A 57,671-nucleotide genomic window follows, 5' to 3' on the forward strand; every position below is an offset into this window, starting at 1 on the left:
TTTGTAAAGGCCGTTAAAGCCCCCATGCCTTGGACCGATGTCATGCCAACAGGTGGCGTTACCTGTGAGAAGGAGAACTTATCAGAATGGTTTGCTGTAGGAGTGACTTGTGTGGGCATTGGCTCTAATCTGTTTTCCAAAGCGATTATGGAAAGGCAGGACTGGGAAATGCTTGAAGAAAAAGCTAAGGAATTAATAGTGATAATAGGTGATATTTGCTCAAGAGAGAATTTGAATATTTAGCTTGACTTTTTATTTCTATTAGAAATCTGTTCTTTTGGGGACTGTAATCTAAACTCTGTCTGGATTCGATTTAGTAGTTTCTTCCTTATTTATTAGTGCAGTAGGTTCTGCAAAAGCGTTGATTTAAGTCTTTGCTTCAAATGGTGTTTCACATTGCTAACATATTTCTGGAATCTTCAGCTTGCTAAATGAGGATGAAATAAGACTGATTAAGGCGCACATTGTCATCAATTAGCGCGCGGTACAGTTATGGTACAAATGCCAGGTTAAAATCAATGAAATTTCAATACTATTTATAATTGATTAAATACAAAAATCCCGGTAAAACGCTGTCTTACCGGGATTTTGTTATTGTTGTCTATCGTTTGTGATAGTCGTTTACTTCACTTCTTCGAAGTCCACATCTGTTACTTCGTCGTCTTTACCACCCTGAGCTTCTGCTCCTGCCTGTGCACCTGCATCAGGTCCTGGCTGAGCACCTGCCTGCTGGCTAGCGTTGTACATCTCTTGCGAGGCAGCCTGGAATACAGTATTTAGCTCAGTAGTTGCCGCGTCAATAGCTGCAATGTCCTGTGCTTTGTGCGCTTCCTTCAGCTTTTCAAGAGCCGCTTCGATAGGTTGCTTTTTGTCAGCTGGCAATTTGTCACCAAACTCTTTCAGTTGCTTTTCAGTTTGGAAAATCAAGCTGTCAGCACCATTCAACTTATCAATCTTTTCTTTGGCCTGCTTATCTGAATCAGCATTGGCTTCAGCTTCTTCTTTCATGCGTTTGATTTCGTCATCAGACAAACCAGAAGAGGCCTCGATACGGATACTTTGCTCTTTACCTGTTGCTTTATCCTTAGCAGTTACGTGCAAAATACCGTTAGCATCAATATCAAATGTTACTTCAATTTGAGGCGTGGCACGTGGTGCTGGTGGAATACCATCCAGGTGGAAACGGCCAATGGTTTTGTTGTCTTTAGCCATTGAGCGCTCGCCCTGTAACACGTGAATCTCTACCGAAGGCTGGTTGTCAACTGCTGTAGTAAAGGTCTCAGACTTTTTAGTAGGGATTGTTGTGTTGGCTTCAATCAGCTTAGTCATTACACCACCCATGGTTTCAATACCCAATGAAAGAGGCGTTACATCTAACAGAAGAACGTCTTTTACTTCACCAGTTAATACACCACCCTGAATGGCTGCACCAATAGCTACTACCTCGTCAGGGTTAACACCTTTTGAAGGGGCTTTACCGAAGAAGTCCTCAACTACTTTCTGGATAGCAGGTATACGGGTTGAACCTCCTACTAAAATTACTTCGTCAATTTCTGATGGCGTCATGCCGGCATCTTTCAAAGCTGCTTTACATGGCTCCAGTGTGCGCTGAATCAGGTTGTCTGACAATTGCTCGAACTGAGCACGTGACAAGCTACGAACCAAGTGCTTTGGAATACCGTCAACCGGCATAATGTATGGCAAGTTGATTTCAGTGCTTGTTGATGATGATAACTCAATTTTAGCTTTTTCAGCCGCATCTTTCAAACGCTGAAGAGCCATTGGGTCTTTGCGTAAGTCGATGTTTTCATCTTTCATAAACTCATCAGCCAGCCAGTTGATGATTACATCATCGAAGTCATCACCACCCAGGTGAGTATCACCGTTGGTTGATTTTACTTCGAATACACCATCACCTAATTCTAATACTGAGATATCGAAAGTACCACCACCAAGGTCAAACACGGCCACTTTCATGTCGCGGTCCATCTTATCTAAACCATAAGCTAACGAAGCAGCTGTAGGCTCGTTGATGATACGGCTCACTTTCAAACCTGCAATCTCACCAGCTTCTTTGGTAGCCTGACGCTGTGCATCATTAAAGTAAGCAGGCACTGTAATCACAGCCTCTGTTACTTCCTGACCAAGGTAATCTTCAGCTGTCTTCTTCATTTTCTGAAGTGTCATGGCTGAGATTTCCTGAGCCGAATATAAGCGATCGTCAATTTTAACACGAGGGGTGTTGTTGTCACCTTTTACAACCTCGTAAGGCACACGTTTCACTTCGTTTGGAATCTCATCAAACATAGAGCCCATGAAGCGCTTAATCGAGTATATTGTTTTATGTGGGTTGGTGATTGCCTGACGCTTAGCCGGATCACCTACTTTACGTTCACCACCTTCAACAAAAGCTACGATTGAAGGAGTGGTTCTTTTACCTTCGCTGTTTGGAATCACAACCGGCTCGTTTCCTTCCATTACAGAAACACAAGAGTTAGTTGTTCCTAAGTCGATACCAATAATTTTTCCCATTGTTATGTAATTATCTTGTTATTCTTTTAATGTTTGCTTCAAAATTACGGGGAGCAATAATCAAATGGTATGCCATTGCAAAATGTGCCGTTTTTTGTGCAAATATGACAGAGAAGAATACAAGAAATGGAAAAGTCTGTCAGGTTGAGTGACAGAATGACAAATTTCTATTGCAATCTGATGGTATCGAGCTGGGCAGCATTCTCTGGTTCGACGGTTAAGACGATGTCTTTTTCATCGAGCCCTTGTAGTATCTCAAAAAACTGTTCGTTTTCAATGCCAACAGTTACTTCTTGTCTTACGACCGATAGTCCGCTTTTTTTGAAAACATATTTTAACGAGTCGCTACCTCTGACTGCACTTTTCTCAATAAATAAGGTATTGCTCTTGCTTTGGGTAATAATGGTGTTACTGGTTGTCATGTTTGGCAGTAGGGCTGCCGTATAGTCATCCAGCTTCACTTTTACTTTAAAGCCGTTCTGAAATTCGCCCGGAATTTCCTGTCCGATGTTAGCGATACTAATGATTTGCCCTTTAAACACCTCCTTGGGGAATGCATCAATAGTAATGTTCACCTGCTGACCGGTTTTAACTTTAGCAATATCAATCTCTTTAACATACATTTCTGAGATAATGGAACTAAGGTCGGGCAGGGTGGCAATCAGAGGCATCCATCGTCCTACGCGGGAGCCTACCTTCACCTTTTGACCTTCGTAGCTATTGCCGTAAATAATCATGCCATCAGCGGGTGATTTAATGGTGAGCTCGCTTCGCAGTTGTTCCAATAAGGCCTTTTTACGCTCGTAGCGATCCAATTTTCTTTGGTTGCGGGCTATTTTGGTTTTGTGCTTTTGTGTTTTAGTTATTAAGTCGCGTTGTGCTTTTGATAACGAACGTTGTGCTTTTTCAAGTTCGATTTGTGTTTGTCGCTGCACAGCTTTTGATTCAAAGGTTGATTGTTCAACTTTTATTTTAGTATCCAATACCAAATCTTTCTCCTTCTGTATGGTTTCTCTTTGTGCTGCCAGCTCAAGGCTGGAGTCAATTTTGGCATCTTCCACTAAAGTATAGTGTTCATTCAGCTTTTCATTAACACTGGCCAGGTTTTCTTCAACCTCGGTTGGCTCAAGTTGAGCCACCTGGTCACCCGCCTTTACAATCTTTCCTTCTTCAACAATGCTGAGGATTTTCATAGCCCATATATCTACCTCGTCGTTGAAGCTGACCTCAGGTACCAGAATATCTACAGCTTTTTCGGCCTTTAATTCGCCAGTAACAACCACAGTGGCTTCAATAATTCCTTTTTTTACAGTAACCGTTCTGTCTGAGTTTTTAAGCAGATGCCATGGTTGCCATATGATGATAGCTACCAGTGTAATGCCTCCTAATATGCCAATGGTCTTTTTATTCATAGTTTAGTTTTCCAAAAGGTAGTCCAGCGATTTGATTAAGCTCTCATTTCGGTCAAAATCATAAAGTGTAATTTGACGAATCGAATAGTAGCCTCTCCAGAATTCCGATAAGGCCACAATGTACTGGCGACGGGCATTGTCAAGGGAGTTACGGGCAGCGTTGAGTTTAATAACATCTACCTTATCAATCATAAAGCGCTGTTTGGTCACATTGTATCCCAGTTGTGCCACAGTATCAGCTTTTGCCGAAATGTCCACTTGTTCTTCCTGCAGGTTGAATTGAAGGATGCGCATAACAATATCTTGTTCGAAATCAATCAAAGCCTGTTTGACCTCTGCTTCTGCCACTTGCTTGTTTGACTTGGCCATCAATATCTTTCCTCGGCGAGTTCCCCAATCAATGATAGGCGCATTGAGTGTTACTCCCAAACCTCTGTCATCGCCATAGGGTGGGGTGTAGAGGTCGCTTATGTTATCCGCCTGCTTATTGATTCCAATATTAGCGCTTAAGTCTGCACTTAAACCACTGGTGGATCGTGTTCGGGCAATGTCTTCATTTGCTCGTATTAACTTTGCCTCCAGTTCTAAAATTGTTGGATTATTCTCTTTAGCTAAGTCAAGAGCCCTGTCGGCATTGATTTTTAATCCGGGAATAGTATTTGGGATTAGTGGTGTGATAACTATTTCTTTATCAAAGCCTAAGAATGAATTTAGTTGGTTTTGTGTCTGCTTTAGTGTGACCTCGGCTTGTGTTCTTGACATTTTGGCATTCAGGTATGATAGTTCGAGGTCCAACAGTTCATCCTGCGTAACAGTACCTATCTGAAAGCGTCCTTTACCAACATTATAAAGCGTATCGGCATTAGCGAGATTGGTTTCGGCAATATTAAGGTCAATGTGGGCGGCAACTACATTAAAAAATATTCTGACCGTCTGTTGTGAAAGGGCTTCCATTTCGGCCAGGAATTGCTTTTTAGCCTGTTCAAATTCTAAGGGTCTGAGTTTAGATTCCCATTTGAACTTATTGTATCCGGTTAATGGTTGGCTGAGGCGAATACTAATGGGCACGGAAGTATAGCTGGTATTTTCAGAGCGCATATTTTCAAGCCGTCTGGCATTAGATGAAAGGCTCAACTCACCACCTGTAAATGTAATATTTTGATTCACAGAAAGTCCAATATCACTAGAGATGCGCTCATCGGGTACGAATATAAAATCGCCTGATTCGGAATCGTACTGTGGTGTAACCGAACGGTTGTAATTAAATGGCGTTGTATTGAGACGTAAACCTGGTAACTGCGACGCTTTAAAACTCCTGAAGTCCCAGTAGCTTGCCAGGTACATGTTTTTTGATTTAAAGCTGGAGATGGATTGCAGCTTGGCAAGCTGTATGGCCTCATTGAGTGTCAAACTCATTTTTTGTTTTAACGAGTCGGCTGAGACTTGCGCACCGACTTGTAAATAACCAGTTAATAGGATTAGAGATAGGATGTAACGCATGAGTTTAGTGTCTTAATGATTCAACAGGATCCTGGCTGGCAGCACTTTTAGCCGGGATGTATCCGAATATGATACCTACCGTCGCTGATACGCCAAAGGCAACAATAACAGAAAAGAATGAAACGATGGTTTTAATATCGGCCATCAGGTGAATAAGGTGAGCCAGTAAAACCCCCAGTATGATGCCGATTAATCCACCGGAGATACTGATTAAGGTTGATTCGGCCAAAAACTGAACAATGATGTCCTTACGTGATGCTCCAATGGCCTGTCGAGTTCCTATTTCGCGAATACGTTCCCACACTGAGGCCAGCATGATGTTCATGATGCCAATGCCACCTACAATAAGTGAGATGCCAGCAATAGCACCCAAAACTATATTGAATATTTCATTGGTTTTTTGTTGTTGTTTCAACAGTAGCTCAGGCACGGTTACTTCAAAATCGTAAATATTTGAATGCCGTCTTAAGATGAGTCGTTTAATGACATCGGCTGTGGCCGATAACTGTTCCGTTTCATCCACCTGAACAATTATCTTATCAAGCTGGTTGGTGGTTTTTCCCGAAGCTTTGGGTGCTTCATCCTCCGGGTTACCGCCCATGAAAAAGACAAATCCGCCACCTGCCATGTTGTCCATTACCTCAGGTTTTATGGCGCCTCTGTCCTTAAAACGCATCAGCATGGTTTTAATGGGGATGATTATTTTGTTGTCACTACTGCTGATGCCCATTTCATCAGATGCAGAAGCTGTAAAGTCGCGTTTTTCGATAGTGCCTATTACTTGCAGCCATACCTGGCCACACTTGATATACTGCCCAACAGGATCACTTTGATTGAAAAAGCGGTTACGTATGTTGTCACCAATTATACAAACGGGCGTTCCCATGTCAGAGTGTTGTTCGCTGAAATGCTTGCCCTGATCAATAACAATATTAAGCATTTCGAAATAGTCTGGTGATACACCTTCAAGCGTTACAGGGTAACTTTTACCCTTTTTAATGGCATGATAGTTCAGTGAAACAACCGGACTGACCTTTTTGACGGATGGTATGGTTTCAATAATGGAATTGGCATCCAATTGATGAAGGCCTTTGGAGAATTTCTTTTTTTTATTGCCGTTGTCGGCGTTTACGCCATTGCCATCTATTGATTGGTCCACAGGAGTAATAATTATATTATTGACACCTACCAGCTTTATCTGTTCGAGCACCTCTTGTTGGGCACCTTTACCAATGGCCAGCATACTAATAACCGCTGCAACGCCAAACATAATACCAAGTGCTGTGAGAAACGATTTTACTTTATTGGATAAAATGGCTTCTATGGCAATGGTAATATTATGAGCATAGCGCAAGTATATTTGAAACGGAGTTTTTCTCATGGTCGGTGGTATCAAATATTAGCAGGTTCATTGTTTAGGCTGTCTGCCTTTGCTTTTAACTCACGCTCATATATTTCAATGCCGCTAAATAGCTTCTTATCTGCGTCTGTGGGGGTATTCATTAACAGTTCATCGGCCTCATTCACACCATCAATCAGCTGCACATGGTTTTCGTTACTGATGCCCAACTGCACTATCTGTTTACGATATGCATTGCCACCTTCTTTAATAAATACAAAGCTCAAAGAGTCGTTGGAGAATATGCATTCAAGTGGTGCGTATATAATATCCTCCAAATAAGCTGTATTAATAATATTGCTGGTGGTCATGGCTGGGCGTAGGTCTTTATCAGTACCATCAATTTTGACAGAAACTTCAAACACCTTTGCGTCGCCATCGGGAATGACCTGCCCGATATTAGCCACCGAAATGACTTCGCCATCAAAACTTTTTTCAGGAAAGGCATCAATGCCTACTTTGACTGATTGCCCCACCTTAACTTTTGAAATATCTATTTCGTTGATAAAGGTTTTGGAGAGCATTGAACTTAGATCAGGTAATTCGGCTATTTGCGGGCGCCATCGACTGATGGTTGAGCCTGCTTTAATCTTTTTGCCAAAGCGATCGTAACTATAAATAACCAATCCTGGTTTTGGAGCTTTTACCTCAAGTACTTTGAATAGCTTATCAATGTCATTGACCTTATCCTGCTTTACTTTAACTTTTTCCCACGCACGGTAAACTTTAAACTCGTCTTGCTTTTGTTTTAGCTTGTAGTTCCGTTTCTTCTGCTCCAGATCGCGCTCCGAACGTTCAACGTCAAGTTTTGCCTTTCGCTTAACGGCCGGCGACTCGTAAATGGATTGCTCCAGAATCAGCTTTTTTTCTTCCAAATCAACATCAGCATTAAGCAACTCGTCGCGCAATGTGCTTAGGTTTAGGTTAGTATCGATTTTAGCATCTTCGTAGGCATTAAGCGACGTTTCAAGTTCCTCCTGTGCCTTTGTTCTAAGTTCTTCTACGGCAGCATGGTCGAGCGTAGCAACATAACCGCCTGAGTCAACAACCGTTCCTTCTTCAACAATGTTCGATACTTTAATCTCGTACATATCTATGTTACGGCTCGACATTTCTTTAGGCAGAACTATAAGTTCAGAGTTTTCGGTCTGTAACTGTCCTGTCGAATATACACGTGCCGTAAAGTCACCTTTTACTGCCTTGGTAGATAGATGATTATCATCCGATTGTTTTCTGGGGATAAGTAGTAGGGATAGGGTACCTATAGCTATGCAGGCTATAATAATGTAATGCTTCTTCTTCATAATACGTTAGATGCAGGTTTAGCAACTACGATTTTAGTTAAAAACTATATAACGGCACAAAAAAAAGCCCGTTTTTCAACGAGCTTTTTGTTAAATAATGTTAATACGCTATTAAATCAAAGCTTTAATATCATTTATTATTGTTTGCGCTAACTCATCAGCAGCTGCCATTGATTGAGCTTCGGCATAAATACGTATGATTGGTTCGGTGTTTGACTTACGCAATTGCACCCATTTATCAGGAAAATCTATTTTTAAACCATCAATGGTGTTGATGTCTTCGTTTTTATATTTCTCCTCAATGTTTTTTAAGATGCCATCTACATCAATGTCAGGTGTTAATTCAATCTTGTTCTTTGATATGTGGTACTCTGGGTATTTTGCACGCAGTTCGGAGCATTTGATGCCTGATTTTGCCAGATGTGTCAGGAATAAGCCAATACCAACCAATGCATCACGACCATAGTGACTTTCAGGATAAATAACGCCGCCATTGCCTTCGCCTCCAATCAAGGCGTTTGTAGCTTTCATGGTGGCAACTACGTTAACTTCACCAACAGCAGCCGGTGAATATTCGCCACCAAAGCTGCGCGTTACATCGGCTAAGGCACGTGATGATGACAGGTTGGATACTGTGTTACCAACTTGCTCTGATAACAGATAGTCAGCTACGGCAACAAGTGTGTACTCTTCACCAAACATGCTGCCATCTTCATTAACAATAGCCAGTCGATCTACATCCGGGTCTACCACAAAACCTACATCGGCTTTTTTCTCCTTAATAACCTTAGATATTTCAGTCAGATTTTCGGGCAGTGGCTCAGGGTTGTGTGGAAAGTGACCATTAGGTTCGCAATAAAGCTCAATGATATTGTTTACGCCCAATGCATTCAGAAGTTTTGGCAGTGCAACTCCACCAACACTATTTACGCAGTCAATGGCAACCGTAAAATTTGCCTTTTTAATGGCATCCACGTCAACCATTCTCAGGTTAAGCACATGCTCTACGTGTAAGTCAGTATAGTTATCCAGTTCGCTTACTTGTCCCAAGTCATCTACGTCGGCGAAAACAAAACTTTCGTCCTCTGCAATTTTTAGCACCTCGGCACCATCAGCTGCCGTTAAGAATTCACCTTTTTCATTTAAAAGCTTCAGGGCGTTCCATTGCTTAGGGTTATGACTGGCAGTAAGAATAATGCCACCGTGCGCTTTTTCTTCTGTTACAGCTATTTCGGTAGTAGGAGTGGTGGCTAAGCCAATATTTACAACATCAATACCTAATCCCTGAAGACTGCCGATCACCAGGTTTTTAACCATATCGCCCGAGATGCGTGCATCGCGTCCTACAACTACTTTAATTTTACCTTTATGGCGCAGTTTAGCCCATTGCCCATATGCCGATGCAAATTTAACTACGTCAAGAGGTGACAGGCCTTCACCTACCTGGCCGCCTATTGTACCTCTGATTCCAGAAATGGATTTAATTAATGTCATAAATAAATTGCTTTTAAAGATAAGTACGCAAAATTGGTTGTAATTTTTTAAAAAGCCAATAATTTCTTACGAAACATTTTATAATAATTAAATATCGAATTTATTTTCTTACGTAAGGTTTCGAAAGCCATAAATCTTAGCTGTATGTTGACGGGCTTTATTTTTTATTGTGTATTCAGCTAATTTTAGCTGGTTTTTTATCAACTTTGCACAGTTAAATATTTGAGTTTGCCACTGTTGGTAAGCTGATGCAACGAATTGAACTAAATGAAGAAAGAACGAAATAGTGGAGGTCGGCGACGATTTGATGGAGAAGCCAGACAGGAACATAAACCAAAAGCATTCAGACGCAAGGACTCGGAAGAAAGCGGGATGGATGCTTCGCGTCGAAAGCCCTTTGTCAAAAAAGAAGCTAAGCCGGTTGAGGTCGTTTCCGAAACTATGCGCTTAAATAAATACATCGCGAATGCGGGCGTTTGCAGTCGCCGCGATGCAGATAAGCTTATTGAGAAAGGTGAAATAACCGTTAATGGCAAGTTGGTGACCCAGCTGGGAACTTCAGTAGGACGTAAAGATGATGTTCGTTTCCAGGGACGACGTCTAAATCCGGAGGAAAAAGTATATGTGCTTTTAAATAAACCTAAAGGTTACGTAACAACTGTTGAAGATAAACATGCCAAACAAACCGTGATGGATTTGGTGGAGGATGCCTGTGAGCAGCGAATCTATCCGGTTGGCAGACTGGATAAACAAACAACAGGTTTGCTTTTGCTTACCAACGATGGTGAACTGACCAAGATGTTAACTCATCCGAAATATAATGCCAAGAAGATATATCATGTATTCACTGATAAACCGGTTTTTGCCAATCATCTGGAACAGTTAGCGTCAGGTATTACTTTGGAGGATGGTCCCATCCATGCGGATGCCATCAGTTATGCAGAGAAAGATGATAAAACACAGGTGGGTATTGAGATTCATTCAGGACGGAACCGAATTGTGCGCCGTATGTTTGAGCACCTGGGTTATAAAGTGATGAAGCTCGACAGGGTTTATTTTGCAGGTTTAACAAAAAAAGGTGTACCCCGGGGTAAATGGCGTTATTTATCCGATAAAGAAGTTACCAGGCTTAAGGCAGGCATGCTGAAATAGTCTCATTGAACGATATAATCCCTTGTTATTTAATTATAGCAAGGGATATTTTTTAAAATCCATTAGTGTTTTATAATTTAGAACGGTTAACCAATCTAAACAATATCCCTGATGAAAGTATCATCAATAATACTTTTGCTATTTCTGCAGTTTTGTCAGTTAGTATCAACTGCTCAAACCTACAAAGGCATAGTGGCCGATGAGCAAACCAAAGAGCCGATCGCCTTCGTTAATATTGTGTATAGTGAAGGTGCAGGAACTGTTACAGATATTGATGGTCGCTTTGAAATCAGAACCAATATAGAGGTGACTGAATTCAGAGTGAGTTGCTTAGGGTATGAACCAAAAGTCATCGATGTTAGCGAGTTTGCAAATAAAGCTACCATTTATTTACAGCCCTTAGAGTATCATTTGCCAGCGGTTAACGTATTGCCTACAGAAAATCCTGCTGTTATTATTATGAAGCAGGTGGTGAAAAACAGGTATCGGCATAATCCGGATAATTACGATCCATTTAGCTGCATTATTTATCACAAAATGACCCTCGATTTTGAATGGCCGTCTAACTTAAGTTTAGAAGAAAGAGCTGAGTTAAGGGACTCGCTGGGTTTGATAAATGATAGTTTCCTTTTTCTTTTCGAATCAGTTTCTGAAAAGAAGCACGTGAAGAAAGGAGTGGGAAAGGAAAAGATTTTATCGGGCCGAGTAAGTGGTTTAAAAGATCCAATATTAGCTTCATTTCCTGCCATGCTGCAGCCGTTCTCTTTTTATAATCAATATGTGAAGTTATTGGGTTATTCTTATCTCAATCCTGCATCTAAACCTGGATTGGCAGCATATCAGTTTGTATTGGAAGATACTTATACAACTGCTACTAATGATTCCATCTACTACATTTCTTACCGTCCGCGTAATGATAAAAACTTCAGAGGTTTAACTGGTGCTTTTCATATCGATGGTAGTTCATTCGCCATTAAGACGGTATCGGCCACTACTGCCGGGACCGAAAACGGAATGCGTTTGTTTATCAGGCAAAATTACCAGCCGGTTGCCAATGGTGCCTGGTACCCAAAGCAACTGGAAAGTAGTCTGGAGCTGGGAGGAATGGGCGCATTGCGAAAACTACCATTCCCGCTGGTTGGCAAAGGCAAGAGTTATGTGACGGCTATTAATACGCAGCCTCAATTTTCGGCCAAAGAATTTGATAATGTAGTGATGGAAGATTTGAATATTGCTGATGATGCCCCAGATATCGCACATTTTCGTTATGAGCCATTGACGGCAAGGGATTCATTAACCTATCAATACCTCGATAGTATTGGCAGAAAAAATCACCTGGATGCAATACTCAAAACCCAAATTTCTCTGGTGAAAGGTTACGTGCCAATGGGGAAGCTACAGCTGGATGTTTCCAGGTTAATCGATTACAACGATTATGAAGGGCTAAAGCTTGGTGCAGGTCTTTATACCAGTCCTCGGCTGTCAAAGAATTTCTCTACTGGTGGCTATTATACCTATGGCTTTGGAGATAAAGCCAGCAAATATGGACTTGAATTTACGTTGTCTCCATTTCGAAATAAAGAGAACCGCTTATATGTGAAGTATCAGGATGATGTTTATGCTACTGGTTCATTTGAATTCATTGACGGCGTAAAAGCACTATCAAGTGAGCGTTTTAGTCGGTTTTTAACAGAAACAATGGATTTGTCAAGAGGGTGGACCACCGGAGCGGAGTTTCGGTTTGTGAAATACTTTAAGGCAGGTATCTACTATAGTAATCATGAGTTGAATCCACAGCGATCGTATCGTTTTGTGGTTGATGGTAATGTGGCTCCGGCATTTGAGATGAATGAAGTTGGCCTTAAACTTAAATGGGCCAATAAAGAGACTTTTTCCAATTCTCCGTTGGGTAAAATATCTAATGGAACAAACTGGCCCGTTGTTTGGTTAAATGCTTCAGCAGGCAGATGGGCGAGTGATAGTCAATATGAGTACACCCGCTTGGAGTCAAGGGTGCATAAGCGCTTTAACTATCCCAACTCCATGTATACGGTTTTACGATTCGAGGGTGGCTATATGTCTGGCGATTACCCAAGTACGTTACTATATAGTGCTTTAGGTAGCTATAAGTCATTTACAGTATTGGTACCTTATACTTTTGGCACAATGCGTTTAAATGAGTTTGGAGCCAATCGGTTTACTGCCATGTATTTTAGTCATGGTTTTCCCTTGGGACTCAATACAAATAATCGTATCAAGCCCGAGATTGTTGTAAGTACCAATGTGGCTTTTGGGGACGCGCCTGTAGGGATTTCAACTATCAATAAAGGCTACTACGAATCGGGTTTATACCTGAAAAATCTCTTTTCAAATTTTATCTTCCAGTATGGTTTATCTGTACATTACCGTTATGGAACTTACAGGTTGCCGGAAGCGATTGATAACTGGGCATTTAAATTGGGGCTTGAATTTGCCTTCTAAATTAAAGAAGCTGCCATTGTTATCAGTAACCAGAGAATAGGGAGCCCTTCTATATAAAAGTTGATGAATGCAGCTGATGGGCCCACAGCTACTTTTCTTATAAATAGTATTCCCAAAGTCAAAAAGAGGGTATTACCAATGATGATATTTACAGTGTTGTTTGATATAGTCAATAATATCAAACTAACTAAAATACACCCAATGGAAAGCCAGGTGGCCACATTGGTGCCTGTGAGTTGAGGAATTGTTTTTAAAGCTTTGGGGTCAGTTGCAATATCTCGTATGTCAAACGGGATGGTGAGGCCAATAATGAAAAGCCATGTTGCCAATATGGCTACGGCATTAAACTCAATTGATTGCTGGAGTGGAAGCGTAGCTAATAAGGTCCAACAGCTGGCAATAACTAAAATTTTTAGACCTGGAATCCAGCGTAATCCTATGTTTTTTCGGCTTGGGATGATGTAAAGTACAGAGGTAATAACAAAAAGCAATATGTTATTCTGATAACCTGATTCCAGATGCAAAAATACATACCCACTAATTAATGCTGCAACTAATGTGATAGTGATAATGAGGGTTTTGTGTTTATATAGCCATTGTAGTCGTGACGCTTTTAATTTATACGGGCTGACAATAAAAACAGCAAGATACATATAGTTATAACCCGCCAATGCCGCGCAAAAATTGAATATTACAATAAGAAGGTTGTCAATTTGGGTATGAATATTTAGTACCTTTGTTAAAGATGCTACTGAAAGTGCTACCCATATATTTGAATAAACCAGAAGATTCCGAACATTTCGGAAGAGTGCTTTTTTTACAATCATTTAACCAACCCGACTGATGTTTTCGAGGGTTTTGGGGGAGTTAATTTCAATTTGATTACCATTAATCGAAATAATGCCACTTTCTTTAAAATCTTTCAGCACTCTAATTAAGCTTTCTTTTGACACGCTTGAAAGATCTGCAATGTCTTGCCTACTTAGCGTTGTATAGAAATTGCGGGAGTGATAGATTTTTTCAGAAAGGTACAGGATCGTATTGGCAATTCTGCCTGTCATTTTTTTGTGCGAAAAATTAATGAGTTGGTGGTATAAGTCTGTCGTAATCTGATGATTTAGTTTTAGTATTTGTTCCGCGAAGCAAATGTTGTTCCTAAAGGCATTGGTAAAAGCTTCAACGCTAATAAGGCAAGTGTCCATTTCAGTCAGGGCACTTACCGAAAAGTGGTTCAGGTTATCGGTAAAAAGTCCCGGACTAACAATGAAATCTCCCTCTTTAAGTACTTTTATGATGATATTTTTATTCTCTAGTCCTTTGATAAAAAGTTTGGCATACCCCTTTTTGATGCAAATGATATTATTGCATCGGGTGCCTTCCTTAATTATAGTTTCACCCTTTTGGTAAACGACCTTACAGTGAGATTCCTTGAACGCATTTAGCTCATCTTCATTAAGCGTTTCAAAGCCATTGAATTTGATATTGCACTTGCTACATCCGGTAATGTCACTCATTGTTTTTGTCATATTAGTACCTAATTGATGAATTGTTGCTGAAATTGAAAGTATAAAGTTTCTTTCAATTTACCAAATCGCTAACGCTTGTACGTTATGCGCAGTTTTTGGTCGGTTTCAAATTAATTATCACATTCATAGAATAATAAGATTACTCTTTAGATGGACTGAATTTAAATAACGAGAAGCTTCGTTAATCAAATTGTAAATTCTAATATACCAAATATCAATTAGATATGCAATTTGTATTGATTTATATCAATCATTAGGCGTATAACTTACATCGTGTTAATTAACAAGGAAATATTTAAAATTGTTAAAAAGTATTTTAAAATTAAGAAACCGCGTAATCACAATTAAGTCCAAGAGTTATGAAAAAACTAAAACAATTTATTTGGCTTGTAGTAATGGCATTAGCTGTTGTATTCGCTAGCTGTACAAAAGAAGGTCCTCAAGGCCCTCCGGGATCAGACGGTACCAATGGGACTGATGGAATCAATGGTGTTGATGGCACTGCAGGATGTATTACCTGTCACACTAACGATAGTGAATTGGCCATTAAGTCGGCTCAATTTGCACATTCAACACATTTCATAGGTGGTCAGGAGCATGTTGGCTATGGAGGAAGAAGTTCTTGTTCAATGTGTCACTCACATAATGGCTTCTTAACTGCAGTTACTGATGGTACAAACTCAGGGGGTGAGCATCCTGAAGCTGCATCTATGTCATGTTACACTTGTCACCAGATTCACACAAGTTATACTCGTGATGATTATGGATTACATTACACTGATGCTGTAGATTTTTACTTGAATGAAAATGATAATGGTGTATTTGCAGGATTAGAAGTGGATGCAACCAATCAATACAGTGATCCTGATGGATTAAGCAATACTTGTATTAAATGTCACCAACCTCGCCACAGGGGAACAAGTCAGCCAGATCCTAGTGTTGAAGGCTCAATTGAAATTTCAGCAGGTTCTGCTGCTCACTGGGGACCTCACTATGGCGCTCAAGGTGCTATATTCGGTGGTGTAGGTGGATACATTGGTACAGATAACCCAACTGCTCCTTCAGGCACAAAAGGACATCATAGTTGTAAGAGTTGTCACATGTCGTTCAATGCTTTAACAGGCAATTACGGGGAGTATGTTGGTGGTCACTCATTCAAAATGACCGATGCAGATGGCTTACCAGTGTTTACTGCTTGTGATGAGTGTCATACAGATAGAGGTGCTACTATTGACCTGCCAGGTAAAATGGCTGCAAATAAGATTTTATTAGATGCACTTCATGCAGATTTAATGGCTGCCGGTATTGCTGATGCAGATGGTCACTTAGTTGGAGGTACATGGACAAATCAGCAACTTGCTGCCTACTGGAATTTTGCACTTGTTAAGAATGATCATAGCTATGGTATCCATAATGAGGAATATACTCAGAGTTTGATTAATGCTGCAAGAACTTATTTAGGAACGAATTAGTAAATTCATTGGATGGCTATCGTATGTGATAGCCATCCAGTCTTTTGTTTAACTAACTAAATAGGTCATATGAAAGCATTACAAGTATTATTTGTTTCTATATTATTCCTTTCGGTGCTGGGTGCTGGGTGTGATTATAAATTTATCAAGCCTGACACAGGTGATCCGGTAGATCCTGAAGAGCCAATCAGTTTTTCTGAGCAGGTAGAGCCAATATGGACAACACAGAGTTGTACTAACTGTCATAACGGAAGTGTTACATTTAGTTTAGAACCAGGTAAAGCCTATCAATCGCTGACGAGTTTAAATCTTATGGATTTAGACAATGCGCCAAATAGTTTAATTGTTAAGGTACCTGGTACTAGTGCTCCGCACACTAACTATAACTATGTTGGTAATCAGAAAACGCTAATTATCACCTGGATTGAGCAAGGTGCAGAGGATAACTAAAAAACGATTACAATGAAAAAAATAGTATATCTGATTGTTTTGGTGTTGTTATCTGGTCACTTTGTAATGGCTCAGGAAGAAGCACCAGTTGAAAAAAAAGTAGATAAGCCGGTTAGAGCGCCATGGGAGTCTGGGACTCTGGTAAATCACCAGACCAGTATTACTCAGTATAAAAATACATTGGAAATGGTGATTAGTCACCGTTTTGGACCTGTAGAAAATGGTATTAGTGATGTATTTGGTATTATGGCGCCGGGTGCAAACATCCGGATTGGCTTTAATTATTCGATTTTAGATAATTTAAGTGTAGGTTTTGGAACGAACAGCCAGAAAAAGTATCAGGATTTTCAGGCCAAATACACCCCATTTCAGCAGACACGTGAAAATACCATTCCGGTGAGTTTAACGCTATATGGTAATGCTGCCATAGATGGTAGAGAAGACGCTGCTTTTGGCGTAGATTATGCCTTTTCCGATAGATTATCATACTTTTCAGAGGTGATAGTAGGTCGTAAGGTTAATGATTGGTTGTCGGTTCAGGCAAGTGCCAACTTTACTCATTACAATTCGGTAGATAGTTTGCTGGATAATGATAAGATTGGGCTTGGTTTCGGTGGACGTATTAAGTTTAGTCCTCAATCGTCATTGACTTTAGAGTTGGGTGTTCCACTTAAGATTGAAAGCATTTCGCAACACACATCTTTTACCAACCACTCAAAACCACATTTCTCAATCGGTTATGAGGTATCAACGAGTACACACGCTTTTCAAATATTTGTGACAAACGGATTAGGTATCTTGGCACAAGAGTTGTATATGTATAATACAAATGAGTTTGATAGCAAGAGCATTCGCTTTGGTTTTAATATAACGCGATTGTGGAATTTCTAGATAATTATTAAAAACTAATAGTATGAAAAAGTTGAAGATGTCTATGATGGTTAGCTGTGCATTAGTAATGCTAAGCTTTGTGTTAATGTCTTTTGTGCAGGAAAAGAAACCTTGGGATGTGCCAGCCAAATATCAGAGCATGACAAACCCTCAGGCTGCTGATGATGCTGAGATGATAAAAATTGGTAAGATGAATTATGCACGTCATTGTAAATCGTGCCATGGAAATATTGGAAAAGGTGATGGTCCGAAAGCAAGGAGTATTGATGCAGATTTAGGAGACTTTACTTCAGCTGAATTTCAGGCTCAAAAAGATGGCGTGATTTATTATCAGTCTTTTATTGGTCGTGATGATATGCCAAATTTCGAAAAGAAAATTGTTGATGAAGAAGATCGATGGGCAATCGTTACGTATTTACGTACGCTTAAAAAATAAATAAATCACCATTATTACAAACTGCCCGCGCAAGAGGTATTTACCTTTTATGCTGGCAGTTTTTTGTTTTATCCAATAGTATTCAGATACAATGGTTCAAAAGTTAAAAATAATCCCGATTTACCTGCTGGTTCTTTTGTTTGGTCATCAGATATGGGCAAATGGAGTAGCTGACAATTCGCAATGTTTAAAGTGTCATGGTCAGGTGTTTTATGAATACCACAATGAGTGGACCGATCAAACTGATCGGAAACCTCTTAATCCATTTCACCATATTGATAGTACAAAACTGCACACCTCAGTTCATAAGATGTTTGCATGTGTTGATTGTCACTCAATGGAGTATGAGACATTTCCACATAGTGGCGAATTAAGACTGGAAGAGAAGTATCAGTGTATGGATTGTCATGGAGGTGATGAAACCTTTGCTAAATTTAACTTTGAAGGTATTGAGGCTGCTTTTATGGAAAGCGTCCACTATAAAGCTTCTGATGAGCGCTTTAATTGCTGGATGTGTCATGATGCACACGGATATGAATTAGCATTAAGAGAAGATAAGCCAATAACTGAGGTTGTAGCATTGAGTAATAATATGTGCTTAAGCTGTCATGATAACAAGTTTAAGTACGGTCTGTTATCTGATGATGAACCACAGGATATTGCAAGTATTCATTCGTGGTTGCCAAATCAGAGCAGGCACTTTACAAAAGTGAGGTGTATTGATTGTCATACCAAGGTACAGTCAGACCTGCTCATTTCCCATAATATATTACCAAAAGAGGAAGCAGTGCATAATTGCGTGGAGTGTCACAGTTCTAATTCAGTATTAATGGAATCACTTTATGCACACCGGGCTAAAGAAAGTAGAGCTGAATCTGGCTTCTTTAACGCAGTGGTGTTGAATGAGGGGTATATTATTGGTGCCAATAGAAACAGAACATTAAACTTTGTTAGCATTGCCTTGTTTGGCATGTTGGTGTTAGGATTATTGGTGCATGCCACCTTACGTTTCATCGTTTCAAAAAAGAAGTAGTATGAGTGATAAACTTTATTTATATCCAGTTTGGATTAGAATTTGGCACGCAGTTAATGCCTTATGCTTTCTAGTTTTATTAATCTCCGGTATTAGTATGCAGTATTCTAACCCAGCATACCCATTATTACCATTTGATGTAGCAGTGTCTAGTCATAATATGTCGGGAATTATAATATTCCTAGCCTACTTATTCTTTCTAGTGGCTTTTGCTTTTACTTCCAATAAAAAGCACTATAAACTTAGATTTAAGGGCTTGACTGAAAGACTTGTTAAGCAGATTAGGTATTATACATTTGGCGTTTTTAAGGGTGAAAGTTCACCTTATCCTACAACGGAAGACGCAAAATTTAATCCATTGCAGCAAGTAACCTATGTTGGGGTTATTTTTGTACTGTACCCAATTTTAATTGTTACAGGTTTAGCTCTGATGTTTCCAGAGGCCATTATTGATAATTTCTTTGGGATAGGAGGCACTTTGTTAACAGCACTACTTCATGCCAGTGCTGGGTTTTTAGCCAGTTTATTCTTGGTGATTCATTTGTATTTTGCTACTATGGGTGCTTCTGTTAGTGCCAATTTTAAGAGTATTGTTAACGGTTATCACGAATCTCATTGATCTATGGATGATTTATCGATTAAAAGAGGGTACCTGCCTGGTATCCTCATTTCTTTTGGTTTACTATTAATTGGTTATTTTTTAAATCCAGTTTTATCGACATTGGGGATTGCACAACTTGTGTGGCCGCAAAATCTTTATTTTATATTGCTTGTTGCCGCTATAGGGCTGGCTGTAGGAATTATCTCCGATTCAGAAAAAGTTAAGTTTATTGGGAGTAAAGAAATCTTATTGCCCATTTGTATCGTGGCTGTTTTTCTTGGAATTCAGATTCTAATCAGGCCCGATGGATTTGAGGTTTCTTTTGTAAATCGCTTACGGGCTGTGCCAGCCATGCTTCTTGCTATATGCGCATTTTTTGCCGGAGGTGTTTTCATAGGGTTAAACAGTCGCCAGTTTAAAGCTAAATGGTCATCACTCCTTATTGTAATTGCTACCCTCGTATTTGTATTTTCAACAGTTGTAGGGCAGCATGATTATTATAACCTGTCTATGCGCACTGGTGCTGATAGGGCGCTGTTTGAGGCAGAAGCTGAAAGTGGTAAATTCTACCGCTTGCCTTTTGCTGTTAAGTTGCTAGGAAATGAAGGTGTTGACGAAAGCGTGATAAGTGAATCTGGTGAGATTAAGGTTCGCTTTTTCGATACTGTTAGTGAATATACTGATGTTGTAATGGGAACTGATGATGTTTATAATCTGAAAGGTTGGGTGGTAAAAAGAATTAATACACCTGTTATTAGCGAAGATTCGGCTGAATTAATAGATTTAAGTCTGGTGTTTGATCGCTGGGTTGAGTTAAAATACATTAGTCTTGGATTATTATTGCTTAGTCTGGGGTTAAAGATTAAATTTTAGTGTTGAGTTATAAAAAAAGAGGCTGTTCATTGTATGAACAGCCTCTTTTGTATACTTGAATTGATAGCTTAAAATACGCTGGCAATCTTATCGCTCTTGTATTTACCATCTTTTAGTTTTTCTTGCACTTCACGGAATGCCTTTATTGTATAATCAACATCCTCCATTGTGTGAACAGCGGTAGGAATAATACGCAGCATAATCTGGTCTTTAGGAATTACCGGATAAACAACAATAGAGCAGAAAATATTGTAGTTTTCACGTAAGTCCATTGTTAACTGAGTTGCTTCAGCAACATTACCTTCAAGGAATACTGGGGTAACAGGAGATTCCGTTTTTCCAAGGTTAAAACCGGCTTCTTTAAGGCCTGATTGAAGTCTTTCAACTACTTTCCATAGGTTAGCTTTGTGTTCAGGCTCGTCACGCAACATTTCTAATCGCTTAAGTGCACCTACTACCATTGGCATTGGTAATGACTTAGCAAAAATCTGCGAACGCATATTATAGCGTAAATAGTTGATAACTTCTTCGGTACTGGCAACAAAACCGCCAATGCCAGCCATTGACTTGGCAAAAGTATTGAAAACAACATCAATTTGGTCAACTACATCATAGTGTTCAGCAACACCGGCACCTGTTTTACCCATGGTGCCAAATCCGTGTGCATCATCTACTAAAATGCGGAAGTTATATTTCTCTTTTAGCTTAACTATGCCCTTAAGATTACCAAGGTCACCAGCCATGCCAAATACACCCTCTGTAATTACAACGATGCCTCCGCCTGTTTCTTTTACTCTTTTAGTGGCGAACTGAAGCATCTTTTCGCATTTATCCATTTCATTGTGGGCAAATACGAAACTCTTACCTCCTTTGGCTTTGTGAAGAAAGATACCGTCCATAATGCAAGCATGTGACTCAGAGTCATATACTATAACATCATTGCGGCCAATTAAGGTATCAATGATTGATACCATTCCCTGGTAACCAAAGTTTAGCAGGTAGGCATCTTCTTTACCCACAAATTCGGCCAGTTTAGATTCCAACTCTTCATGTTTGCTTGTTTGACCTGACATCATCCGAGCACCCATTGGATAGGCCATTCCGTATTCTGCAGCGGCATCAGCATCTGCTTTACGCACTGCAGGGTGGTTCGCTAATCCAAGGTAGTTGTTTAAACTCCATGTAAGTACTTCTTTTCCACGGAATTTCATTTTTGGACTAATTTCGCCCTCTAATTTTGGGAAAGTGAAGTATCCATGTGCTTCTTTACTATATTGACCCAATGGGCCCATATGTTTCTTTATTTTATCGAAAATATCCACTATACTGAGCTTTTAAAATTTTCGCTGCAAATGTAATGTTTTTACTTATCTTTTTGAAAGAAACCCGGTTAAAAAAGAGATGTGGCCGATTGATGTTAAGCAGGATTAGGCATGAACTGTTAGTAAGGTTCAATCTAACAGGTGTTTAGTGCTTTTTTCTTGTTTGTTAGTGTATTTTTCTTTACGCTGCAGTTTGTTGAAGTAATATGAGTGCTTGTAGGTGCAAATTGTTGTGCTTGTTGATTATATCTGTTTCGGGGTTGTGAGGTTAAATCCTAAAGATTATCTTTGCACGTTGTAAAAGCAGCTAAAAAGAACTGGCTTGTTACGTATTTTTTTGAATCTCAAAAATTTCAAATATATGAAGTTGAAATACTTACTGATTGTTGTTGCATTACTAGGGATAATTGGTTCTGGTTGTAGTAAATATCAGAAACTACTTAAAAGCCAGGATTATGAGCTTTGGTATGCTGAAGCGATGAAGTATTATGAGCAGGAGGATTATACGCGTGCAGCCACCCTTTTAGGGCAATTGGTAAATATTTACAGGGGTACCGATAAGGCAGAGGAAGCAAACTATGTATATGCTAATTGTTTATATGGCTTAAATGATTTTTTAACTGCGGGGCATTATTACAGAGAGTATGTCAAGAACTTTCCGGCGGGGGATTATGCTGAAGAATGTCAGTATATGAGTGCCTATTGTTATTATATGCGTTCGCCTAAACCTCGTTTGGACCAAACAACAACAGAAGAAGCAATACAGGAGTTTCAGTTGTTTATTAATATGTATCCGAATAGTGCCAGAGTTGATGAATCGACGCGCTTGATGGATGAGTTGCGTGATAAGTTAGTATATAAGTCGTATCTTAATGCCAAGTTGTATTATAATTTGGGTGATTATCTAGGTAATAATTATCAATCGGCAGTCATTGCGGCTCAAAACAGTCTGAAGGATTTTCCGGATACTAAATATAGAGAAGAGTTATCATTCCTGATTTTGGAATCAAAATATATTCAGGCAGTTAATAGTGTTGAGGAAAAGAAAGAGGAGCGTGTGCGAGACACTATTGATGAGTATTATTCGTTTGTAAACGAATTTCCGGAAGGAAAATATAAGAAGAAGGCAGATCGGATATTTGAAGACACCGATAAGATGCTGAAAGGATATAATAACGAAGTTGCAGTAAATTAAAAATTTTCATATGTCAATCGACTACAAAAAAACAAATGCACCGGTATCGACAGTGACTTGGGATAAAAATGTTTTATCTGAGCCAACCGGTAACATCTACGAATCAATCGTAGTTTTGGGTAAACGTGCCAATCAGATTAGCTCTGAAATGAAGGAAGAGTTAAACAAGAAGCTTCAGGAGTTTGCGTCGTATACCGATAACTTAGAGGAGGTATTTGAAAACAGGGAGCAGATTGAGATTTCGCGTTTCTATGAGCGCTTACCAAAACCTGTATGTATTGCTACGCAGGAGTTTGTAGAAGGTAATGTATACCATCGTAATCCGGATAAGGAAGAAAACGAAGAGTAATCAGATTTACTCTGGTTAATTCAACGACTTAATAAGAATAATAATAAAAGGTAAAGGAGGATAGTATATTCTCTTTTATCTTTTTTTATTTTTGAGTATGCTAAAAGGTAAGAAGTTTATTCTCGGAATATCAGGTGGTATTGCTGCTTATAAGTGTGCCACGCTAGCACGTTTGCTGGTCAAAGAAGGAGCAGAAGTGCAGGTCATCATGACGAAATTGGCGAAACAGTTTATAACGCCGCTCACCATGGCAACCTTATCTAAACGACCGATTCTGGTGGAGTTTTTTAATCCTGAAAACGGCGATTGGAATAGTCATGTGGATAGTGGATTGTGGGCTGATGCTATGATTATTGCGCCAGCCACAGCTAATACAATGGGTAAGATGGCCAATGGGGTGGCTGATAATTTGTTGATCACTACTTATCTTTCTGCACGTTGCCCGGTGTTTATTGCCCCAACAATGGATCTGGATATGTACCAGCACCCATCAACGCAGCGTAACATGGCCACACTACGTTCTTATGGTAATCATTTGATTGAGCCTAACTCAGGTGAGTTGGCCAGTGGGCTGATTGGTAAAGGGCGAATGGCTGAGCCCGAAGAGATTGTGGAAGAACTAAGGGTGTTCTTTAATAAAAAAGAAACGCTGGAGTTGGACGGGAAAAAAGTACTAGTGTCAGCCGGACCAACTCATGAGAAAATTGATCCTGTGCGCTTTATTGGCAACTACTCGTCTGGTAAGATGGGGTACGCGATTGCGGAGGAACTAGCTCAGCGAGGTGCTCTTGTAACTTTGGTGAGCGGACCAACCAGTCTTCCTGTAGATCATCCGAATATCGACCGTGTAGATGTTGTTAGTGCCAATGATATGTATAATGCATGTGAGAAGGTATTCTCAGATATGGATGGGGCCATTATGTCAGCGGCAGTAGCGGACTATACGCCGAAGAACAAGGCTGATGAAAAGATTAAGCGTACATCTGAAAATATGGCCATTAACCTGGAAGCAACAGTTGATGTAGCCGCTTCATTAGGGAAAAAGAAAACGGATAAGCAGGTTTTAGTGGGATTTGCTTTAGAAACGCAGGATGCCCTAAATAATGCCCTAAAAAAGCTTCAAAAGAAAAACTTAGATTTTATTGTTTTAAATAGTCTGGAGGATAAAGGGGCTGGTTTTAATTCTGATACAAATAAAATTACGATTATTGACAAGGATAATAAGACCACGGAATTTGCGTTAAAAGCTAAAGATGAAGTTGCTCGTGATATCGTTGATGAGTTCGTTGCTTGTATACGAGGGCGAGAGTAAAAACCGTAAATAGCTATGAGATATTTAATCAGTATTCTTCTTTTGGTGTATGGGCTATCGTTGTCGGCGCAGGAGTTTCAGTGTGCGGTTCAGGTAGTGTCACCACAAATTCAAGGTTCAAATAAGAAGGTTTTTGAAACGCTTCAAACGGCCATTATGGAGTTCATGAATAATCAAAAGTGGACTAATGATAAGTTTGCCCCGGAAGAACGTATTGATTGTAATATAATGATTAACGTCGCTGAAATGATCTCCATTGATGAATTTAAAGGTTCATTTCAGATTCAGGCTCGGCGACCGATTTATAACTCAAATTATTATACAGTACTGTTCAATCATCAGGATCAGGATTTTCATTTTAAGTATGTAGAGTTTGAGCCGTTGATTTATAATCCGAATAATTTTGAATCAAACTTGATAGCCGTGTTGGCTTTTTATGCCAATGTTGTACTCGGTTTAGATTACGACTCCTATAGTAATAATGGAGGAACGCCTTACTTCCAGGAAGCTGAACGTATAGTTAACAGAGCCCAGGGAGCCAGGGAGGCTGGCTGGAAATCGTTTGAAGGTCAGCGCAATCGTTACTGGTTGATCGAGAATATTCTTAATGAATACCATCGTCCTTTGCGACAGTGTATGTATGAATATCACCGAAAAGGCCTGGATAAAATGAGTGATAAGGTCGAGGAGGGGCGTGCCGAAATTGTAAAGGCTCTGGAGTTGACCAGAAAGGTGCATCGTCAAAGGCCCAGTTCATTTTTCACACAGGTGTTTTTTACTGCAAAATCTGATGAATTAGTGAAGATTTTTGAAGAATCCTTTTCAATGGAAAAAGGAAGAATTGTAGAGTTATTACAGGAGGTAGATCCTGCCAATAATAAGAAGTACGAAAAGATATTATCATCAAACTAATATGCTCAAGTCATTATCTATATCTAATTACGCCTTAATCGATAAGGTTGAAGTGACATTTGACGGCGGCTTAACCGTTATTACCGGCGAAACAGGTGCGGGTAAGTCTGTTCTGCTTGGAGCCCTTTCGTTGATTTTAGGTCAGCGAAGTGATGTAAATGCTTTGCTTAACAAGGAGCAGAAGTGTGTGGTTGAAGGAGAGTTTTATATTGGCAATTATGGTTTGCTTGATTTCTTCAATGAGCATGATGTGGATTATGAGGAGGTAACAATCATCCGACGCGAGTTGCTGCCTTCAGGTAAATCGCGGGCCTTTGTCAACGATACACCTGTTAATCTTGGTTTTTTGAAAAGTATTAGTGCTCAGTTGATAGATGTGCACTCTCAACATCAAAACCTGCTGCTTGATGATAATGGATTTCATAGGATGGTGGTTGATACCTTAGCTGGCAATAAGACGTTGCTTGAGGAATACCGCATTAACTATGTTGCCTATAAAGCCTTACAAAAGGAAATTGAGGAGCTGATTGCGGAGAATGAGAAACAAAAGGCAGATCTGGATTATATGCAGTTTCAGTTTGAGCAGCTGGATAGTGCTAAATTACAGAACGGTGAGCAGGAAGAGCAGGAACAATTACTTGAGCAATTATCTCATGCCGAAGAGATTAAGATGAATTTAGTGGAGGTGGTTAATAACCTCAGTCAGGAACCGGCACCAGTATTAGGACTATTAACAGATTCTGTTAATAAGCTTGGCCGGATAGCTAATTATTTACCTGATGGGGAGGAGTTGATTCAACGTTTGGAGTCGGCTCGCATCGATCTGAAAGATTTGGCGGACGATATTGAAGCACGCTCTGAAGATCTGGATTATAACCCTGAGCTGATTCAGCAAGTGCAAGAGCGTCTTAATCTGATTTATAGTTTACAGCAGAAGCATCGGGTTGATAGCGTTGAAAAGTTAATGGCACTCAGAGATGAGTTGGGACAGGCTATTGATAAGGTAAATTTCTTTGATGATGAGCTGAAAGCAAAGCAAGGGAAACTGCAGCAGCTTGAAAAGGAACTGGTGAAGGCAGGTAAAGCCATTACCAAGAGCCGAACAGGTGTTTTTGAACTGGTTAAATCAAACATTGAGAAGCAGCTGCAAACTCTCGGTATTCCGCATGCTAATTTTGTGATTCAGCACCAGGTAAGTAAACATTTTACGAATGATGGTGTTGATGAAATTGAGTTTCTGTTTTCTGGCAATAAAGGCGGTCGGCCGTCGCCCATTAATAAGGTCGCCTCTGGAGGGGAAATATCACGTGTGATGTTGTCTATTAAATCTCTTCTGTCGTCATCAAAGGGTTTACCAACTATTATTTTTGATGAGATAGATACCGGAGTTTCGGGTGAGGTGGCTGATCAGATGGGTGGTATCATGGCTCAAATGGGAAACTCTATGCAGGTAATTAGTATCACTCATTTACCGCAAATTACAGTCAAGGGCGATCATCATTTTAAAGTGTTTAAAACGGATGAGGCCGAAAAAACAATATCTAATATCCGAAAACTTTCACACGAAGATAGGGTCGTAGAGGTGGCAAAGATGTTAAGTGGATCAACTTTATCGGAGGCCGCTATCGAAAATGCACGTTCGCTATTGAATAACTAATCAGCTATTTATAACTTACAAGAACCTTTTTAATAATTAATTGTTAAAGAAGGTTAGGTATAGAATATTAACATTGAAACTTGTGTTGTGCAACATATGCAGTATATTTGTGCGCTCAAAATTAAATTAATATGGGATTTGATCTTTTAAAAGGAAAAAGAGGGATTATTTTTGGTGCCCTAAATGACATGTCTATCGCATGGAAAGTAGCTGAAAGAGCTTACGAAGAAGGAGCACGTTTTACTTTATCTAATACTCCGGTAGCTTGCCGCATGGGTGAGGTGGTTGAATTAGGTAAGAAATGTGAAGCAGAAATTATTCCTGCTGATGCTACCAATGTAGCCGACCTTGAAAATGTTTTCCAGAAATCGATGGATGTGCTTGGAGGTAAAGTTGACTTCGTATTGCACTCAATCGGTATGTCGCTAAACGTTCGTAAAAAGCGGGTTTATCATGATTTAGACTATAACTATCTAACTAAAACATTAGATATTTCGGCTATTTCATTTCATAAAATGTTGCAGGTAGCTTTCAAGATGGATGCTGTAAGTGAGTGGGGCTCTGTTCTTGGGTTAAGCTATGTGGCTGCACAGCGCACATTCTATGGTTACAACGATATGGCTGATGCCAAAGCTTTATTAGAGTCAATTGGCCGTAGCTTTGGTTATATTTATGGTCGCGAGCGAAAAGTGCGTGTTAACACTATTTCGCAGTCGCCTACAGTAACGACAGCTGGTAGTGGAGTGAAAGGTATTGATGGCCTTATCGACTTCTCTGACCGTATGTCGCCACTTGGCAATGCTGATGCAGCCGACTGTGCTGACTACTGTTTGACTATGTTCTCAGACTTAACTCGTAAGGTGACCATGCAGAACCTGTTCCACGATGGCGGTTTCTCAAATGTGGGGATGAGCCTCAGGGCCATGACACAGTATAATAAGAGTTTTGATACCGATGATATTGAAACCAAATACTAAAACATTGTGAAAGGGTGCCGAAAGCACCCTTTTTTTATAGGGTTAATTTCCTAAAAGCACTGCTCTCAAAATTTTCAAAGTCTTTTATTTATCATTAAATTTGGCGTCGTTTTTGTTAAGAGATGGCAGACGACAGCATATCTGTCAAGTTATATTGTAAGACAAATCAACTTATCATGGATCAATACCGAATAAATCACCTTAAGGAACTGGAAGCAGAGTCTATCTATGTTATTCGAGAGGTTGCAGCTCAATTTGAAAATCCTGTGATGTTATTCTCCGGAGGAAAAGACTCAATTGTAATGTTTCATTTGGCGCGCAAGGCTTTTTGGCCGGGCAAAGTCCCTTTTCCTTTAATGCACATCGATACAGGCCATAACTTCCCCGAAGCGTTGGAATACCGCGATCGTATTATGGAGGAAACAGGTACTAAATGTATTGTTGCATTGGTGCAGGATTCAATTGATCAGGGCCGCGTAGTAGAAGAAAAAGGCGTTAATGCCAGTCGTAATAAGCTTCAGACCGTAACACTTCTGGATGCGATAGAAAATCATAAGTTTGATGCAGCCATGGGTGGCGGGCGCCGTGATGAAGAAAAGGCACGTGCTAAAGAACGTTTCTTCTCACACCGTGACGAATTTGGACAGTGGGATCCAAAGAATCAACGTCCCGAACTTTGGAATATCTTCAATGGTCGTAAAAACATGGGCGAGCACTTCCGTGTATTCCCAATCAGTAACTGGACCGAAATGGACGTGTGGCAATACATCTATATGGAACAAATTGACTTACCAAGTCTTTATTTTACGCACAAGCGTGAGGTATTTAATCGCGATGGTGTTTGGTTGGCTAAATTGCCCTTTATGCAGTTGAAAGATACTGAAAAAGTAGAGACGCTTGATGTACGTTGTCGTACCATTGGTGATGTTACTTGTACAGGTCTAACACTATCAACAGCTAATACATTAGAGGATATCATTCATGAAGTGGCATCAACAAGAACAACCGAGCGTGGAGGACGTGCTGATGATAAGCGTTCTGAATCGGCCATGGAAGATCGTAAGCGTGAAGGTTATTTCTAAACTTTGTTAAATCTGAAAATTCAATAATATGTCCGGAAAAGAATCAGGATATCTCGATATGGAGCTTTTACGATTCACCACTGCAGGTAGTGTTGATGATGGTAAAAGTACATTAATAGGTCGTTTATTATACGATAGTAAAGCCATCTTTGAAGATCAGATGGAAGCTATTGAGCGTGTTAGTGAACGCTCGGGGCATGAAGAGGTGAATCTGGCTTTGTTAACAGATGGTTTGCGCTCGGAGCGTGAACAGGGTATTACCATTGATGTGGCTTATCGTTATTTTGCAACGCCTAAGCGTAAGTTCATTATTGCCGATACGCCGGGGCACATTCAGTATACCCGTAACATGGTAACTGGTGCAAGTACCGCTAACGTGGCCTTGATTTTGGTGGATGCCCGTCATGGTGTTTTGGAGCAGACTTTGCGTCATGCCTACATTGCTTCTTTGTTGCAGATTCCTCATGTTATTTTCTGTATCAACAAAATGGATTTGGTTGATTACAGCCAGGAAACTTTTGAGAAGATTAAATCTGATATTGATGCAGTGTCATCAAAATTATCAGTCAAAGATATTCGCTTTGTGCCAATTAGTGCCTTAAAGGGTGATAACGTTGTCGATCGTTCTGAGGTAATGGATTGGTACGATGGTCCAACTTTAATGTATCTGCTGGAGAATATCCACATCAGCAGCGATATTAATCACGATGACTTCCGTTTTCCAGTGCAGTATGTGATTCGTCCTCAGTCAGCTGAGTGGCCAGATTACCGTGGCTATGCCGGACGAATTGCCAGTGGTGCTATTAAGGTGGGCGACGAGGTAGGTGTATTGCCAAGTGGTTTTACTTCTAAAGTGAAAACCATTGATATGATGGAGGAATCTTTGGATGTTGGTTTTGCGCCTCAGTCGGTTTCTATTACTCTGGAGGATGAGATTGACATTAGCCGTGGTGATATGCTGATTAAGAGAAATAATGGCTCTGAGCCGAAAAATAGTCAGGATATTGAAGCGATGGTGTGCTGGTTTAATGAGCGTAAGCTGATGCCGCGTGGTAAGTATGTGATTAAACATACTTCTTCAGATGCCCGTTGTATGGTGACTGATATTCAGTATAAGATGAATATTAATACACTTGAAAAGAATGAAGAAGATAAAGAGGTTGGTATGAATGATATTGCGCGTATCAAGATTCGCTCAACAAAGCCTTTGTTCTTCGATTCGTATAGTCGTAATCGCATCACAGGTAGTATAATACTGGTTGATGAAGCAACTAACGAAACGGTAGCTGCCGGTATGATTATTTAAGCAAAATGTTTAGTTCAAATAAAAGGCCGCTTCTCGTTTGAGTAGCGGCCTTTCTTATGGTTAAGAATAGGTTGGAGAAGGTTAAAATTTCCAACCAAAGGTAAAGCTAGCCTGATGGTTTCTGTATTCCAGCGCAACCGGATCAGTAAACGATAGTCCGTGTAGAAGTGACTGATCGCTCACAGTGTCTATATAATAGTTGTCTTTATTGAATTTATAGGCATAGGCCACGTCAAAGAAGAAGTTTTTACTGCGTACACCAATACCTCCTGTAGCCATCCATTTTGTGAGTTCCTGACCGATAAACTCCTTCTTAAGAGGCGAATCAAAATAGGCTCCACCTGCGCGAATAGCCAAATAAGGAACGGGTTTAATTTCAAGGCCTGCCTTAAAGTCATGCGTCACCTTCATCGTTGTTTTGATAGCTTCGTTGGCATCCTTAATGTTAGTGGCAAATCGGCTTGATGAAAATTTTGACGAAGTATGATCGGTCATTTCATAGTCAAATGAGAGAAGCCCAAATTTTCCCAGGATCATTGAAATGCTACCCTGGGCTCGGTAGGGAGTACGGTAGTCATATGAAAATTCACCATGTTCAAAGGGTTTGTCAAATGAACGATAATCAATGAAATATGAGCTAATACCCTTGTTGAATTTTTCATCAATATTATAGAAAGTTGGGGTGTGAAAAGATGCTCCTAAGCGAATGGGGAATAAGTTGACGATTAATCCAAACTTACCATTCACTCCAAATCCTTTTTGTGATAACTTGTTGTAGGCATCAAAGTAATTTACATCTTCGGGGCCGGATGGAACGAAGCTGTTATTGTTAACTTCTCTGAAACTTTCTTTTTGCTCAAATCGGTAAGTTTGAAAGTTTAGAGAGGCACCAAGTAAGAGTACATGACTAATGTTAGCGCCAAAAGTAAGTCCGTACTCGCCAGAATAACCGCTGCGCTCTATTATATTGTATTGGTCAATTCCGTTAACATTACGATCAAAAATATAACCATCCGCATCAATGTCTTCGTATTGGCTAAAGTACTCGTAGCTTCCTTCCTCAACAGGGTCAAAAAGATACGCTTCGTAAGCAAAATACTCTCTGTTTTTAAAACTCTCGGGAGCTTGACCGTTGGCATCCCAAACAATATTATTCAGTAATGTATTGAGTTGTGTCGGATAGCCCGACGCGTCGTAATAATCTTGTACGCCCCTGCCCATAAACATACTGGTGTTTTCGTTAAAATCGGCAGTGCGGGTGTAAGTTAATCCAAAGTGAGTACTGATTAGTCCTTTTTCTTTCTCCCTCATGGGCTTGTTGGTTGCCACTCCACCTACCTGGTTGAATGGGAAGGCGTATTTATCATCTTTATCGGCCAATCCCATGTAATTTGTTTTGGATTGATTTAAAGAAATAGACGGTGTAAAAGCAAATTCTGAAGTGCGATATACTGCAATGCCCGCCGGGTTAATGCTTATACCGGTTAAGTCGCCTCCCAATGAGCCAAATGCGTTAGCCATGCCAAGAGAGCGAGACGTACCAGTGAGTTCTCTTTTATTAAACCTAAGGGCATCATCCAGGTTTTGTGCGTTTAAGAAACTGCTAACAAGCAGGCTAGCAAGCAGAATGTATAATGACTTTTTCATATAGGTTAAATATTAGGGTAAATAGATTAAGTGCTTATCGTCTTCCTCCGCTTCGTGATGAGCCACTGCTTCGTGATGAACCAGAGCTTGAACTTGAGCTGCGTGAGCTCCCGCTTGAGCTACTTCCTGAATAGCTACTTGAACTACTCGAACTTCGGCTTGGCGTGTAAGAGCTGTGGCTGCTACTACCAGATGAACGGCTAGGAGTATAGCTGCTTCGGCTACTACTTCCAGACGAACGACTTGGCGAATAGCTGCTTCGACCGCTATTGCTGTAGCTTTTATTTGATGAACTACTGTTGCTTTGACTACGCGTTGTCATGCTTCTGTTTGTTGAGCTAGAGCTACGTGTTGAAGAAGGTCGACTGTAACTGCTGTTTCTATTATAGGTAGCTCTGCTTGTGTTGCTCCTTGAATTAGAATAGCTGGGGGTGTAGCTTCTCCTGGTATTGCCCTGACTTCTTGAGGTTCCAACGGAACCTGAACTCTTGGTAGTGTTATCTTGTCGGCCAACTCTGGTGTATGTATTGCCGGTTTTAGTACTGGTTATTGTCCGTTGGTTCTGACTGTTATGCGTTACACTGGTTGTGCCACGTATATAGGATTCTCTCGTAGGTGTAGTTTCAATGTAGCTTTTGGTGCTGGCAGTTCTGCCGCTTGAAATTCTGCTTGAGGAAACTCTGGAACTACCTTCCGGACGCACAGATGTGGCCTGTCCACCTCTTGGTCTGTATTCGCGGGCGATACCACCGCCACCAGGGTTGTGAATGGGAGGGTAATAATTGCCATGCCAAGCATCATGATAAGAGTGGCAATAGTAGGGACCAAAAAATGGGTTGTACCATGGGCTATACCATGGTGTATACCATGGATAGTAATTGTGGCTGTAATAAGGGAATCCCCATCCCCAGCTCATAGATACATTCCAGCGCCATGGGTTGCGGTAGCCGTAATTCCATCGGTAGTCGTTGTACCAAGGATTGCTCCAGGTGGGGAAGGCATAGGCGTAGTTACCATCTACATATACGTTCCAGTCCCAGTTATTGAAATAAACCATGTCATTATATAGAGGCGACCAGTAGGGGATGCCATTGAAAGGTCCATGAAATCTTATGAGTCGTTCGGCATAATCCTGATCCATGGTTGAACCATTGAATCCATCCACCCAGTAACCAGTTTCTTCATTAAAATAGACTAATGTGTCCATTTGTGCCAGCGAATCATTGGCAAGCAGATCCATGTAATCAGCCTGTATTTGAGAGAAGTTTCTGTTGTCCTCTGTTGCCAGTTCTGATTGGTTGTACTGGTTTTTAAGTTGATTAACTGTTTTCTGATCTTCTTTTCTTATTGCTTTATCTTGTGCAATTGGCGCATAAGAATCGTTAACTGCTACAGGATTGCTTTTGGGTTTATAATACAAATCATCATCGTAGTAACTGCTGTCAAGATACTGAGAAGAACTACATCCGCTTAAAAAAAGCAGGATAAATAAGCCGAATACTGTATAGGTTTTCATCGCTAATCCTCCGGATTTACAAGGTTTAATTACACATGAAAAGAAGCAAATACCGTGCCGTATATTAAAAAATGTAAATAATATTTCAATAAATGTTAAAGGTGGTTGTTTCGGTTGTTTCTCTTCTGATGTGTGCAATATTAAAAAATCAAGGGTTATGGCCTAACGAATTGGCTTAAATTTTGTTATTTTTGTGCCTCTTGTTTAGAAACGGATATAAATTAAGAATTAGAAGATGGCAAAAGTTTTAACGCCTAGGAGTGAAAGTTATTCACAATGGTACAACGACCTTGTACTGAAAGCAGATTTAGCTGAAAATTCAGCAGTACGTGGATGTATGGTAATTAAGCCTTATGGCTATGCCATATGGGAAAAAATGCAGAGTGTATTAGACCGCATGTTTAAAGATACAGGGCATGAAAATGCGTATTTCCCGATTTTTATTCCCAAGTCATTCTTTAGTAAAGAAGCCGATCATGTTGAAGGATTTGCTAAGGAATGTGCCGTTGTTACTCACTATCGCCTGATGAATGATCCAGATGGAAATGGAGTAGTGGTGGATCCGGAGGCAAAACTGGAGGAAGAATTGATTGTGCGTCCAACATCTGAAACCATTATCTGGAACACTTATAAAAATTGGATTCAATCGTACCGTGACCTGCCAATCAAATGTAACCAATGGGCCAATGTGGTGCGCTGGGAAATGCGTACACGTCTGTTTCTGCGTACAGCAGAATTTTTATGGCAAGAAGGTCATACGGCCCATGCTACAAAGCAAGAAGCCATTGAAGAGACTGAAACCATGATTAACGTGTATGGTGATTTTGCTGAGAAATTTATGGCGGTGCCGGTTGTGAAGGGTATCAAATCAGCTAACGAGCGTTTTGCAGGAGCTCTTGAAACATATACAATTGAAGCATTGATGCAGGATGGAAAGGCATTGCAGTCAGGTACATCGCATTTCTTAGGTCAGAATTTTGCTAAGGCATTTGATGTGAAATTTGCCAGCAAAGAAGGAAAAGAAGATTATGTATGGGCAACATCTTGGGGTGTTTCAACACGCTTGATGGGTGCCTTAATTATGGCTCATTCCGATGATAATGGCTTGGTATTACCTCCAAAATTGGCACCAATTCAGGTAGTGATTGTACCTATCTTTCGCAAGCCTGAGGAGTTGGCTAAAATTAAAGAAGTGGCCGGCGGATTAATTGCAAAGCTCCGTGATAGAGGCATTGATGTGAAATTTGATGATAACGATAATAAGAAACCAGGCTGGAAATTTGCTGAGTACGAATTGAAAGGTGTACCGGTTCGTTTGGCTATGGGACCACGCGACCTGGAGAATGGAACAGTTGAAGTGGCTCGCCGTGATACTCTTAGTAAAGAAGTTGTTACACTGGATGGTGTTGATGAGCATATTGTCAAGCTATTGGATGATATTCAGACAAATATTTTCCAAAAGGCCTTGGAATTCAGAGCTGAGAAGACTGTATCGGTAGATACTTATGAAGAGTTTAAAGAACGATTGGAAGAAGGTGGCTTTATTATGGCTCATTGGGATGGAACGCCTGAAACAGAGCAGAAGATTAAAGAAGAAACGAAAGCAACAATACGCTGTATTCCACTAGATCAGCCTGATGAAGAGGGTCTATGTATCTACTCAGGAAAACCATCGGGTAAGCGCGTAATGTTTGCAAGAGCCTACTAAAAGCATTTTAAATGATATAGTAAAGGGAGACCATGATAAAGGTTTCCCTTTTTTTGTGCGAAAAAGTTTAAATTTAGCCAACCTTTTACTATTAAAACTTAAAAGTACACTCTATGAATAATGAAGAAATTAAAAAGGGAATAGTCGATATACTGCAGACAAAAGCTGTTGTTAAACAAGATGTTTTTGAATCGACAAAGAAGAATTTTGACTTGCTCAAAGAGGTGCTTAAAAAAGTGCAGCATGAGTATAACCTGCAATTGGATGATACTGACACGAGGATTCATCTGTTGTTTGAGGATAAAGGCGAGTTTGTTGCACAATTAAAGGTGGCAGGTGATGTGTTGGTGTTTCATATGCATACCAATACTTTCGAATTTGATCGCGACCATGAGGTGTGGAAAAGCGACTATGTAAAAACCGATGAGAACAACTCCTATTGCGGCGTTGTTAATATCTACAACTTTTTGTACGATTCTTTCAGGTATAACCGAGAGCATGATGCCGGTTACCTGATTGCCCGCGTATTTATCAATAAGGAGGGGCATTATTTCGTGGAAGGGAAACGACAAAAGGGCACTGGCATTAATCATTTTGGCAGTTCAATAATTAATGCAGAGAATTGGCAGAAGATTATTGAGACAGCCATCTTATATTCACTTGAATTTGACTTGTTGGTACCTCCTTATGACGATGTGAAAATCATTTCGATGATGCAGATGAATGGGGAGATACTCAGCTCAAAGATGCAAACGGGCAAACGCTTGGGCTTTGTTTACAAAGCTGATGATGTGCAGCAGTGAATTTAGATAATATGACGCTTCGCTGTTGGATATTAGACAAATAAATAGCAAAGCAACTTAATAATTCAACAAACAACCAAGCTAGTGGTTATAGCCATTAGCTATCAGTATAAAATTATGGAACAAGTATTGAATCGATTTTTGAAATATGTGGTGGTGGACACGCAGTCAGATACAGATACTGGTCTGACGCCTTCAACACCAGGGCAGATGGAATTTGCAATAGCATTGGCTGAAGAGTTAAAGACCATTGGTCTGGAGGAAGTAAGTGTGGATGATAATGGTTATGTAATGGCCACCGTGCCGGCCACAACAGATGAGGATGTGCCCGTTATTGGTTTTGTTGCACATATGGATACCAGCCCCGATTTCACAGGTAAGAACGTTAAGCCGAGGGTGATTAGTAACTATCAGGGAGGTGATATCGTTTTAAATGAATCAGAAAATATTATTCTAAAGGCAGTTGACTTTCCTGAAGTTGAGCATTACATAGGACAGGATTTGGTGGTGACTGATGGTAAAACCCTCTTGGGAGCTGATGATAAAGCTGGAGTGGCCGAGATTGTAACAGCAGCTGAATACCTGATTAATCATCCTGAAATTAAGCATGGAAAGATACGCATCGGGTTTACACCTGATGAGGAAATTGGTGCCGGGGCCGACCATTTTGATGTGAAGCAGTTTGGTGCTGAGTTTGCCTATACCTTGGATGGTTCACAAATTGGTGAGTTGGAGTATGAAAACTTCAATGCGGCAGGAGCTAAGATTACAGTTAACGGACGAATGGTGCATCCGGGCTATGCCAAAAACAAGATGCGTAATTCAATCCGAATAGCAAATCAGATCATTACAATGTTACCACGCCACGAGACACCTGAACATACTGAGGGTTACGAGGGTTTCTACCACCTGATGTCGTTTAATGGCGATGTGGAAAAAACGGAGCTGGTGTATATCATTCGTGATTTTAAACGTGATCGTTTTGAAGACCGCAAGCGCGAGGTGCAGCACCTGATTAATAAGATAAATGCTGAATATGGTGAAGGCACTGCCAGTGTTGACATAAAAGATCAGTATTATAACATGCGCGAGAAGGTGGAGCCTGTAATGTACGTGGTTGATTTTGCCAAGCAGGCCATGGAGGAAGTAGGTGTTAAGCCAATTGTAAAGCCAATTCGCGGAGGAACTGATGGTTCGCGTCTTTCATACATGGGGCTGCCTTGTCCGAATATTTTTGCCGGAGGGCATAACTTCCATGGACGTTTTGAATTTGTGCCGGTGCAGAGCATGCATAAGGCCGTTGAGGTAATTCTTAAAATAGCTGAATTAGTTGCAAAAAAACACTAAATCGTTGAACATCCCCTGACCATTTTTGTTTGAAGAGTGGTTTTAATTAAGAAAATAAGTTTAACGATTAAAAATAAAATTATGGCTGTATTAGTAGGAAAACAAGCCCCTTCATTTAGCGCAAGTGCTGTGGTTAACGGCGGTGAAATTGTTGAGAACTTCTCATTGGAGCAGTTTAAAGGTAAGAAGTATGTTATTTTATATTTCTATCCGGCAGATTTTACTTTTGTTTGTCCAACAGAGATTATTGCATTTCAGGATAAAATGAAAGAGTTTGAAGCGCGTAATGTTGAAGTGGTAGGTGTTTCTGTTGATTCAGAATTCTCTCACTGGAAGTGGTTACAAACAGATCCTAAAGATGGCGGTATCAAAGGTGTTAAATACCCATTGGTGGCAGATAATAGCAAAACCATCTCTGAAAACTACGATGTGTTGGCTGGTGAATATGACTACAACGAAGATGGACAGATTGTATTCAATGGCACGCCAATGGCTTATCGTGGATTGTTCTTGATTGATAAAGAAGGTGTTGTTCGTCACCAGGTGGTAAATGATATGCCGTTAGGTCGTAGCGTTGAAGAAGCTATCCGTATTGTTGATGCTTTGCAATTCTTTGAAGAAAACGGTGAGGTTTGTCCGGCTGACTGGCACAAAGGCGACAAAGGTCTGACTGCTACTCAGGAAGGTATTGCCGACTATTTGGGAAGCAAGTAATTTATACATTTATACTGAGTTATAAGAAGCACCTTCGTTTGAGGGTGCTTTTTTTATGCAAGTCAGTAACGCAATTCAGCTAGAATATCGATATAATGTTGAAGGTTTCCTGATGGCTTATGCCATTTCTCATGCAAGTGAGAAAAGCTGACACAATTGTTTTTCTTATTTTTGTGAAATGCGTAAGTACCTTAATATTCATCCCGGTGATGAGCGTACATTCAAACAGCAAATATGCCAGGCTTCGCGTAACGAGGGGGCAGCTGTTATTTTAGATAGTAATGGTTTTCAGTCTCCTGCCTGCGTAAAAAGTGATATTAATTATGATTTTGTGGCTGGCTTGCAGAGTGTTGGTGATTGTACTAACGATATTCATCAGTTAAAGCTATTTCATGATCAGTATCAAGACTGGATATTAGGCTTTTTGGCCTATGATGTCAAGAATCAATTAGAGGAGCTTTTATCTGATAACCCCGATCGCATTGAAATGCCTGATATGTACTTCTTCAGGCCACGTTACTTATTTTTAAATGATGGTAATAGTTGGCAGGTGGGCTATCTTGATGATTATGACGATGAGTCATCTGTGAAAAACTATATAAGTGAATTTGAAAGTATTTGCCTCACCGAGGAGCCCTTGGGAGATATTAAATTGAATCATCAGGTATCGCATGCCGAATACCTGGAGGCCATTGAGAAAGTGTTATGGCATATTCAACGTGGCGATATTTATGAGCTTAACTATTGCATGGAGTTCTTTATTCAGGATGTTGATTTAATGCCTCAATGCGTATACGAGCGATTAAAAACGATATCGCCAACGCCTTTTTCTTCCTTCGTTAAGTACCATGATAAGTTTTTGATGGGCGCTTCACCAGAGCGCTATCTTAAAAAGGAAGGTGCCCGAATGGTTTCTCAACCTATAAAGGGTACATCTCCCCGCGATAATAATCCTTTTATTGATAGAGCCAACAAACGCTATCTCATTAACTCGGAAAAGGAGCAGGCCGAAAATATCATGATTACTGATTTGGTGCGCAATGATTTGTCGAGGGTAGCCAGACGCGGTTCTGTGAAAGTAGATGAGCTTTGCGGTATCTATTCTTTTAAGCAGGTGCACCAGATGATTTCAACTATCTCAGCAGAATTGGATGGATCTTATAATTGGCTGGATGCCATTAAAGCGTCTTTCCCGATGGGATCAATGACCGGTGCGCCAAAGGTTAGTGCGATGCAGCTGATTGAGAAATACGAAAGCAGTAAACGAGGCCTGTATAGTGGTACTATTGGCTATGTAACACCGGAGGGCGATTTTGATTTCAATGTGGTTATTCGTAGTTTACTATATAACCGTAAAAAGCAATGTGCTTCTTTTATGGTGGGTGGTGCTATAACAAACCAGTCTGAGCCACAAAAGGAGTACGAAGAGTGTTTGTTGAAAGCATCTGCCATAATGAAAGTGTTTAACATTGAGCAATAGAAGTTGATATGTATGCAATAACGCCCCAGGCGATACAAAATATTTTAGCAGAAAAGTGTCAGGTGGCAGAAACCGATAAGCTGTTAGTGGCTGTTAGTGGCGGAGCTGATTCAATGGCCTTGTTGCATTTATTGCAGAAAGCTGGCTGCCAGCTGGCTGCTGCTCATTGTAATTTTCAGTTACGGGGCGATGCATCGGATAGTGATGAGCACTTGGTGACTGACTATTGTAATGCGAATGCAATACAGCTTTATAAAACCACCTTTGATACGCAAAGGTTTGCCGCTGATAATAAACTTTCGATTGAGATGGCAGCACGTGAACTGCGCTATAACTGGTTTCAGGAAATAATCAATGATGAAGGATATAATACCATTGTGACCGGACATCATGGCAATGATTCCATCGAAACGTTTTTCCTTAATTTGGTGCGAGGAACCGGAGTAAAGGGACTTACAGGCATTAGCTTCCGTAATAATAATATTGCTCGGCCTTTGTTGCCTTTCACCAGGGAGCAAATAGAACGTTATTGTGAGAAAAATAATCTAGATTGGTGTCATGACGCTTCCAACGATGATTGCCGTTTCATACGCAATAAACTGCGTCATGAAGTGATACCGGTGCTAGAGTCCATCAATCCTGCTTTTTTTGATACCATGCAAATGAATATGGCTCATTTACAGGATACCGAATTGATGCTGGAGGGGGAGGTTGAACGTTTTCGAACCAATGAGGTTGTCGATGAAGAGGGTACGGTCATTATCCCCATCTCCAAATTAAAGCTGTATCCTTATTATGCTTCTCTGCTATTTGAGTTACTGCGACCATATGGCTTTAATTCATCGGTCGTTAAGGAGGTGCTTGAGCATCTGGAAGGCTTATCAGGTAAGCAGTTTTTTAGTGATTCATATCGTTTGATTAAAGATCGCCATAATCTGCTGGTATTGCCCATCGAGGAAATAGGGGTGCAGCACTTTTGGATTGAGGAAGGACTAAATGTTGGGGAGCAGACCCTGACGATTCGGGTATATGAAAAACCGGCAGATTTTTCATTTTCACGAAAGCCAGAGCTCATTCATTTAGATGCAGACCTGGTAGATTTACCTTTGCTTGTGCGCAAATGGAAGCAAGGTGATGCGTTTATGCCATTGGGGATGAAAAATTTTAAGAAGCTCAGCGATTTTTTCATCGATGAAAAATATAGCCTGAAAGATAAAGAAGATGCCTGGCTGATATTAAGTGGTGAGAACATTGTATGGGTACTTGGCAAGCGCATTGATGAACGCTATAAAGTGATGAAACGTACCAAACGTATACTGGAGATTCAGTTGCAATAAAAAGGCCTTAAGAATATCTCTTAAGGCCTTTATTGTTTATTATAGTTCCTTCTTTATTACAGGATAACTATTCAGTAGTTGTTCCAACTCAATCACTACTTCTTGTTTCTTTTCTTTAAAAAGCTCAGTGTAGTAATTAACTCCTTCCATTATGTTTTTACGGAAGGCTGTCAGCTGCTTCATTTCTTTGGTATCTTCCGGTTGGCTTAGAAATTCATCCATGCGTTTTTTGAAAATATCCAGATACATACCCAGCTCTTTTAAAAACATGTGTGGTCGCGGACGCTTATCCAATAAATCCTGGCGGCCATATATGTGGTCAACCATTTCAGTTAAACTGGATTCTTTTGAAAAATAAGCCAGGTTAGGTCCCGGACAAACCGTTACCTTATCGGTTGGCCCGACAGGAATATTTTTCGATTCCAATAGAGACACACCTAAACCAACACATAAGCACTCTTTTTCAATAATATCAGCATAGGCTTTGTTGTGCGCTTCTTCGGGCAGATTTAAAGCATCCAGCTCAGCCAGTTTTTTACGTTGGTATTGCTTAGAAGCCGTACAGATAGGTTTCTCGGTATATTCAGTATTGTACTTCAGAAATTGCTTGGTACAAGGCATGCCATGCTCACCTTTTTGCGCATTAGCCAGGCGTTGCTCACTCATTGATGCCCATTTAACACTGTTGAACGGAACGCCCAATGGAGACAGGCCACTGAAATATAAATCTTTCTCCTTAGCATCTTTAAGAAGCTGCAGGGTAGCAGTGTCAATACTTACTGCTTCAGGTACCAGCATAAAAGGTGTACCCCAGCCAACGCCGTCCATTTTGTAGTGATCCATTAGCAAACGGTGCTCCTCATTGGTGCCTACACCACCCTGGGCAGTCACTTTTATTTCTGGAGTTTGTGCAGGAGTGTTGAGTTCCTTCTTTGCCAGGGCTGACTCGTAAACGCCTCTGCAGGTTTCAATTAGCTTGTCCCTGTTTTTGCGGAATTCATCCAGTATGGGGCCAAATAAAACACCGTTGGTAGGGAAGGCATGTCCGCCACAATTGACCCCGCTCTCAATACGGTATTCAGATACCCACAGACCTTTGGCTGCAAGCATTTTTCCTTGTACCAGTGCCGATCTGAAATCACTAACTTTCAGAATAATCTTCTTTTTCAGTTCACCATTTACATCAGGGAAGAAGTCTTTAAACTTCTCGATGTAACTGTATAAACGGGGGCTCATGCCTGCCGAAAGAACCAGTGAAGAACTTAAGTTACTGTTGGCAAATCCCCTTAGTGCTGCGTGGGCATCGTTGAACTCAATAGGCAAAGCTTCGCCATCCTTATAGTTCACCTTATCCAGTTTTGTCATGATGTTGACATCAATTTCACCAACATGCAAGTGGTTCTGAATCCAGTTGTTTACTTCTTCTTTTATCTGGCGGCTTTTGTCACTCAGCTTAAATTTCTCTTTTATGGAGCTTAAATCGGGCAACATATTGAAATATTTTTCCAATTCACTGCCTTTATCAAGCGCCGATTTCTTTAAATCAGTCACTTTAGCCGTCACAATTTCATCTACCATGTTCAGGTAAGAAGTAATGCGCTTAGCTCTGAAATCATCTACTTTTTCCGAAATAGCTTTAAATGGCATGTCAAACTTCTCGCAATAGAACTCGCGTAATTGCTCCATAAGTTTGTCATCAACCAAGGAAATAACGGACGAAATGCCGTATGGAGCCACCTTAATAGGTGTATCCAGAGTGTATCCAAGTCCGAGTACCGGAATATGGAAAGTGTGTTTGTTCAAAAAGTCCATTGATAATTATGGTTTATTAGATGCCCGAAGATACATCAATATTGGGTACAAAAAAAACGACCTGCAGGTCGTTTCTTATTCAATCTCAATATTTTAGAATATTTGTTGCTTTTGTTCAAACAGACTGTTCTAATTTATTTTTTATTAACTGCTGAATATCAGCAGTCAACTCTTCTACATCTTTACCTTTTGGCTCTATTGGCTCAAGGGCGGTATAGCTTATTTTTTCGCCAAATTTCAGGGGAAACATGCCTTTATACATCATTCGGCTATGACCGTCTATTACAAATGGAATGATAATAGCATCGGGAGCTGCTCTTAAAAGGGTGTTAAGGCCAGCCGTCATAAACTTTTTCACACGACCCGTTTTGCTTCTGGTGCCTTCAGGAAAAATGCAGGCAGCATAGTTATTTGCCTGAATCAATCGGCCCAGTTTGAATATTTCTTTAACCGATTGAGAGCCGTTTTTACGATCAATTAAGGCTGATTTACCATGAATGAGGTTATAAGAGATACTTGGCAAGTTTTTGCCCAGTTCAATCTTTGATATAAATTTAGGATAGTATTTTCTGAACCCATGCACAACAGCCGGTATATCATACAAGCTTTGGTGGTTGGAAACGATGATGACGGGGCGTCCCTCAGGTAGCTGCTCAAAACCCGAAAATTTGATCCGGCAACCCATAATATAAAGGCCTTTAACTAAAAAGAAATTGAGTGTATCCACTACTTTTCGTCGTGCATGGTCGCCAAATAGCTTATGTCCGATTACCTGGAAGGGGTGAAAGATAACTAATACCAGTCCAAAATAAAGGTGGAATATGGGAGTTAAAAGAAACCCTAAAACTTTTCTCATTGGTGTGCTTATTATTTATTAAGCCACAAAAAAACAAAAATACAACGATAATCGCCGCATATGTTACTATTATCTATTGTTGTAAACCATTAAAATCTGTTACACGTCTGATAATTCGTTATATTTCGCAAATTTGACATAAACTACTTGGCATGCAAATAGAAGTTAACCAACATATTATCCTAAAGGAGATCAATCAGGCAGATGCACCTGTTATTTTTTCAGTTATTGACCAGCAGCGGGACTATTTGGGTAAATGGCTGCCATTTGTGGCTGGAACAAAGGAACAGCGAAATACAGATGAATTTATAAAATCAATACTGCAGCAGCCAGCAGGTGAGCGCGAACAAATCTTTACCATTTGGTTTGAGGATGAGTTTGCCGGTATTGTAGGTTTTAAAGATACGGATCGCTTAAATCGTAAGTCAGAAATAGGTTATTGGTTATCAGAGGGGTATCAAAAGAAAGGGATTGTAACCCTTTGTGCACGAATACTGTGTGGTTATGCTTTTAGTAGATTGGGATTAAATAGAGTGCAAATCAAGTGTGCTGTAGGTAATGTTCCCAGTCAGAAGATTCCCGAACGGCTGGGCTTCGTTTTTGAAGGCGTAGAAAGAGCAGGTGAGCGATTCGGGGAAAATAAGTATTTTGACTTAAGAGTGTATAGTAAGTTGAAAGATGATTTGTGTTAGCAGGCTCCTCTTTACATTGTCGTTGAGGACGCGCAGCCGGCGTTGTACATAGAGAGAACTTACAACCGTCTGCACCAATCAGCAGGGTAATTTTTAATATTTGCGTAAGTGCTTTTGTATTGAAATCAGAATGATAAATTAGCACTTATTGCCTTGTTAACATTAATTAACAAATCTTGAGGTGTACTGTTATTACTGCATTACGGAAGCTTTAGTAATATGTTTGTTTAATAAATGATAAAAATAAATAAACAAAAATACATATCTACAGTTAGGTTGGTGTAAACACTTTAAACTTAGAGATATGGATAAGTCGATGATTAAGAGTAACAGACTAGTGAGCCAATTTTTCCTGGTAGGTTTTTTGGCCGTCGCCGTAATTTTTGCAGGATGTGAGAAAGATGCAAGCGTAGCTCCTGAGAACGACACAGAAGAGCAACTGTATGATATCGAAACTACCCTTGAGATGATTACAGAGAACCCTGAATTTTTGCAGGAAGACGGAAATAGTGATTTAAAGCGGTGGAGAAAATTCCCAACTTTCAGAAACCTGACGTATGCCTTATTTAAAACTCGTCTATTCGGTACGGTTGTTCGTAATCAGTTCACAGTTTTTGCTCCAACAGATGAAGCATTTGAAAAGCTTTTTGACCAAATTGGTGTTAAAAGTATCAGGGAAGTGCCTAGCGAACAATTAAAAACTATACTTCTATACCATGTTGTTGCTGGTAAAGTTAAATCCACTCAATTAAGTAATGGTTTTGTTCCCACATTAAATGGAGCGGCTTTTGAGGTTAACCTCGATAATGGCGTGATGATTAACAATGCCGAAGTGCAATATGCAGACATACGAGCCCTGAATGGTATAATTCATATCATTGATGAGGTGTTACTTCCTCCTACTCAAAATCTTGTTGAAATTGCTCAGGCAAATGAAGCATTTTCGATTTTAGTGCAGGCTGTTATCAAGGCTGATTTAGCAGAAACGCTTGCAGCAGGTGGACCTTTTACTGTTTTTGCACCAACTGATGATGCATTTGTGGCTTTGTTAGATGAACTTGGTCCTGATGTAAATAGTTTAGACGATATTCCGGTTGATTTATTAACTCAGGTTTTATTGTATCACGTAGTTGATGGCAGGGTTTATTCAAGTGACTTGCCTGCTGGACCGGCGGATGTACCAACCTTACAAGGCGAAACATTTGCTATTGATGTGACCATTCCCTCTATTACTGATGCAAATAGCAGGGAAGCCGGATTAGTAGGTACATTGCTAAATATTCAGGGAACAAATGGTGTCATTCATGTTATTGACCGTGTGATATTACCAACACTTCCATAGGTACCTTAAATCATTCAAATAAAAAAGGGGTAAACAGCTACAGTTTTACCCCTTTCCCTTATTGTAGTATATCGGTTTGTTGTGTGCTTATTGATACTTGCTTTCGCGCACTGCTTTAATGGTTTCGTCTGAAAGGTATTCTTCAAAATCCATTAATTTATCGACAATACCATTAGGCGTTAGTTCGATAACACGTCCGCAAGTCGTTCTAATAAACTCATGGTCATGTGATGCCATCAGGATTTGCCCGGGGAATGTTTTCATGTTGTTGTTAAAGGCCTGAATAGATTCCAAATCCAGATGGTTGGTTGGGTGATCCAGGATTAACATGTTAGGCTCTTCCATCATCATACGTGCAATCATACAGCGCATTTTCTCTCCTCCGGACAGTACGGTGGCTTTCTTCTCGATATCATCGTTGGAGAATAACATCTTACCCAGGAAGCTACGCATATAATCTTCAGAGGTGTCTTTAGCAAATTGCGCCAGCCAATCGTACAGTTTTATGTCTTTCTGGAAAAACTCTGTATTATCCATTGGCAGGTAAGCACTGGTAATGGTTTGTCCCCATTCGAAAATACCTGATTCAGCTTCTTTTTCGCCATTAATAATCTGGAAAAATGCTGTTACTGCGCGGTTGTCTCGCGAAATGAAAACTACCTTCTCGTCTTTTTCGATGTTAAATGTCACATCTTTAAACATTACTTCGCCATCGATGGAGTAACTCAGGTTCTCCACCTTCAATATTTGATCACCTGCCGGGCGTGATGGCTGAAAAATGATTCCTGGGTAACGACGTGTTGAAGGTTGAATTTCTGTAATATTAAGCTTATCCAGCATCTTTTTACGGCTGGTTGTTTGCTTACTCTTAGCCACATTGGCACTAAAGCGTGAAATAAACTCCTGAAGCTCTTTCTTCTTTTCTTCAGCTTTTTTGTTTTGAGCAGCTAACTGGCGTGCAGCCAGCTGGCTTGATTCGTACCAGAAACTATAGTTACCAGAGAACATACGGATTTTGCCATAGTCAATATCCACAATGTCGGTACATACATTATCCAGAAAGTGACGGTCGTGAGAAACAACTATCACCGTATTTTCAAAGTTGGCCAGGTAATTCTCAAGCCACAATACTGTTTCTAGGTCCAGGTCGTTGGTTGGCTCATCGAGTAACAGGTTATCCGGGTTGCCAAATAGCGCTTGAGCCAGCAGAACACGTACCTTTTCTTTACCAGTGAGACTGCTCATTTGCTGATGATGCAGCGACTCTTTAATACCTAAGCCACTTAATAATTCAGCTGCATCACTTTCGGCATTCCAACCTCCCATTGCCGCAAAATCATCTTCCAGTTTGGCGGCCTTCATACCATCTTCCTCATTAAAATCGGGCTTCATATATAGGGCATCCTTTTCCTGCATCAGGTCCCACATTTCCTTATGACCCATCATTACCGTGTTTAAAACGGTAAACTCATCATAAGCATAGTGATCCTGTTTTAAAACGGACAGACGCTCACCTGGTTCCATTTTGATGTTACCACGTGTGGAATCTAATTCGCCCGAAAGAATACGCAGGAAAGTAGATTTACCGGCACCATTGGCACCAATCAAACCGTAGCAATTGCCTGGTGTAAACTTTAGGTTAACATCTGAGAATAAAGGTTTTTTGCCAAACTGAATGGCTAAATCAGAAACTGTAATCATGTTGCAACTCGATTTTTTCAGGGCGCAAAAGTAGGAAGTTTTATTTGAATAGTGGCCTATATAGTGTTAAAAAAGGTTGGAATGATGGATGTTAAGTTTCTCAAGTGTTACTATTAATAATCTTGTTTCGAGTCAGTTTTGTATTCACGAGGTGTTTTTTGATATTCCTTCTTAAAGCACTTGGAGAAATATTTTGGGTCGTTAAAGCCTACACGAAAAGCAATCTCAGCAATGGTGAAATTGTATTTTTCAAGGAGAGAAGCCGCTTTTTGCAACCTGAAAGAGCGAAGGAAGTCAACCAGTGTTTTACCTGTGAGGGTTTGGAACTTGCGGTAGATATTTGAATAACTCATGTTTAGCTTAGAAGCCAACTCTTCTAATCTGAAGTCAGGATCTTCAAAGTTGTTTTCCAATTCACGTAAAATTGATTCGAGAAATACTTCGTCAGGAGAGTCTACCTCTATTTCTTTGCTATTAGTGAGAATGTCAGTGCGGTATTTTTCAATTAAGTTTTCTTGTGAGCTAAGTATGTTATTAACTTTTAATAGCAGTTCCTTTACAATAAACGGTTTGTTAATGTACTCGATGGCGCCAAATTTAAGGCCTTCTAATTTGGAACTGACGGCATGTTTCGTAGTTAATAATATAATAGGAATGTGGCGTGTGTTTTTTTGCTGTTTGAGCGTTTTACAAAGCGTTATCCCATCCATTAAGGGCATCATCACATCACTGATTATAATATCTGGAGTAAATTTGCCGATTGAGCTAAGGGCTTCCTTGCCATTTTGAACACTACATACGTTATAGTCTGGCCGAAAGCTGTCTTCAAGAAACATCAGCATTTCGTAGTTGTCCTCAACCAACATTATATTTTTTTTGTTTTTGTCATTTGTTGGTTGTTCTACTCTTTGGTTGTCAGATGTTTCAATTTTAGTCTGAACAAAATTCTTGTTTTCAACCTGAACAGGTACTATTTCTTCATTGCCGAAATGTTGGTTGCCTAATGGAAGGGAGATAGTTACGGTGGTTCCTTTGTTAACTTGTGAACGTACATTAATTTCTCCTTTATGCAGAGCTACTAGTTCGTTGCAAAGTGCTAATCCGATGCCGGTTCCCCCAATCCTTTCTCCATCTGGTGATTGGTAGAACAGGTCAAATACTTTTTGCAAGTCTTTTTGAGGAATACCAATGCCTGTATCTGATACCGTTATTACTGCTGCATTTAGAGAAGTATCTTCGGATATCGTTAATGTAATCTCACCTTCAGGTTGTGTGAATTTAAAGGCATTGGTTAGTAAATTGTAAACGACGTGTTCGATTTTATCCTTGTCGTACCACACCCATATTTCCTGATTAGAAACACCTTCTATGTTAAAATTGATTCTTTTATATTGAGCTTGTTCTGTAAAGGAAAGAGCAATATTATCAATTTCCTGAGCCAGGTTATTTCTGCTGGCTTTGATCTTTAGTTTACCAACTTCCTTATTTCTAATGGTTGCCAGTTCATACGCAATCTTGGATAAACGTTTGGCATTATTTCTGATTATTTTTAAACGCTGACTTAATAACAGGTTACCTTCAGCCCTGTCAATCATGTTTTCCAGAGGTGACAAAATTAAGGTCAGTGGTGTTTGAATTTCATGTGACATTTTAGCAAAGAAATTCATTTTCATTGCATATACTTCTTTGTTTTTTTCATTTTGCCACTCTTCCATCATTAGTTTTCTTTTTAGCCTGGTCCACAAAAGAAAGTAGCGTATGATAAAATAGCCGATGACGACTGCCAGTATAATGTAAAGAGTAATTGCCCACCATCGAAAACCTATTGGTGTCAGAATTTTAATCGTTAACGACTGTGGGGCAATATCCCACTCATTTCTTGTGCTTCCAGCCTTAACTTCAAAAGTATATTCGCCGGGCGGAATATTAGTATAGGTTGCAGTGCGCTGGTTGTCATTAGCCATCCAATTATTATCAAATCCTTTTAGTCTGTAGGCATAATAATAGTCAGGCTCAAGGTAGTCGTCAATCACCGAAAACTGTATGGTGAAAGAATTATGATTGGGCTTTAGTGTTATCGATTCCAAGTGTTCTATGCCTTCAGTCAATTGATTAGGTATGAGCTGTTGAGCATCGCGATTAATAATGGTTAGGTGATTGATGTAGAGATGGTGTTTTGTTCGCTGTGTTTTCATGAGCGAGGGATCAAAAAAATTAACACCATCAACACCTCCAAAGTATAAAATTTTATTCTTGTCATTATAAACACTACCTGTAAGATAGCCTCCCTTTAGTGCGCCACTTTTTTGGGTGTACTTATAGTATTCTTTATTTGCCAAATCAATATGCGCAATGCCATCTGTTCTTGATGTCCATATATTGTCTTTATCAGTCATTATAATGCTAAGCACCTGGCTAAGCTTGTCGTTAGTAAAACCCTCGATTGGAACGATTTTTTTACTGGCAATATTAAATTTAATAAGTTCTGAATTTGAATTAATGAGATATAGGTTACCAAGCTTATCGGCAACGCCATTATATACACTGTTTCCTGCCGGATTGTTACTAATGGAAATGTTATGATTTATGAATGTAGATTTGTTAAGGTCCTCTGCTTCATTAAACTGGGCAATGCCACCGCCATACATGCCAATCCATATGTTAGAATTTTCATCTTCCATAAAAACTTCAGCGATATCACCTATAAGACCGTTTTTATTTTTGGGAAAGTAGGCTAGTTGTTTAGCGTCTTTAGAAAAAATAAAAATACCGGTATTACTGCCAGCCCATACTCTTTCCTGTTTGTCGATGTAAAGAGACCGGATGTCTGTAGATGGCTGGTCTGTGTAATTAGAAGTCGGCACGTGTGAAAAAATGCCTGCTTTGTCGTCGTAGATTGCTAATCCATTCAGGTATGTTCCAATCCAGATATTACCTTGTTTATCCTCTTGCATTGCCTGGATATAATTTCCAGGAAGACCATTTGCAGTTTTAGAGCCAGCTAAATATTGCCTTTGCGGAACACCATTTTCATCAATAATAGTTATTCCTTCACCATCTGTTCCAAGCCACAGCCTATTGCTGCGTGTTTTTAATACAGATAAAATTCTGCTGGGGGAGCCTGAGATACTGCCACTATGATAGCCTATTGTTGAAGATTCGGCAGGAAGAATATTTATGTTACCATAATTTGTAAAGACCCAAATGTCATCGTTCTTCGATTGACTGATCCCAATTACTGTGTTGCTTTGAAGAGAGAATTGATTAGCTTTAGAATGGTTATATACCTTTAGGTTATGAGTTTGAGGGTCTATTCGGTATAAACCGCCGCCATCGGTGCCAGCCCAAATAATGCCCTGTCTGTCATTAAAAATGGTAATAATCATGTTACTGGGCACTAAGCGGGAAGCGTTTGATTTATTATTAAACTGTTTAAATGTTGAAGATTTGGTATCATAGAAGTATAGACCAAATAGTTCTGTTCCAATCCATAAGTTCCCATTTATATCGGTAGTAAGCATAACATTGTTGTACTGATTGCTTCGAGGGAGCTTTAGCTCAACGAATTCTTTGGTGCTTAGGTTGCCATTAAATACACGGCCTTTATTGGTGCTAAACCAAATTGTATTGTTGTTAGCTTTTGAAACTGATATTATTGATTCATTTGGAGTGTGTATATCGAAGGTGATGTTTGAAGAATCTTTAAGGTTTAATCCAAGCACAGCGCCTCTATTAGTGCCAATCCATAAACGCTTTTCGGTCATCTGCATGCAGGTCAGCTCACTTTTATCCTTTAAATGAACATAGCCTAATCTGTACTGTTCAAAATGTTCTGAATTAAGCAGTTTTGAAATTTTTCCATTTTTTGCAACAAACCAAATTTGTCCTTTACTATCTTTTGTTATGCCTAGTATTGAGGAAGTATAACCATCAAAACCAAATATCTGGTTATTGCTGTAGTGTTTATAGTCATATCCATCAAAACGAAGTATGCCCATTTTTGATTCCATCCATAAGTAACCCAAGGAATCTTCAACTACATTGGTAATGATGGTTTGCTTCCGACCTACTTCAGCCGTTAGATGAATAAAGTTTGCTAATTCCGAAGCATTACTGTTAGTAGTATTATTCAGAGAGATGAATACGATGATAATGTTTAGGATAGTTTTTAAGACTTTCTGTTGCATCATGTGTCAGCAGTGTTTCGGGTTGACAAATCTGAAGCAAATATATAGGAAAATATTAGTTGGATATAAATCCCTGAATATAGTAAGGAATCACGTACTGCTTTTAAAAGTTTTTCCATTTTTGCGAAATATGGGTGTTTATAACTAATGCATAGATTAGCATAGAGGTATGTTGAAATGTGGCTCTGGATTGCAATATTTGAAGCCATATACCTGTGTTCATGTCTTTGAATTGTGGATCTTTTATTTTTATATTTGAGTCGAATTTATTCATAATCGGCAGTTGGGGTACAATAGCAGCGATTTTATATTACACGAGCTAAAAAGTGGTCAGGAAAGAGCTTTTGACTACATCTTCAGAAAGCACTATAAAGGACTTTGTGCGCAAGCTATGCTGTACCTGAAAGATTTGGATACAGCTCAAGGCCTGGTGCAAAATTGCTTTATTAAATTCTGGGAAAAGCGCAGTGAGGTAACCGAGATACAAAACATTCCCGCCTATCTATCCTTCATGGTTAGAAATCAGTGTATCGATTATTTGCGAAAAGAGAAAGTGATTGCAAAAGCTCATAATGAGCATGAATCAGGTAAAACCCATGCTGAAAATTCAACCGAGAATGTGGTTATGCTTCATGAATTTGAAGAGGAGTTAGTGATTGCTCTGTCTAATTTGCCCGAACGCTGCCGGATGGCTTTCGAATACAGCCGTTTTGAAGACTTAACCTATCCCGAAATTGCTAAAAAAATGAATATCTCTGTAAAAGCGGTTGAAGCCTTGCTGAGTAGGGCTTTAAAATCTTTGAGGTCAGAGCTTAAAGAGTATTTTCCTTTGTTGCTTCTACTGTTGGGTGTCATCCGATGATTTCTTCTCATTAACTTTTTTTATAGTTCTTTAAAAATTTATTAAGACCGCAATGTATTGTTTGTCAATGCTTTATGTGGTTTTCTTTCTTGAATTTTAATTTATTTTAACATCGCATATAGGGTGTCCTTCTTTTGGTTTCGTCAGAGTTGTAAATGAAACGAACTGAAAGTTTACATCTGTATTAATGTTAATCTAAAAATTAAATTTTATGAAAAAAAGAAGAATTAGTGAAGGTAAATGTCCAAAGATTCCGAAGCGGAATTTTATTGGGATTTATTTTTTCGCCATGGCCTTAATGGTTTTTTCATTAACGAGTTGTGAAAGTGATGATGAAGGAGGTAGTTTACCGGTTACAACAACTGTAAGTGTTACAGACATAAAGGATGTTAGCGCTGTGGTTAACGGAGCTGTTACTTCTGATGGCGGTTCAAACATTTTAGCTATCGGTGTTTGTTGGATAAAAGGAGAAGGCGAGCCTACCATTGATGATAATTATATCCCAGTGGGTGAGTATACTAAAGATGGGATTTTAGAAGAAGATTGGGATTACTCAATAGATTTTAAGGATTTATCTTCAAAAACTGATTATAGTGTTCGTTCATATGTGGCTAATGCCGCAGGTGTTTCTTATGGCGAAACAATAACATTTACCAGTAAGGCAGGAAAAACCTTCCATACATTGACTGCTGATATGATTGAAACACATGTTCAGGAACCATATGAAGGACCAAAAGAAGGTCTTGTGGATGGTGATCCGGCTACTTTCTGGCACTCAGCATGGTCGATTGCTGGAGTTACTTTGCCTGCACATATTCAAATCAATTTCTCTGAGGAAAAAAGCATTGGTGGATTTAATTTTATGACTCGCTTTGGAGGAGCTAATGGTAATGATGCTGATCAGTTTGATCTGCAAACCAGTTCTGATGGAGTGAATTTTACAACCGTTTGGGAGTCTGCTGAAGTTATTAACGCGCTAGTACAACCAGAAGTAAACGTTATTGCCTTTGACAAGAATTATACATCCAAGTACTTCCGAATCCGGATTTTGAATACGCGAAGTCGTGTAGGTACATGTACGCACATGGCTGAATTGCAGGTGTTTGAAGATGGTTTACTGCCTTACTAATAGCTAACAAGATTAAACGATAAATAATGAATTATATAAAGTCAATAATATTAAAAGGGCGATTCAAGGTTTTAAACCTTTTGATCGTTATGCTGCTGGCATCGTTTTGTGCCAATGCGCAGACGTTTGAAGTGAGTGGAAAGGTTACAGATGCTGCCACACAGGAGGCGCTACCTGGAGTTTCCATTGCAATTGTAGGAACAACCACAGGTACGATCACTGATTTTGATGGAAATTATAGTCTTGAGATAAGTGATAAGCAAGCCGTTTTAGCATTTTCTTTTATAGGTTACGAAACACAAGAAATACCTGTTGCCGGCCAGTCTGTGATTAATGTGGCTCTTAATCCTGATACAGAGAGTCTGGATGAAGTTATGGTTGTGGCTTATGGTACCATCAAAAAATCTAACTTGACTGGTTCGGCTGTTGCGATTGATAACAAGGAGCTTAAAGATGTTTTTACACCTAGTGTATCATCCATGTTACAAGGTAAGGTTGCCGGTGTTTATGCTTCTTCAACAAGTGGTAGACCAGGCGCCTCTACGGATATTACCATTCGTGGTAAAGGTTCTCTATCAGGTCCTACAGCACCGCTTTGGGTAGTAGATGGCATTATATATGGTAATTTTGATCCAGGAATTAGTCCTAATGATGTAGAGAGTATCACTGTACTTAAGGATGCATCTGCAACATCGTTATACGGTTCTTTAGGTGCCAATGGAGTAATACTGGTACAGACCAAGACAGGTGATGGCGTGTCGAGAATTAGTGTGAATGCTTCGCGTGGATACTCTAAATTCAACATGGGTAACTTTTCTCTTATGAATTCACAGGAGTTGTACGACTATCAAAAGACCTGGAATCCAAATGTTACTGAAGATGTCTTAGGAACAGACACTGATTGGCTTGAAAATGGCACGCAAACAGGTGTTGCTCAGGAGTATAATGTTAGTTATTCGGGTGGTAGTGAGAAAATTAGCACCTATCTGTCCGGAACCTATTACGGGGAAACTGGTACCATAAAGGGGTTTGAATACGACCGATATTCAGCGCTAGGTAACGTGAATATTAATGCGACTGATAAACTATCAATCAGATTAAACCTTTCAGGTGATTACAGTACAACGTACAATCAGGAGCATTCGCTTTATAACATGTTTACCTACATGCCATGGGATGAGCCATATCTTCCAGATGGTTCTGTATTGGATCCACGAACTGAAGCAGGAGAAGACTATCTGCTAGAGAATGGTAAGGTTTGGTATGGTCGTGACAATAACAACTACCTTTACGATTTGCAATACAACTACGGTACTTCACGTGGTAACAATTTCCGTATAAATGTTGGGGGGGATTATAAAATTAACGATTGGTTGACATTCTCCTCAATGAATAATGTTACGCTTACCTTTGGTCAGAGCGATTATTATACGGATCCACGTTCATTCGCAGGAATGGCCAATAACGGTAGTTATTCTGAATCACATAGTTTTACTCAACGACGCTTTACCAACCAGTTACTTCGCCTGCAAAAAGATTTTGGACTTCATTCGGTAAATACTTTTGTGGCCTGGGAATATAGTGATTATTACACAGAGAATACATCAGCTGCCGGAAAAGGTGTTGGTGGTGGTCTTCAGGTGCTTAACACTACTGCTGAAGCATTAAGCGTTGGTGGTTATAAAGGTGAGAGTGCCAAACAAAACCTGATGGCGAATGTTCAGTATGCCTATGATAACAAATACCTCGCTACAGCTTCATTTAGTCGTCAGGGCTCAAGTAGTTTCGGTCCTAACAATAAATATGGTAACTTCTGGTCTGCCAGTTTAGGATGGAATGCTCACCACGAATACTTTATTCAAAATATTGAGTGGTTAAATGTACTGAAGCTTTCTGCGAGTATGGGTCAAATTGGTAATGCACCAAGTGGATTTCAGTATCTTGGTTATTATGCTTTTGTTGACCAGTATAACGGAAAGGGTGCTGCCACACCTTATCAAAAAGGAAATCCAGATATTAGCTGGGAAAAAGTAACCACTTATAATACGGCCATTAACGCACGTTTATTCAACCGCGTTGGATTAAACTTGGATTTGTATTACAAGAATAGTGACGGTCTGTTGACATATGTGCCACTGCCTGCAATGACTGGGTATAATGGTGTTTGGATGAACGTTGGACAGGTTAGTAACAGAGGATATGAATTAAGTATTTCACCAGAAATCATTAAAGGAAATCGCTTCTCATGGGATATGACCATTAACCTGGCATACAATAAAAACCGAGTTGAAGAATTATACGATGATCAGGCAGTGAATCGTGGTAATACCCGGTTTGAAGTAGGCTACGATATGGATTCATATTATCAGCGCGTATGGTATGGAGTGAATCCTAACAATGGTGATCCGCTGTGGGAGAAAGTTGAAGAACAAGTGGATGAAGAAGGGAATGTGATTGGTGAAACAGTGAGTCTGACTTCTGATTATGCAGACGCAACCCTTCAGTTCACAGGAACTAAAGGTACACCTAGCTATATTGGAGGTATATTAAACTCTTTCACTTTTGATAACTTTACTTTGACGGCCAATATTTCTTTCGTCAGTGATGTGTATAAATATAACAGCAACCGCGAGTTATTCGACAGTGATGGTTCTTATGTCGGATTCAATAACATGAACCTGATGGATGGCTGGAGCCGTTGGGAAAAACCAGGTGATATTGCTACTCATCCAAGACCATTTGATGGTGGTGTGAATGCCAACAAAGTGTCATCCCGTTATCTCGAAGATGCCAGTTTCATTCGTTTACGTAATGTGAACCTGTCGTACACAATTCCGGAAACTTTGGCGGAACGTTTAAAAATTAAAAATGCCTCGGTATATGTCAGCGCTGATAACCTGATTACGATTACCGATTGGTCGGGAATGGATCCTGAATCAGGCGCTCTGTATCCCTTGTCGAAAAAGGTACTGTTTGGCGTAAAAGTAGATTTTTAACAATGAATCCTTTTTTAATTTAAGAGTATGATAACTAAAAAAATATATTCTATTATTGCAATTTTGCTGGCATTTTCAATAACTGCCTGCGATATTACCAGAGAACCTTTTCAGGATTTATCAGATGACAAAGTGTTTGCTGATGAGTTAGGAATTGAAGCAGCTGCTTTGGGTACTTATGCCTTGTTGAAAAAGAATGAATTTATGCGTCCATACCATTTTCATGGTGAATTTGGAGGTGATAACATTGCATTAAGCGGTTCTACTACTGACCCTTTGTTTTACATGTACAACTATCAGCATATTCCAACTAATGGGCATTTGAATAGTTTGTGGTCAACCTGTTATCAGGGTATTGTAAATGCTAATAAAGTTATTGCTAATGCAGAAGAGGGTACGCCTCGCATGAACCATGTGATTGGAGAGATGTATTATTTGCGTTCATTCTTCTACCTGAATCTTGTAACTATTTGGGGAAGACCTTACAACCAGGATCCTGATGGAAATATGGGTGTGCCTATTATCCTGGATGCAGAACCAGATGTTGATAATTTACCAGGAAGAGCTAGTGTGAAAGAGGTTTATGAGCAAATAATTTTAGACCTTGAAACGGCTGCTGATTTGATGAATGAGTTTAAACGAGTGGATAGTGAGTATCCGATTTATGCTTCTGAGCAGGCTGCGAATGCTTTGTTGTCGCGCGTTTATCTTTATATGGAAGAAAATGTAAAGGCTGCTGAATATGCAACTAAAGTAATTGAATCTGGTAATTTCTCTTTACTTACAGGTTCAGCTTATGAAACTTTTCCAACAATGGTGCCAGAGGATAATCCGGAAGTAATTTTTGCCTGTCGTGCCCTGAAAGATGAAGATG

44 protein-coding genes and 1 pseudogene (1 of these 45 running past the window's edge) are annotated in these 57,671 nt (G+C 39.8%); 30 read left to right on the forward strand and 15 right to left on the reverse strand.

The window, feature by feature from the left end; genetic code table 11:
* Window positions 1-243: pseudogene (locus tag KDU71_RS11705) on the forward strand (bifunctional 4-hydroxy-2-oxoglutarate aldolase/2-dehydro-3-deoxy-phosphogluconate aldolase); the annotation flags it as partial.
* 378 nt (window positions 244-621) lie between these two features.
* Here the strand turns inward: KDU71_RS11705 and dnaK are convergent.
* From dnaK to glmM, 6 genes are all read right to left on the reverse strand, one after another.
* Window positions 622-2,532 carry a molecular chaperone DnaK gene (dnaK, locus tag KDU71_RS11710; RefSeq protein ID WP_212191136.1) on the reverse strand — a complete coding sequence of 637 codons (1,911 nt, stop codon included), beginning with the start codon at window positions 2,530-2,532 and terminating at the stop codon, window positions 622-624.
* A 167-nt stretch (window positions 2,533-2,699) separates the two neighbouring features.
* Window positions 2,700-3,944 (reverse strand): efflux RND transporter periplasmic adaptor subunit, encoded by a 1,245-nt coding sequence (locus KDU71_RS11715; protein WP_212191138.1) that lies wholly within the window; start codon window positions 3,942-3,944, stop codon window positions 2,700-2,702.
* 3 nt (window positions 3,945-3,947) lie between these two features.
* Window positions 3,948-5,360, reverse strand: a complete 1,413-nt coding sequence (locus KDU71_RS11720; protein WP_212191140.1) for a TolC family protein — start codon at window positions 5,358-5,360, stop codon at window positions 3,948-3,950.
* 88 nt (window positions 5,361-5,448) lie between these two features.
* A complete protein-coding gene (locus tag KDU71_RS11725; RefSeq protein WP_212191142.1) occupies window positions 5,449-6,825 on the reverse strand; it encodes an ABC transporter permease in 1,377 nt (458 codons plus the stop codon).
* Window positions 6,826-6,836: 11 nt separating this feature from the next.
* A complete protein-coding gene (locus KDU71_RS11730) occupies window positions 6,837-8,147 on the reverse strand; it encodes an efflux RND transporter periplasmic adaptor subunit (protein WP_212191144.1) in 1,311 nt (436 codons plus the stop codon).
* A gap of 111 nt (window positions 8,148-8,258) precedes the next feature.
* Window positions 8,259-9,641, reverse strand: coding sequence for a phosphoglucosamine mutase (gene glmM, locus KDU71_RS11735; protein WP_212191147.1), 1,383 nt, complete (start codon window positions 9,639-9,641; stop codon window positions 8,259-8,261).
* Window positions 9,642-9,908: 267 nt separating this feature from the next.
* Here glmM and KDU71_RS11740 point away from each other — a divergent pair, with 267 nt between their 5' ends.
* Window positions 9,909-10,793 carry a pseudouridine synthase gene (locus KDU71_RS11740; protein WP_244828434.1) on the forward strand — a complete coding sequence of 295 codons (885 nt, stop codon included), beginning with the start codon at window positions 9,909-9,911 and terminating at the stop codon, window positions 10,791-10,793.
* Window positions 10,794-10,904: 111 nt separating this feature from the next.
* Window positions 10,905-13,274 (forward strand): DUF5686 family protein, encoded by a 2,370-nt coding sequence (locus KDU71_RS11745; RefSeq protein WP_212191148.1) that lies wholly within the window; start codon window positions 10,905-10,907, stop codon window positions 13,272-13,274.
* Here KDU71_RS11745 and KDU71_RS11750 read toward each other — a convergent pair.
* Together KDU71_RS11750 and KDU71_RS11755 are read right to left on the reverse strand one after the other, a co-directional pair.
* The gene (locus KDU71_RS11750) at window positions 13,271-14,101 is read right to left on the reverse strand and encodes a UbiA prenyltransferase family protein (RefSeq protein WP_212191149.1); all 831 of its coding nucleotides are present in this window, start codon (window positions 14,099-14,101) and stop codon (window positions 13,271-13,273) included. The genes KDU71_RS11745 and KDU71_RS11750 overlap by 4 nt on opposite strands.
* On the reverse strand, window positions 14,102-14,800 hold the full coding sequence (locus KDU71_RS11755) for a Crp/Fnr family transcriptional regulator (RefSeq protein WP_212191150.1): 699 nt from the start codon (window positions 14,798-14,800) through the stop codon (window positions 14,102-14,104).
* 359 nt (window positions 14,801-15,159) lie between these two features.
* On the opposite strand from KDU71_RS11755, the gene KDU71_RS11760 reads away from it, so the two are divergent.
* The 7 genes from KDU71_RS11760 (at window position 15,160) to KDU71_RS11790 (ending at window position 20,556) form a co-directional block, all read left to right on the forward strand.
* Window positions 15,160-16,272: a hypothetical protein gene (locus KDU71_RS11760; RefSeq protein WP_212191151.1), complete on the forward strand. Its 1,113-nt coding sequence runs from the start codon at window positions 15,160-15,162 to the stop codon at window positions 16,270-16,272.
* A gap of 69 nt (window positions 16,273-16,341) precedes the next feature.
* The gene (locus tag KDU71_RS11765) at window positions 16,342-16,722 is read left to right on the forward strand and encodes a hypothetical protein (RefSeq protein ID WP_212191152.1); all 381 of its coding nucleotides are present in this window, start codon (window positions 16,342-16,344) and stop codon (window positions 16,720-16,722) included.
* 12 nt (window positions 16,723-16,734) lie between these two features.
* Window positions 16,735-17,613: a DUF5777 family beta-barrel protein gene (locus KDU71_RS11770; protein WP_212191153.1), complete on the forward strand. Its 879-nt coding sequence runs from the start codon at window positions 16,735-16,737 to the stop codon at window positions 17,611-17,613.
* 22 nt (window positions 17,614-17,635) lie between these two features.
* Window positions 17,636-18,049, forward strand: a complete 414-nt coding sequence (locus tag KDU71_RS11775; protein WP_212191154.1) for a c-type cytochrome — start codon at window positions 17,636-17,638, stop codon at window positions 18,047-18,049.
* 91 nt (window positions 18,050-18,140) lie between these two features.
* Window positions 18,141-19,082, forward strand: coding sequence for a cytochrome c3 family protein (locus tag KDU71_RS11780; RefSeq protein ID WP_212191155.1), 942 nt, complete (start codon window positions 18,141-18,143; stop codon window positions 19,080-19,082).
* A 1-nt stretch (window position 19,083) separates the two neighbouring features.
* Window positions 19,084-19,701: a cytochrome b/b6 domain-containing protein gene (locus KDU71_RS11785; protein WP_212191156.1), complete on the forward strand. Its 618-nt coding sequence runs from the start codon at window positions 19,084-19,086 to the stop codon at window positions 19,699-19,701.
* A 3-nt stretch (window positions 19,702-19,704) separates the two neighbouring features.
* Window positions 19,705-20,556, forward strand: a complete 852-nt coding sequence (locus tag KDU71_RS11790) for a hypothetical protein (RefSeq protein WP_212191162.1) — start codon at window positions 19,705-19,707, stop codon at window positions 20,554-20,556.
* Window positions 20,557-20,624: 68 nt separating this feature from the next.
* Here the strand turns inward: KDU71_RS11790 and KDU71_RS11795 are convergent, their stop codons facing one another.
* On the reverse strand, window positions 20,625-21,767 hold the full coding sequence (locus KDU71_RS11795; RefSeq protein ID WP_244828444.1) for an aminotransferase class I/II-fold pyridoxal phosphate-dependent enzyme: 1,143 nt from the start codon (window positions 21,765-21,767) through the stop codon (window positions 20,625-20,627).
* Between the two features lie 472 nt (window positions 21,768-22,239).
* On the opposite strand from KDU71_RS11795, the gene KDU71_RS11800 reads away from it, so the two are divergent.
* The 8 genes from KDU71_RS11800 to KDU71_RS11835 all read left to right on the forward strand — a co-directional run bounded on the left by KDU71_RS11800 (window position 22,240) and on the right by KDU71_RS11835 (window position 30,668).
* Window positions 22,240-23,073 (forward strand): outer membrane protein assembly factor BamD, encoded by an 834-nt coding sequence (locus KDU71_RS11800; protein WP_244824890.1) that lies wholly within the window; start codon window positions 22,240-22,242, stop codon window positions 23,071-23,073.
* Between the two features lie 10 nt (window positions 23,074-23,083).
* A complete protein-coding gene (locus tag KDU71_RS11805; protein ID WP_244824892.1) occupies window positions 23,084-23,422 on the forward strand; it encodes a DNA-directed RNA polymerase subunit omega in 339 nt (112 codons plus the stop codon).
* Window positions 23,423-23,519: 97 nt separating this feature from the next.
* The gene (gene coaBC / locus KDU71_RS11810) at window positions 23,520-24,734 is read left to right on the forward strand and encodes a bifunctional phosphopantothenoylcysteine decarboxylase/phosphopantothenate--cysteine ligase CoaBC (RefSeq protein ID WP_212191174.1); all 1,215 of its coding nucleotides are present in this window, start codon (window positions 23,520-23,522) and stop codon (window positions 24,732-24,734) included.
* A 15-nt stretch (window positions 24,735-24,749) separates the two neighbouring features.
* Window positions 24,750-25,646, forward strand: a complete 897-nt coding sequence (porD, locus tag KDU71_RS11815) for a type IX secretion system protein PorD (RefSeq protein ID WP_212191176.1) — start codon at window positions 24,750-24,752, stop codon at window positions 25,644-25,646.
* A 1-nt stretch (window position 25,647) separates the two neighbouring features.
* Window positions 25,648-27,303, forward strand: a complete 1,656-nt coding sequence (recN, locus tag KDU71_RS11820) for a DNA repair protein RecN (protein ID WP_212191178.1) — start codon at window positions 25,648-25,650, stop codon at window positions 27,301-27,303.
* Between the two features lie 131 nt (window positions 27,304-27,434).
* Window positions 27,435-28,280: an enoyl-ACP reductase FabI gene (locus KDU71_RS11825; protein ID WP_212191180.1), complete on the forward strand. Its 846-nt coding sequence runs from the start codon at window positions 27,435-27,437 to the stop codon at window positions 28,278-28,280.
* Window positions 28,281-28,456: 176 nt separating this feature from the next.
* On the forward strand, window positions 28,457-29,362 hold the full coding sequence (gene cysD / locus KDU71_RS11830; protein WP_212191182.1) for a sulfate adenylyltransferase subunit CysD: 906 nt from the start codon (window positions 28,457-28,459) through the stop codon (window positions 29,360-29,362).
* Window positions 29,363-29,390: 28 nt separating this feature from the next.
* Entirely contained in the window at window positions 29,391-30,668 is a 1,278-nt protein-coding gene (locus tag KDU71_RS11835; protein WP_244828446.1) for a sulfate adenylyltransferase subunit 1, read from the forward strand.
* 81 nt (window positions 30,669-30,749) lie between these two features.
* Here the strand turns inward: KDU71_RS11835 and KDU71_RS11840 are convergent, their stop codons facing one another.
* Window positions 30,750-32,315: an OmpP1/FadL family transporter gene (locus KDU71_RS11840; protein WP_212191184.1), complete on the reverse strand. Its 1,566-nt coding sequence runs from the start codon at window positions 32,313-32,315 to the stop codon at window positions 30,750-30,752.
* Window positions 32,316-32,349: 34 nt separating this feature from the next.
* The gene (locus KDU71_RS11845) at window positions 32,350-33,831 is read right to left on the reverse strand and encodes a hypothetical protein (protein ID WP_212191186.1); all 1,482 of its coding nucleotides are present in this window, start codon (window positions 33,829-33,831) and stop codon (window positions 32,350-32,352) included.
* Window positions 33,832-34,066: 235 nt separating this feature from the next.
* On the opposite strand from KDU71_RS11845, the gene proS reads away from it, so the two are divergent.
* The 6 genes from proS to tilS all read left to right on the forward strand — a co-directional run bounded on the left by proS (window position 34,067) and on the right by tilS (window position 41,220).
* Window positions 34,067-35,539 (forward strand): proline--tRNA ligase, encoded by a 1,473-nt coding sequence (gene proS / locus KDU71_RS11850; protein ID WP_212191188.1) that lies wholly within the window; start codon window positions 34,067-34,069, stop codon window positions 35,537-35,539.
* Window positions 35,540-35,652: 113 nt separating this feature from the next.
* Window positions 35,653-36,342, forward strand: a complete 690-nt coding sequence (locus KDU71_RS11855; RefSeq protein WP_212191190.1) for a hypothetical protein — start codon at window positions 35,653-35,655, stop codon at window positions 36,340-36,342.
* Window positions 36,343-36,459: 117 nt separating this feature from the next.
* On the forward strand, window positions 36,460-37,689 hold the full coding sequence (gene pepT / locus KDU71_RS11860; protein ID WP_212191192.1) for a peptidase T: 1,230 nt from the start codon (window positions 36,460-36,462) through the stop codon (window positions 37,687-37,689).
* 81 nt (window positions 37,690-37,770) lie between these two features.
* Window positions 37,771-38,403 carry a peroxiredoxin gene (locus tag KDU71_RS11865; protein ID WP_212191194.1) on the forward strand — a complete coding sequence of 211 codons (633 nt, stop codon included), beginning with the start codon at window positions 37,771-37,773 and terminating at the stop codon, window positions 38,401-38,403.
* Window positions 38,404-38,581: 178 nt separating this feature from the next.
* Window positions 38,582-39,883 (forward strand): anthranilate synthase component I family protein, encoded by a 1,302-nt coding sequence (locus KDU71_RS11870; RefSeq protein WP_212191196.1) that lies wholly within the window; start codon window positions 38,582-38,584, stop codon window positions 39,881-39,883.
* Window positions 39,884-39,891: 8 nt separating this feature from the next.
* Window positions 39,892-41,220, forward strand: coding sequence for a tRNA lysidine(34) synthetase TilS (gene tilS / locus KDU71_RS11875; RefSeq protein ID WP_212191203.1), 1,329 nt, complete (start codon window positions 39,892-39,894; stop codon window positions 41,218-41,220).
* A gap of 39 nt (window positions 41,221-41,259) precedes the next feature.
* Here the strand turns inward: tilS and KDU71_RS11880 are convergent, their stop codons facing one another.
* Together KDU71_RS11880 and KDU71_RS11885 are read right to left on the reverse strand one after the other, a co-directional pair.
* Window positions 41,260-43,032, reverse strand: coding sequence for a hypothetical protein (locus KDU71_RS11880; RefSeq protein ID WP_212191205.1), 1,773 nt, complete (start codon window positions 43,030-43,032; stop codon window positions 41,260-41,262).
* A gap of 115 nt (window positions 43,033-43,147) precedes the next feature.
* On the reverse strand, window positions 43,148-43,888 hold the full coding sequence (locus KDU71_RS11885; protein WP_212191207.1) for a lysophospholipid acyltransferase family protein: 741 nt from the start codon (window positions 43,886-43,888) through the stop codon (window positions 43,148-43,150).
* A gap of 152 nt (window positions 43,889-44,040) precedes the next feature.
* Between KDU71_RS11885 and KDU71_RS11890 the strand changes: the two genes are divergently transcribed.
* Both KDU71_RS11890 and KDU71_RS11895 read left to right on the forward strand, forming a co-directional pair.
* On the forward strand, window positions 44,041-44,580 hold the full coding sequence (locus tag KDU71_RS11890) for a GNAT family N-acetyltransferase (protein WP_212191208.1): 540 nt from the start codon (window positions 44,041-44,043) through the stop codon (window positions 44,578-44,580).
* A 304-nt stretch (window positions 44,581-44,884) separates the two neighbouring features.
* Window positions 44,885-45,922, forward strand: coding sequence for a fasciclin domain-containing protein (locus tag KDU71_RS11895; protein ID WP_212191209.1), 1,038 nt, complete (start codon window positions 44,885-44,887; stop codon window positions 45,920-45,922).
* Window positions 45,923-46,009: 87 nt separating this feature from the next.
* Here the strand turns inward: KDU71_RS11895 and KDU71_RS11900 are convergent, their stop codons facing one another.
* Both KDU71_RS11900 and KDU71_RS11905 read right to left on the reverse strand, forming a co-directional pair.
* A complete protein-coding gene (locus tag KDU71_RS11900) occupies window positions 46,010-47,623 on the reverse strand; it encodes an ABC-F family ATP-binding cassette domain-containing protein (protein WP_212191210.1) in 1,614 nt (537 codons plus the stop codon).
* Between the two features lie 113 nt (window positions 47,624-47,736).
* Window positions 47,737-51,813, reverse strand: a complete 4,077-nt coding sequence (locus KDU71_RS11905; protein WP_212191211.1) for a hybrid sensor histidine kinase/response regulator transcription factor — start codon at window positions 51,811-51,813, stop codon at window positions 47,737-47,739.
* A gap of 280 nt (window positions 51,814-52,093) precedes the next feature.
* Here KDU71_RS11905 and KDU71_RS11910 point away from each other — a divergent pair, with 280 nt between their 5' ends.
* From KDU71_RS11910 to KDU71_RS11925, 4 genes are all read left to right on the forward strand, one after another.
* A complete protein-coding gene (locus KDU71_RS11910) occupies window positions 52,094-52,672 on the forward strand; it encodes an RNA polymerase sigma factor (protein WP_212191212.1) in 579 nt (192 codons plus the stop codon).
* A 211-nt stretch (window positions 52,673-52,883) separates the two neighbouring features.
* Window positions 52,884-53,801: a discoidin domain-containing protein gene (locus tag KDU71_RS11915; RefSeq protein ID WP_212191213.1), complete on the forward strand. Its 918-nt coding sequence runs from the start codon at window positions 52,884-52,886 to the stop codon at window positions 53,799-53,801.
* Window positions 53,802-53,827: 26 nt separating this feature from the next.
* Window positions 53,828-56,797: a SusC/RagA family TonB-linked outer membrane protein gene (locus KDU71_RS11920; protein WP_212191214.1), complete on the forward strand. Its 2,970-nt coding sequence runs from the start codon at window positions 53,828-53,830 to the stop codon at window positions 56,795-56,797.
* 27 nt (window positions 56,798-56,824) lie between these two features.
* Window positions 56,825-57,671: the 5' portion of a RagB/SusD family nutrient uptake outer membrane protein gene (locus KDU71_RS11925; protein WP_212191215.1), read on the forward strand. 824 nt of this gene lie beyond the right edge of the window; 847 of the gene's 1,671 nt are visible here — the first part of the coding sequence; its start codon is at window positions 56,825-56,827; the stop codon falls past the right edge of the window.

The organism is Carboxylicivirga sediminis, assembly GCF_018156225.1.
Taxonomy (GTDB): Bacteria; Bacteroidota; Bacteroidia; order Bacteroidales; family Marinilabiliaceae; genus Carboxylicivirga; species Carboxylicivirga sediminis.

Coding starts and splice junctions, on each gene's coding strand:
- dnaK (WP_212191136.1), bottom strand. CDS start 2,532: ATGGGAAAAATTATTGGTATCGACTTAGGAACAACTAACTCTTGTGTT.
- KDU71_RS11715 (WP_212191138.1), bottom strand. CDS start 3,944: ATGAATAAAAAGACCATTGGCATATTAGGAGGCATTACACTGGTAGCT.
- KDU71_RS11720 (WP_212191140.1), bottom strand. CDS start 5,360: ATGAGTTTGACACTCAATGAGGCCATACAGCTTGCCAAGCTGCAATCC.
- KDU71_RS11725 (WP_212191142.1), bottom strand. CDS start 6,825: ATGAGAAAAACTCCGTTTCAAATATACTTGCGCTATGCTCATAATATT.
- KDU71_RS11730 (WP_212191144.1), bottom strand. CDS start 8,147: ATGAAGAAGAAGCATTACATTATTATAGCCTGCATAGCTATAGGTACC.
- glmM (WP_212191147.1), bottom strand. CDS start 9,641: ATGACATTAATTAAATCCATTTCTGGAATCAGAGGTACAATAGGCGGC.
- KDU71_RS11740 (WP_244828434.1), top strand. CDS start 9,909: ATGAAGAAAGAACGAAATAGTGGAGGTCGGCGACGATTTGATGGAGAA.
- KDU71_RS11745 (WP_212191148.1), top strand. CDS start 10,905: ATGAAAGTATCATCAATAATACTTTTGCTATTTCTGCAGTTTTGTCAG.
- KDU71_RS11750 (WP_212191149.1), bottom strand. CDS start 14,101: ATGATTGTAAAAAAAGCACTCTTCCGAAATGTTCGGAATCTTCTGGTT.
- KDU71_RS11755 (WP_212191150.1), bottom strand. CDS start 14,800: ATGACAAAAACAATGAGTGACATTACCGGATGTAGCAAGTGCAATATC.
- KDU71_RS11760 (WP_212191151.1), top strand. CDS start 15,160: ATGAAAAAACTAAAACAATTTATTTGGCTTGTAGTAATGGCATTAGCT.
- KDU71_RS11765 (WP_212191152.1), top strand. CDS start 16,342: ATGAAAGCATTACAAGTATTATTTGTTTCTATATTATTCCTTTCGGTG.
- KDU71_RS11770 (WP_212191153.1), top strand. CDS start 16,735: ATGAAAAAAATAGTATATCTGATTGTTTTGGTGTTGTTATCTGGTCAC.
- KDU71_RS11775 (WP_212191154.1), top strand. CDS start 17,636: ATGAAAAAGTTGAAGATGTCTATGATGGTTAGCTGTGCATTAGTAATG.
- KDU71_RS11780 (WP_212191155.1), top strand. CDS start 18,141: ATGGTTCAAAAGTTAAAAATAATCCCGATTTACCTGCTGGTTCTTTTG.
- KDU71_RS11785 (WP_212191156.1), top strand. CDS start 19,084: ATGAGTGATAAACTTTATTTATATCCAGTTTGGATTAGAATTTGGCAC.
- KDU71_RS11790 (WP_212191162.1), top strand. CDS start 19,705: ATGGATGATTTATCGATTAAAAGAGGGTACCTGCCTGGTATCCTCATT.
- KDU71_RS11795 (WP_244828444.1), bottom strand. CDS start 21,767: ATGAAATTCCGTGGAAAAGAAGTACTTACATGGAGTTTAAACAACTAC.
- KDU71_RS11800 (WP_244824890.1), top strand. CDS start 22,240: ATGAAGTTGAAATACTTACTGATTGTTGTTGCATTACTAGGGATAATT.
- KDU71_RS11805 (WP_244824892.1), top strand. CDS start 23,084: ATGTCAATCGACTACAAAAAAACAAATGCACCGGTATCGACAGTGACT.
- coaBC (WP_212191174.1), top strand. CDS start 23,520: ATGCTAAAAGGTAAGAAGTTTATTCTCGGAATATCAGGTGGTATTGCT.
- porD (WP_212191176.1), top strand. CDS start 24,750: ATGAGATATTTAATCAGTATTCTTCTTTTGGTGTATGGGCTATCGTTG.
- recN (WP_212191178.1), top strand. CDS start 25,648: ATGCTCAAGTCATTATCTATATCTAATTACGCCTTAATCGATAAGGTT.
- KDU71_RS11825 (WP_212191180.1), top strand. CDS start 27,435: ATGGGATTTGATCTTTTAAAAGGAAAAAGAGGGATTATTTTTGGTGCC.
- cysD (WP_212191182.1), top strand. CDS start 28,457: ATGGATCAATACCGAATAAATCACCTTAAGGAACTGGAAGCAGAGTCT.
- KDU71_RS11835 (WP_244828446.1), top strand. CDS start 29,391: ATGTCCGGAAAAGAATCAGGATATCTCGATATGGAGCTTTTACGATTC.
- KDU71_RS11840 (WP_212191184.1), bottom strand. CDS start 32,315: ATGAAAAAGTCATTATACATTCTGCTTGCTAGCCTGCTTGTTAGCAGT.
- KDU71_RS11845 (WP_212191186.1), bottom strand. CDS start 33,831: ATGAAAACCTATACAGTATTCGGCTTATTTATCCTGCTTTTTTTAAGC.
- proS (WP_212191188.1), top strand. CDS start 34,067: ATGGCAAAAGTTTTAACGCCTAGGAGTGAAAGTTATTCACAATGGTAC.
- KDU71_RS11855 (WP_212191190.1), top strand. CDS start 35,653: ATGAATAATGAAGAAATTAAAAAGGGAATAGTCGATATACTGCAGACA.
- pepT (WP_212191192.1), top strand. CDS start 36,460: ATGGAACAAGTATTGAATCGATTTTTGAAATATGTGGTGGTGGACACG.
- KDU71_RS11865 (WP_212191194.1), top strand. CDS start 37,771: ATGGCTGTATTAGTAGGAAAACAAGCCCCTTCATTTAGCGCAAGTGCT.
- KDU71_RS11870 (WP_212191196.1), top strand. CDS start 38,582: ATGCGTAAGTACCTTAATATTCATCCCGGTGATGAGCGTACATTCAAA.
- tilS (WP_212191203.1), top strand. CDS start 39,892: ATGTATGCAATAACGCCCCAGGCGATACAAAATATTTTAGCAGAAAAG.
- KDU71_RS11880 (WP_212191205.1), bottom strand. CDS start 43,032: ATGGACTTTTTGAACAAACACACTTTCCATATTCCGGTACTCGGACTT.
- KDU71_RS11885 (WP_212191207.1), bottom strand. CDS start 43,888: ATGAGAAAAGTTTTAGGGTTTCTTTTAACTCCCATATTCCACCTTTAT.
- KDU71_RS11890 (WP_212191208.1), top strand. CDS start 44,041: ATGCAAATAGAAGTTAACCAACATATTATCCTAAAGGAGATCAATCAG.
- KDU71_RS11895 (WP_212191209.1), top strand. CDS start 44,885: ATGGATAAGTCGATGATTAAGAGTAACAGACTAGTGAGCCAATTTTTC.
- KDU71_RS11900 (WP_212191210.1), bottom strand. CDS start 47,623: ATGATTACAGTTTCTGATTTAGCCATTCAGTTTGGCAAAAAACCTTTA.
- KDU71_RS11905 (WP_212191211.1), bottom strand. CDS start 51,813: ATGATGCAACAGAAAGTCTTAAAAACTATCCTAAACATTATCATCGTA.
- KDU71_RS11915 (WP_212191213.1), top strand. CDS start 52,884: ATGAAAAAAAGAAGAATTAGTGAAGGTAAATGTCCAAAGATTCCGAAG.
- KDU71_RS11920 (WP_212191214.1), top strand. CDS start 53,828: ATGAATTATATAAAGTCAATAATATTAAAAGGGCGATTCAAGGTTTTA.